Consider the following 57671-nt stretch of genomic DNA (forward strand, 5'->3'; position numbering starts at 1 on the left):
TGTATGAGGCAGGTTACCCACGCGTTACTCACCCGTCCGCCACTCAGTCACAAAAGACTTCATCCGAAGAATCTGTCTTAAGTGCTTCGTTCGACTTGCATGTGTTAAGCACGCCGCCAGCGTTCATCCTGAGCCAGGATCAAACTCTCATGTTTAAGTGTTTGAATCCGGTCCAGAAATCACAACTAGCAATTTCTTTCCCGTATTACTGTTAAAAGGTGTTCAATCTTATTTCTAAAAACAAACTGTTCTTGAATTATTCTCTTAGAATTTTCAAGGTTTACACTGTTCAGTTATCAAGGTTCGTTTCATTGTCTTTGTCGTTCCTTACCGAAGCGACTTGACTATCTTATCACATTCATTCTCGCTTGTCAAGAACTTTTTTAACTTTTTTGAAGAAGTTTTTGAAGTTCTTTTTAGAAGAATGTGCCCGCTCTCTCAAGCGGAACTTGTTTATCTTACCATGTCCGAAAGCGTTTGTCAACAACTTTTTTAAAGAATTTTCAAATTCTTTTTGGTAAGAAACGGAGAAAGAGGGATTTGAACCCTCGCGCCGGGATTACCGACCTACACCCTTAGCAGGGGCGCCTCTTCAGCCTCTTGAGTATTTCTCCTGAAGTTCATTTTCTACGATATTCACTTCACGTCAAGTTCGACGCATAGGTTATTATACTTGATGGATTTTAGTTTGTCAACCTGTTTTTTACGTTTTTGTTACATATTTTTATATCACTCACTTGCAAAGTTAAATTCCACCCCTCTGTGGAATTTAATCCTGCAAAAGCTAGCTTCTCTTTTTTATAATAAGAAGAATATCAACTTGCTGTCCCTCCATCTTGATGCCATCCTCTTTCTTAAAAACTTACACCGGTTAGTAACGTGTGCTGTCAGGCGTACTTACATAAGAAAAGGCCTGTCCCTTTTCAAAAGACTGGCCTTTTCTTATTGAAGAACTATTTTATTTTCAAACTGTTCCTTTAGTTGGCATTGCTGGCCGCAATCTTTACCTTGCTCCAGAGATTGCCGATTACTTTACGGGTATCGTCGTTGAACACGAATACCTCGTCCTTCGGATATCCCACCCGGGGCAGGTAAGCGTTAATTCCTTCGTAGTCGCCGCCTTCTCCGGACAGCACGTCCAGAACCTCCTGATTCGGCGAGGTATAGCCTACATAGCTGGAATTGTCATAGGCGTAATCATAGGAAGTGACAAAATTAATAAACTCATGGGCCAGCTCTACGTTTTTCGCGTTAGCGGGAATTACCATGGAATCGTACCACAGATTGGTTCCGCTCTCCGGCAGGTAGTAGCCCATATTCTCATTTTCCGCCATAATGTAAGCAGCGTCGCCGGAATAACATAAGGCAAGGGCTTTTCTTCCCTGAGCCATGTTGTCGATGACCTCGTCGGTTACGATTTCCGGCTTCATGGTCTGGACGCACTCTACCAGCCACTGATAAGCCTCCTGAAGTTCCGCCTCATTTTCTGTATTCATGGAATAGCCCAGGGCCTTCAGAGCCATCATGAAGGAATCCCGCTCGGAATCGTAGAGATAGATATCTCCCCGGTACTTGGTATCCTTGAAGATATTGAAGCCCTCCCGCTCCAGATCCTCCTCGCTCACCTTGGTCTTATCGTATACGATACCTACGGTTCCCCAGAAATAGGATACGGAATACGCGTCGTCCGGATCGAAGGCCGGATGCTTCACCGAATCGGTGATCTCGTCCATACAGGTCAAAAGCTCCGGCTTCAGCTTCTGCAGATAACCCTCGTCCATCAGACGCTGAATCATATAATCACTGGGAATCAGTACATCATAGTTTTCCTCATTTGCCACCTTGATATACATCTGCTCATTGGAATCGAAGTATTCCATGGCGACAGTTGCCCCGGTTGCCTTCTCAAAATCCGGAATTACATTTTCTCCCATATATTCACCAGGCATATAGACCGACAGGGTCTGTCCCGCATAGGGAAGATCCTGACCGGCGGAACCGATTTTCACCAGACAGATCAGGAGAATCACAGCGGCTGCCGCGCAGCCCGGCAGTACAAAGCTCCTTCTGCCCACTTCGTCCTTCTTCTGCCGCTTCGCCATCAGCATGGGCACCACGTTGATCAGCACCAGCACAACGGTGATAATGATAACCACCAGCGTCGATACCGCATTGATACTGGGATTGATCCGCTTGCTCATGGTGTAGACCACGATACTCAGGTTCTTGACTCCGCCTCCGGTTACAAAATAGGAAATGATAAAATCATCTACCGACATGGTAAACGCAATCAGCGCGCCGGAAATGATACCCGGCGTAATCTCCGGCACGATGACGCGGATCAATGCCTGCCAGGGCGTAGCGCCCAGATCCATGGCCGCGTCTGCCAGGTTGGGATCCAGGGAGCGGATCTTCGGCATGACGGAGAGCATTACATAGGGAATACAAAAAGCGATATGGGCCAGCAGCATGGTTGCGTAGCCCTTTTCGATTTTAAAGGTAATAAACAGCAGCATAAAGCCGATAGCCGTCACAATCTCCGGATTCATCATGGGGAAATTGTTAACCTGATCCATCACGTCCCGAATGATTTTCTTTGATTTACTCAGGCCGATGGCGGAAATGGTTCCCACTGCCGTGGAAATCATCGTGGCGATAATCGCCACCGTAAAGGTGGTGTACAGAGCCTCCATCATATCCTTGGAGTCCAGCATATGCTGATACCAGCGCAGGGAAAAGCCGGTAAAGGCCGTCAGGGATTTTCCTGCGTTGAAGGAAAAAATAATCATATACAGGATCGGCAGATAAAAGAAGGCAAGGGTCAAAACCATCAGGATTTTTCCAAAAGTACGGTTTCCTTTTTTCATTGGTCTACTCTTCCTCCTTTCCGCCACGGTTGCGTTTCTCCACCTTACGAACCGCCATCATCATTACCATCATAATGACTGCCATAATCATGGAAATGGCGCTACCGAAGTTCCATTCTCCTACGGTAATAAACTGGTTCTCGATCATATTTCCGATGAGGAAATACTGTCCGCCGCCCAGAAGCTTCGGGATAAAGAAGGAGCTGACTGCCGGCAGGAATACCAGGGTAATTCCATTGATGACACCGGGCAGGGACAGGGGCAGGGTTACCCGCCGGAAGGTCTGCACCCGGTTGGCTCCCAGATCCGCGCTGGCCTCCAGAAGGGACGGATCCATCTTACAGAGGGCGGTGTTGATCTGCAGCACCATAAAGGGCAGGAAGTTATATACCATACCCAGAAGCACCGCGCCCTGTGTATACAGAAGTTCTGTATGGCCCAAGCCGAAGACGCCGAGAATACGGGAAATCAGTCCGCCCTCACTCAGAAGGCCAATCCAGGCATAGGTACGCACCAGCATATTGATCCACATGGGAATCGTAATGCCAAGCACCAGGATATTCTGGACACGCTCGCTGCTGCGGGCGATAAAAAACGCAATCGGATAGCCCAGAAGCAGGCAGATGATCGTCGTCTTCACTGCTATCCAGATGGAACGCCAGAGGATTATCAGGAAATCCGGGTCGGTAAAAAATCTGACGTAATGATCCAGGGTGAATTTAAAGGACACAATGCTGTTACCCTGCTCTGTCACAGAATACATGGCGATCAGAAGCATCGGCAGTACCAGCATCAGTGCCGCCCATACGATGTACGGGACTGCAAGCTGTGAAAATTTCTTCATTTAGAACAGCATCCTCTCCATAACATGAATATCCTCCGGGAAGAATGTCAGGCCGACCTCCTGACCGACTTCCGAATAATCGGTGGTGTGAATCTTAAACTCCCGTCCGGTGGTCCAGAAGGTAATCGGGTAGCTGCCTTCTTTGATGTTCTCCGGATCGAAGTCGTAGTCTACGCTGACGTCCACGCTCTGATTTTCGTCGCTCAGCTTCCAGCCCTGGGCATTTGCCCAGGTCTTGATATCCGTATCCAGAGCCTGAGACTCCTGGATCTCGTCTACAGTTCTGGCGAAGTTGAAGGCCATGACTGCCTCATTTGCCTTCTCATTTTTCACGAAGGGCTGATTTACCACGTAAATGGTACGCTCGATGGTGGTTCCGCCTGCTGCCGTAAAGCGCACCGGATACTCACCCAGCTCTTCCTTCACATCGTACTCCACCTTATGGATGGAGATGTACTCATCGGTCTCCGGATTCCATGCCTGGGCATTGGAAAGAGCGATAACCTCCTTGTCATCCAGGGACTTCACATCCTCCACATCCACGTAGAAGTTGCTGGCGCTCATCTTCTCCCTGCCATCGGCGCTGGTCACATCCTGATTGCTGATGACGTGCATATTGACCGTAACGCTGGTTCCGGGTACGGTCTCCACAATAATCTCATAATGTACGCCCTTGAACAGCACGCTTAAGACCTCTCCTGTCATTTTGCCGTCTTTTACATCCACGATGTCGATATCCTCGGGACGGATGACCACCTCCACCGGCTCATTCGGCTTAAACCCGAAGTCCACACAGTCGAAGGTGATATCGTCGAAGCGTACCTTGTAGTCCTCCAGCATGACGCCCGGAATGATGTTACTCTCGCCGATGAAATTGGCTACAAAGCGGTTGGTGGGCTCGTTGTAGATCTCCTCCGGCGTTCCCACCTGCTGGATTTCTCCGTTGTTCATGACCACGATCTTATCCGACATGGTCAGGGCCTCCTCCTGATCGTGGGTTACGAAGATAAAGGTAATGCCGACCTCCTGCTGAATCCGCTTCAGCTCGTACTGCATTTCCTTGCGGAGCTTCAGATCCAGGGCCGCCAGCGGCTCGTCCAGAAGCAGCACCTTCGGCTCGTTGACCAGCGCCCGGGCAATGGCCACACGCTGCTGCTGTCCGCCGGACAGCAGGGTGGTATTTTTATTCTCATAGCCCTCCAGGCCGATAAGCTTCAGCATTTTCATGACCTTCTGATCGATGATATCCTTACTCATCTTCTTGATCTTCAGTCCGAAAGCGATATTTTCGTATACGCTCAAATGGGGAAACAGGGCGTATTTCTGAAATACGGTGTTCAGCTCCCGCTCGTAGGAGGGTTTCTTGCTGATCTCTTCACCGTCGAAGATGACGCTTCCCTCGTCCGCGTCCAGGAAACCGCCCAGAATCCGGAGCAGGGTCGTCTTTCCGCAGCCGCTGGGTCCTAAAAGAGTGACAAATTCCTTTTCATTGATGTCCAGATTGACTCCCTTCAGAATCACCTGGCCGTCAAAGCTTTTCACAATATTTCGAAAGCTTATCAGTGTATTCTGTTCCATAACACATCTCCTCCTAAAACATGGGGGGTGTGGTGATCCACAAGATCTTTGCGTCACTCTTCCCATGATTGTATAAATAATGGCTTTCGGTCCCGTCCAGATAGAAGGTCTCCCGGGCCTTTATTTTGTATTTTTTGCTGCCGCAGACCAGCGTTACGCTGCCCTTCTGCACATAGCCGAATTCCTCCCCGTCAAAGGCAGGCATTCCCTGACTCTTTTTTCCCGGGTGGAGGGTCAGGAGAATAGGCTCCATCTTATTCTTCTGGGCATTGGGAATCACCCATTCGATACAATAATCCGGCTGCTCGTCCACAAAAAACTCCTGGGTGGAAAAAATCACCTGCTTCTCCGGCTCCTCATGGAAAAACTCAGACAGATTAGTTCCCAGGGCCTCCAGGATATCCTCCAGGGTGGCGATACTGGGAGCCGTCAGGTTCCGCTCCACCTGGGACAGAAACCCCTTGGTCAGTTCGCTGCGGGATGCCAGATCCTCCAGGGTCAGCTCCTTCTGCTGACGCAGCTCTTTCAGCTTCTTGCCGATATCCACGGCGCACCTCCTGTTTTCTTATACTAAACTTTTTATTTAAAATTGCAAAATCATTTTACATTATACACAGTCGCCCGAAAAATTCAATAGTTTTAAACAATTTTTTTAGTAATATCGAATTTCCATATTTTTTCTGTGGCCGTTTTTGCCCGTAAAAATGCCCCCGGCTTCATTTGAAGTCGGAGGCGCTTCTCACTTGTGTATTTTTTCTAAAATTAGTGGTGGAACAGACGGATTCCGGTAAATGCCATTACCATATCATATTTATCGCAGGTCTCAATAACCAGATCGTCACGGACAGATCCGCCGGGCTCCGCAATATATTTTACGCCGCTCTTTTTCGCCCGCTCAATGTTGTCGCTGAAGGGGAAGAAGGCGTCGCTTCCAACGGTCACGTCCTTCATCTGGGACAGCCATGCCTTCTTTTCTTCCTCGGTGAACACCTCCGGCTTTACCTTGAAGCTCCGCTCCCAGGCGCCGTCTGCCAGCACGTCCATGTACTCGTTGCCGATGTAGACGTCGATGGCGTTGTCACGGTCGGCACGGCCGATGCCGTCCACGAACTGGAGACCCAGTACCTTTGGGCTCTGACGCAGGAACCAGTTGTCAGCCTTCTGGCCTGCCAGGCGGGTGCAGTGTACACGGGACTGCTGGCCTGCGCCTACGCCGATGGCCTGTCCGTCCTTGACGAAGCAGACAGAGTTGGACTGGGTGTATTTCAGGGTAATCAGGGCGATCTTCATGTCGCGCTTGGCATTCTCCGGAAGATCTTTATTTTTTGTCACGATATTGGAAATGAGTTCGTCGTTGATGGGAAGCTCCTGACGGCCCTGCTCGAAGGTCACGCCAAAGACCTCCTTATGCTCCAGGGGAGCCGGCTTGTAGTCGGTATCAATCTGAATGACCACATAATTTCCTTTTTTCTTCTGCTTCAGGATCTCCAGCGCCTCCTCTGTAAAGCCCGGAGCGATAACGCCGTCGGATACCTCTCTCTTGATGATGGAAGCGGTGTCCTTGTCGCAGACGTCAGACAGGGCGATGAAATCACCGAAGGAGGACATACGGTCTGCGCCTCTGGCTCTTGCGTAAGCGCAGGCCAGGGGAGACAGGTCGCCCATATCGTCTACCCAGTAAATTTTCTTTAAGGTATCGTCCAGCGGAAGGCCTACTGCTGCGCCTGCCGGGGATACGTGCTTAAAGGAGGTGGCTGCCGGAAGTCCGGTGGCCGCCTTCAGCTCTCTGACCAGCTGCCAGCCGTTGAAGGCGTCCAGGAAATTGATGTAGCCGGGACGGCCGGAAAGGACGGTGATGGGAAGGTCGGATCCGTCTGCCACGTAGATGCGGGACGGTTTCTGGTTCGGGTTGCAGCCGTATTTCAGTTCCAGTTCTTTCATTTCCTTAGTCCTCCTGATTTTTATTTTTGATGACGGTTTCGTATCTGCCGGTGGCAATGTCGATGTAACGCACGAACAGGGATACCTTGTTCTCCGGGTTCAGGTTGTTCCAGAGCATATTGGTGAATTTTTCCATATCGTCCGGAATAGCAACCAGCTTGGGCTCGCCCTCAAAGCTGGGGAGCGGATTGCCGTCATGCAGATAGGTGTGAATGAAGTGACCCTCGCCTGCAGCGCAGTTCTCATAAGAGAAGGTATAGCGGTTGCAGCATGCGGGATCGCCGTTGTTGCTCTTTAAGATAGACAGGGAGTAGCTGTATCCGCCGTTTTCCAGCTCCATCAGGCCTGAGATCCGCGGGGTATAGTTGGGGGCGTCCGGCTCGAATTCCCGGCTTCTGAGGGACTGCTCAAAGGTTAGGCCCTTCTCCATTCCCTCGTAGACGGTGTCTGTCTGGTCGCCGTTGGTAACGATGGTTCTGTGTCCCAGTACCCGGACCGGAGCGTAGATAATCAGGCTCGGATCCGTCAGCTTGGAAGGATCATAGGCCTGGGTGCGGATGCCCTCTCCCTCCTCCACGAAGATACGGTTGCGGCTGTTCTCACTTCTTCCCATGATAAAATAAGCTGCTACCGCTTTAGTTCCGTCCTCGGAACGGCCCAGTACGATACCTCTTCCGGGGTATGCGTTTTCCTGAAGCTCCTGTGCCAGTGAAATCATGTCCATTACTTTTTCCTCCTGCGAAATGCGATCTATAAGGCCTGAAACGAAAAGGAACCGATCCATCCCAGGCTTCTTCTCTGCCCAGACGGTCGGCTCTCAAACCCTTATACTCCCTGTGGTAAACTCCACTTCCGTCAGTTGTATAAGTTAGTTTTAACATAGCATTTCCGGACGGGGGTTGTCAAGCCCTGCGCCCGTTTTTTCTGTTTTCTGTCTGCCTTCTATCTACTTCCGAACAGATTCATCACAATACAGCCCACCAGAATCAGGGCCATTCCCACATTGCCCACCGGCGAAACCCGTTCTCCGAACAGAACCCGGGAAAAGCTGCAGTGACAGATCAGATAAGCCAGAAGGCTGAAGACGGTGGGAAGCAATCTGGTGTAGCCTTCTGAGGATTTTAAAAGTGTGGTCGCTGTAATCTCGGCACAGATGGCCAGCGCCAGAAATACGTATGGCATACGTCCCTCCTGCTAATTGGTGATTGTCCTGCCGTCTATCCGATCAAAGAAATGGATTTTTTCCGGCAGATAAGCGTAGCTTACTTTTCCTCCCGGTTCAGATAGACCATTGCCTCGGACCCCAGCATCTCATATACCTCTACGGTTCCCGCTCCGTGGACGCTGCCGCCTTCTGTGGGATTCAGGATCACGTGCTCCGGACGGATACCCAGGGTCACTGCCCGGCCGATATAATTGCCCCGTCGAAGCTTTTCTGTCTTTTCCTTCGTCAGTTCTATGCGGTTCCCATTTTCTTCCAGGTACAGACCGCCGTTGGGATCGTATTTTACGACTGCTTCCGCGAAATTCATGGGCGGCGTTCCGATAAAGCCTGCCACAAACTGATTGGCCGGATAGCGGAACAGGCGCTCCGGCGTATCCACCTGCTGCACCACGCCGTCCTTCATGACAACAATCCGGGTTCCCAGGGTCATGGCCTCGGTCTGATCGTGGGTCACGTAGATAAATGTAGAATTCAGCTTATGATACAGGCTGGCGATTTCCACCCGCATCTGTCCCCGGAGCTTGGCGTCCAGGTTGGACAAAGGCTCGTCCATCAGAAAGACTTTGGGATTGCGGACGATAGCGCGTCCCATGGCTACACGCTGCTTCTGTCCGCCGGACAGCTCCGAAGGCTTCCGATCCAGCACCTCGGTCAGGCCCAGGATCTCTGCGGCCTCATTTACCTTGGCCTCGATGACTTCCTTCTTCTCATGACGGATATGCAGACTGTAACCGATGTTTTTTTCTTACCGTCATATGGGGATACAGGGCGTAGTTCTGAAAGACCATAGCAATGTCCCGATCACAGGCCTCCACCTCATTCATGCGCTCGCCGTCGATATACAGCTCTCCCCCGCTGATATTTTCCAGTCCTGCTATCATACGCAGGGTTGTGGATTTTCCGCAGCCGGAGGGACCTACAAAAATAATAAATTCATTGTCCTGTATCTCCAGGTTAAAATCCTTCACTGCTTCAAATCCGTTTTCATATCGTTTACACACATGCTTTTCGTTGCTGTGTCTGCTGTCATAAAATCCCAGTCCGTAAAACTGATCCAAACCGACCTGAGAATCGGATAAATCCAGAAAATAAAAAGTGGAATCAGTGCCGGTAAAACAAAGAGCAGCACAGCTCCCAGGTTTCTTACTTCGGATCTCTTTCTGCTTCTTTTCACTTTAATCTCCTTTTGATGTCGCCTTTGTAAGGGTAATACCGAAAGGTAAATGAAATATGCAGGTTTTGTTAAAATTGAGTTTGAGGATTGTCAAAAGAAATAAAACTTCTTAAAAAAATACAGCAGAACGGATACAAATCCGTTCTGCTGTATTTAGGGTAATGGAGTTAATAATATTATTAAAATATTATTCAATATAATATTTATGCCAGGTTGAAACAGATGCGGAAACCGCTTTTGTAGCTTTCCTGAAATCCTTTTCCTTCAGTCCTTCGAATATTTTTTTATGAATTTTCAAAGTATTCTGTCCTGCTGCAGTCTTAAACTTACTTGTTGTAACCTTAATTTCCGACTGCATAAATTTCAATAAAAAGCTATACATATATTCTATCAACCTGTTATGCGTTGCCCTTCCCAACGCTCGATGAAAAGCTTCCTCATGAGCATAAATAATTTGTTCGTCAAAATCCGATTCTGTAATTTTTTCCTCAAAATCATCCAGAATACGCTGTATTTCATTACATTCCTCTTCTGTTACATGCTTGATTGCGTCCTTTATGACTCCCAGTTCAAACAACTCTCTAAGCTCCCTCATTTCTTCTATATCATTTCCCTGATATATGATACCGAAAATCAACGGATCCAGACATTGCTCTCCTATTTCACTGGCTATATAAGTACCATTTCCTCTTTTGATTTCGACAATTCCAAAAGCCGACAGAACCTTCATTGCTTCCCTTACTGAACCACGGCTGACATTCATCGCATTTGCCAACTCATTTTCCGGAGGAATCAAATCACCAGGCTTTAATTCCTTTGCAAGTAAAAGGCTCTTAATTTTATCTATTACCACGTCTGTGGCTGTTTTCTTTTTTTTATTATCCTTCTCCAGCAAAGAAATAATATCCCTATTCTGTCTTTCCATTCTTTTCCCCCATATGATAGAATTTTATTTTCATTGTACCATATAATTCAGTCTAAAAGCACAGATCTTTCTCAAATAACATGGATCATTTTTTATTTATTCAAAAAAGAATCCACATTATCCGCTGTGATAAGATACAGTCCTGTATCGACATTCTGCGGTATATTCAGAATACCATTTTCTTTATCGTTTGCTGTGATAGCTGCAGAGGAATGATTGTATGCAAACAGTACAGCACCACCCCAATAAGAAAACAGCTGTCTTTTCTGTCCCACAAGCGCATAGAATTTTCCATCCTTTAACTGCTGAAGCTGCGTATCCTCAGCATTCGTTCCCGTGGCAATTACGCTTCCTGCTTTTCCCATTTCCTCAATGGCCGTTCCAAGTCCCGGGGTAGAACCATCAAAACAGGAAATTGCCGCAATATCCGGAGTAGATGTCATCAAATCTTCTGCAATCTGACAAGCCGTCTCGATCGACCCGTTTGCAGAATAAGCGTCTACAAACTCCATTCCTGTACCAGCAATGGTATCTTTAAATCCATCCAGTGCATCTTCCTGCGTTTCTGTTCCCTGCTGATAAATAACGGCACATTTTCCTTTTCCTCCAGTAGCTTCAATTACTGCCTCCGCATGCTTTACACCAAGCTGATACCAATCTGTTCCAATGAAGCAAAGTCTCTTTGAATCAGATACATCCGCATCAATCGTTACAACCGGAATTCCCGCATCCACTGCTGCATCAATAGAATCCTTCAACGAAGATTCCATGCCGATTACCATAATTCCTGCCGGTTTCGTTGCTACCACCTGATCTAATGCCGCTGCCTGTCCTGCCACATCATAATCAGTCGGACCTACTACACTGACTTTTACCCCATAATCCTCTGCAAATTGCTTTAAACCTGCCTGATCTGAATTTACAAACATGGACTGATTAGACAGACAGGAAACCCACACATATTCCTCATTTGAATAATCAGCCTTCTGGCCATCTCCTGCGTCTGTAGCCGCAGATGAATCTCCACAGCCTGACAATGCCATTGTCGCTGTCATTGCAATTGCTAAAACCCCTGCTAAAATTCTCTTTTTCCCCATACTTTTTCTCCTTTTCTTTGGTTTTATTTTTTTATTCTGATTCGGTTTCGTTTGATAATAACATCTGTCGAAACAGCCACAATCAGAATAATACCCACAACAATATCCTGCCAACTGGATGCAACTCTGCCCATAATCATAATATTATCTACAAGGCTCGTAAACAACACACCAAAAACTGCTCCTAAAACAGTTCCATATCCTCCTGTAAGACTTGCTCCACCCAGAACGCATGCCGTAATTGCTGTCATCTCCATTCCTTCTCCAATAGAAGAAACGGCTGCTCCCATTCTCGCCACCTGAATAATACCTGCCAGTCCTGCCAACAATGCGCTATTTACATACCCCAGTACTTTCGTCTGAATTACATTAATACCGGATAACTGTGCAGCTTTTTCATTTCCTCCTATGTAATAAAATCGCCGGAAAAACTTTGTCTTGGCTACCAGAAAGCTATAAATAGCACAGAGAATAATCATATAAAATACCGGTGCGCGAAATCCTCCTATTTTCCAGCCAACAAGATCTGTAAATACAGGTGGAAGATTAGTAATTCCCGAACCCGCAATCAACATTGCGATTCCTCTGATCAGCCCCTGCATGGATAAGGTTACAATCATTGGATTTACACCAACAACCGCAATTAATATACCATTAACTACTCCAACAAGCCCTGCTACAGCTAACGCGACAATAATCGCAATTACCATCGGAACATTATGGTGCATCATTAGATTTGCGCAGAGTGCTCCCGACAGCGCTACAACCGCTCCCACAGAAAGATCAATTCCTCCGGCTGCCAACACAACCAACATTCCAATACATACTATTGCATTCACTGCCATATTTAGCGCTACCGACTGAGCATTTGCAATTGTCGCGAATGAATTGCTCCAGATAAGACTGGATACTATAATAACAATAAAATTAATTGCCCCCAGCGACACAATTCTGTTCTGTAAAATCATCATCAGATTGATTCTTTTTTTCATGCTATCTTCTCCTTTTATGCTAATCCTGATGAATAACGCATAATTGCTTCCTCATTCATCTCGCTTCTTTTGCATTCACCGCTTATATGTCCTGCATGCATCACAATTACTCTGTCACTAATCTGCAATATTTCCGGCAAATCTGAAGATATGGCAATAACACAGGTCCCTTTCTTTGCAAGCTTTCTCATAATTCTGTATATCTCAGACTTCGAACCTACATCCACTCCCTTTGTAGGTTCATCTACAATTAGAATTTTGGGATTTACTAACAACCATTTTGCAAATACAACCTTTTGCTGGTTTCCACCAGAAAGCTCCCCCACCAATTTTTTAACATCCGGTGTCGCTATATTCAGAATTTCTCTATATTTCTCGGCAACCTCAAATTCCATTTTGTCAGATAAAAATCCATTTTTTTCAGCAGCATTCATGTTACCCGATATAATATTTGACGCGATACTCTGTTCCAGAAACAGGCCTTCTTCCTTCCGATCCTCCGGCAGATATCCTATTCCACATTGAATTGCTTCCGTTGTATTATGAATTTTTACCTTTTTCCCGTATACTGTAATCTCTCCTGAATAGAGTCTGTCTGCACCTACAATTGCTCGAAACGTTTCTGTTCGTCCCGCCCCGGCCAGACCAGAAAAACCCAGAATTTCTCCCTCATACGCTTCAAAGTTAATATTTTCAAACCTTGCTCCACACAGATTTTCAACCTTCAATGCCACTTTATCTGTATAATAAGGTTTATATGCATCAATTACCAAATCTCGGCCAATCATCATCTGAATCAATTGATCCATATTCGTATCAACCGTATTTTTGGTTCCTATATACTTTCCGTCTTTTAGAACACTTACCCTATCTGAAATTTCAAAGATTTCTTCAAGTCTGTGTGAAATATAAATCACTGAAATCTTCTTGCTCTTAAATTCCTGAATTAATTCAAATAACACCTTTGTTTCCCGATCCGTCAGGGCTGCCGTCGGTTCGTCAAACACAATCAGTTTACAATCTGTAGTCATGGCCTTTGCAATTTCTACCATTTGCTGATCTGCCGGCGAAACATCTTGTATTAGCATTTTAGGATTTAGGTCTAATTTTATTTTCTGACAGGCTTCTTTTGTCCTTCTGGACAATTCTTTTCCATCAATAAACCCAAATCTGTTCAAAGGCTCCTTGTCCGCAAAAATATTTTCTTCCACTGAAAGATTTCCTACCAGACTTCTCTCCTGATACACTACGGCTATACCTGCCTCAATAGCTTCCGACTGATTTGCGAACGCTACCCTGTCTCCTTTTATTTTCAAATAGCCCTCGTCCGGTCTGTAATTACCTGCCAAAACGTTAATCAGTGTGCTTTTTCCGGCTCCATTTTCTCCGCATATAGCATGCACTTCACCCTCTCTGATATCAAAGCTGACTTTGTCCAATGCTCTGATCCCGGGAAATATTTTTGATACCCCACAAACTTCAAGGAAAAGGTTATTCTCCATCTTTTTCCTCCTTATTTTGTTTTCAACTCAAACGCTTCGATGACTGTACCTGATAAAACCCGTTCCAAGTCCTCCGAATCGGAAATCAGATTTCTATACTTTAACAGTTCCATAGGAACATTGCGCGGATGGTCTGATGAGAACATTACTTTATTAACGCCACAGCTTTCTATCACTGCCTTTGTTGCTGAGATTCCTAACCAACTGGGCTCTATATAAATCTGATCATACGTCTTTGTCAGAAAAACTGCCTCACTTTTCAGAAGATCTGTTCCCGCATGGGCAATTACAATTTTCACATCCGGAAATTGCTTTGCTGCCGGCAATATCATCATTGGATCCGAAAAGGGAGCTCCAGATCCGGTATGCACCATAACCGTGATTTTTAATTCTCTTGCCATATCAAAAATCTTCATTCCATCTTTTGAGGCAGGATTCACCGCATGCGCAATGGGTGTAATCTTTACCCCTACAAATCCCAATTCTTTCACACATCTCTTTAATTCGTCATATACTTCTTCATCCTTAAAATGTGGATTAATAGAAGCCATTCCATAAAAAAGTCCTTTTCCGGCATCACAGAATTCTGCTATTCTGTTATGATATGCCTTTGTTTCTTCTATATAAGGCCGGGAAATAAAAGGCTGAATGATTGCGCCATCTACATGATCTTTTCTATACTGAGTGATCAGCTCCTCTTCTGTGATTTCCTCATCAAACACATAATCATGTCCCAAGTGCGCATGTGCATCAATAATCATACTTCCGTCCTCCTTATCATCTTTTAAACATCATACCTTTCTTGTGACCCCATCCTAGCACATCCGGTTATATGTGTCAATACAATTTTATATTTTTTATATTTTGCATTAATTTATTTGATATTTTTGTGCATTTTTCCTATTTCCCAGATTATTATTTTATTTTTGATTTTTTAGTTGACTTTTTATTTGTGTTGTTTTATAATCGAAAACATAAAACATCTGATGTTTAAATCTTAATACAAAAGGAGAATGTCTTATGGAAAAAATAACTATTTTAGGCGCCGGTGGAAAAATGGGTGCCAGAATTACAGACAGCCTTCTTCGGAATGGCTATCATCCCTGTCTGGTTGAAAATGATAAAAGTAAAATTCCTTCTATTGAACATAAAGGACTTCCAATTGAGTCCCCTGAAAAAGCGCTTTCTGATTGCGACGTTGTAATCTTCGCTCTTCCTGACAGACTTTTAGGAAAGCTTACCGCACAATATGCTCCTATGGTAAAACCCGGAACATTAATCATTTTGCTTGATCCTGCCGCAGTATTTGCAGAAGAAGCTTTTATACGGGCAGACTGTACCACTGCTGTAATTCATCCCTGCCATCCACAGCTTTTCTTTGAGCAGCCAAATGAAGAAGCCAGAAATGATCATTTTGGAGGTGTTGCTGCCCTTCAGGATATTGTAATTGCTTACGTTTCTGGTGAAAGAAAGCTTTTTGACGATTTGGCTATGCCATTGAGTAAAAAAATGTTTTCACCGGTAATGAACAGCTTTGAAATTACCGTTGAACAAATGGCACTTCTCGAGCCTGCTGCTACAGAAGTGGTAAATACTGCCCTTATCAAATGTATGACAGAAGTAGTTGACGAAATTGTAAAAGTCGGCGTTCCGGAAGCAGCTGCCCGCTCATTTATCCTTGGTCATATGCAGATGGGACTTTCTATCTATTTTCTGCATACCAATCCTCTGTCAGATGCAGCTAAAATTGCAGCAAGCAATGGGTATAAAAAAGTTATTAATCCTAACTGGCGTGAAGCGCTTGATATTGAATTCACACGTACCATTGTAAAAGCTATGCTTCATCCGGATCAGTATCAACAGTAATGGAGGTTTCCCATGAAACTTGGACTCAGCACCTGTACCTATACCTGGAATTTTGGTGTTGCTAATTATCCACAGCCTTCTCATCCTTTTACTCTGGATGTCTTGTTTGACAAGGCTTTTAAACACCATATTCCTGTTGTTCAGATTTTAGACAATATTGTTCCTTTGCATCTTTTTTCGGATTCTGATTTATATGATATTCGAAAATCCGCAGATGCACATTGTCTACAACTTGAAATCGGAACCCGTGGAATTACTCCCCATATTTTGAAACAATATCTTCATATTGCTGAAATTACAGGTTCTACCCTTGTACGTACTATTATGGATGGGGATGGCGCTCATCCAAGTGTTTCCGAAGGTATTTCCTGGATCGAAGAGGTTTTACCTTCCTATGAAGCCGCAGGAATTAGTCTTGCGATAGAAAATCATGATTTACGTCATGTTGCTGAATTAAAAGAACTGACAGAAACAATCGATAGTCCTTATCTTGGTACCTGTATTGACTGTGTAAACTCCCTTGGAATTCAGGAATGTCAAGCTCAGGTCATAGAAGCGTTGCTTCCTCAGGCAATTAATTTTCATTATAAAGACTTTACAATTCGGCGAACTGATTATGACATGGGATTTATTGTTCAGGGCTGTGTTGCCGGACAGGGAATGACTGATATGGATTATATGATTAAAAATCGAAATCATTCCAAAAAAAATTTTAATCTTATTTTGGAACAGTGGATGCCCTGGTTGGGAACGATTGAAGAAACCACCGCTTTAGAAGAACAGTGGGCTGAAGAAAGTATACGCTATCTTCAAGATAAATTTAAATTGCTTTTTTCTAATTAATTTCATAATCCTAATGGGAACAGCAGCTTTATGATTTTTCATAGAGCTGCTGTTTCTATCTACATACCGAACTTTTCTCCGACTCGGATGGCCAGCGCGTCTTTTCCGTGGCCGATCTGCCGGGTTTTCAGAATCGGAAGCTCTGATCCTGCGTAACGACAGACCAGCTCCTCTATGGTCGGGGAACAGCCCCTGTCCTCCATCTCCGTAAAGGTGCCGAGAAGCAGGGATTTTATCTGCCGGAATACGCCAAGCTGCCTTAGCTGGCTGAAGTACGTAACCATCTTCGGGACGCCGCCGCTCCAGGACTCCAGAAGAAGGATTTTGTCCTGCATATCCGGCCAGTATTCCGTCCCCGCCAGCTTCAGAAGGCAGCGGATATTCCCGCCCACCAGAGTGCCGCAGAACTCAGAGAGCTCCTGCTTCTGTCCTTTTTGCACGTATTGGCAGGAAATTTGAAATAAATCCGATTGTTTCTGTAATATTGTATTTTCAAAGGCCGGACGGCGAAAGAATCCGCCGTCCGAAACAAGATTCCGGGCCTGATAAAGGACGGAAGACCTGCCGGTCTTCGCATAGATGGCATTCAGAATCGTGGTCAGATCACTGTAGCCCCAGAATTCTGCCTGGCTTTTTCCGATCACCTCGTAATCCAGATAAGGCAGAAGCTCATTGGCCAGATCGCCGCCTGACAGATCCAGTATCGCCTGTACCTCCGGATCCCGGTAGAAGCTCATCAGAGCTTCGGCCCGTTCTTCCGCAGTGCCGCTGAAGACAGAACAAAAAACCGGATCCTTCTCATATAGGCAGGGACTTACGCAGGGCGTGAAGCCCAGCCCCTCCAGGTATGCGCAAAGCTCCTCCACGCTCCCTTTTTTCCGTACTTCCAGACCGTTTGAACAGGCCACCAGCGCTATTTTTCTCATATCCCGGTCACCACAGCTGTCACCAGCTCCTTAAACTGCTTCGCCACCCGGTCTGCCGTTTCCTGTACCTCTGCATGGTTCAGTTCCCTGGCCGACATACCGGCCGCCAGGTTGGTGATGCAGGAGATTCCGCAGATCTCCATGCCCATATGCCGGGCCGCGATTGCTTCACAGGCGGTACTCATGCCGACCGCGTCTGCGCCCAGACTCCGAAACATGCGGATCTCAGCCGGGGTCTCATAGGACGGGCCTGTCAGCTGGATATAGACGCCCTCCTTCAGGGGGATGCCCAGCTTTTCTGCCTCTTTTCTTATCACCCGGCCCATACGGCGGCTGTAGACCTCGCTCATATCCGGAAACCGGGGTCCCAGCTCATCCAGATTCGTTCCGATCAGAGGATTGGGTACCATGGAGGAAATGTGATCGGTAATCAGCATAAAATCTCCGGGAGTGAACTCAAAGTTCATGCCGCCTGCCGCATTGGTGAGCAGAAGCTTTTTGGCACCCATCATACCCATAAGACGGGTGGGCAGCACCACTTCTTCCATGGAGTAGCCCTCGTAATAATGAACCCGGCCCTGCATGATTACCACCGGAACCTGATTCACGTAACCGAAGACAAACCGTCCTTTGTGTCCGGGTACGGTGGACACTGGGAAGCCTTCGATCTCCCGGTAGCTGACCTCAGCCCGGATATCAATGCTCTCCGCGTAATCGCCCAGACCTGAGCCCAGAATCAGCGCCACCTCCGGCTGAAAATCCGTTTTTTCCCGAATACATCTCATACAGTTCTGCAGTTTTTCCAGTGCTTTGCTCATAGACATACCTTCCTTTGCTTATGAATGGAACCTTATTTTATTGCTGCTTCCTTTTCCTGTTCCGCAATGGTTTTTACGATCCGCTCCCGCACCAGCTCGGCGATGGCGGTGGTCTTCAGATCCTTATATTCCTCGTAGAAAATCGGCTCCAAGAAATGAACCTGAACCGTAACCGGGGCGATACTGTTCCGATCAAAGGGCTCAAAGGCGTTCAAAAGCGCCACCGGAACGATGGGCGCCCTGGCCTTCACAGCGCATTTGAAGCTGCCGCCCTTGAAATCCCCCACCTGATTTCCATGTTTCGATCGGGTTCCTTCCGGGAAAATCAGATAGTTCCGTCCGTTTTTGACCTCCTCGGTCACAGCCAGAATTACCTGCAGGGACTGACGTACATCCTCCCGATCCATGATTTTCGCTTTCATGATCCGGAACACCTGCTTCAGAAACGGCACGTCCTTTACTTCTTTTTTTGCCACCACCGAGAAGGGCTGATCGCAGGCCTCAATAATCGCCAGCACATCGAAGAGTCCCTGGTGGTTGGGGAAAAAGACAAAGCTTTCCCCTGTGGGAATATGTTCTCTTCCATGTACGTCGATTTTCACCCGTCCTCCCTTATTGGCGTGAAGGGTGATTTTTTTCAGCAGCGCGTATTTCTCCGGCTCCGGAATCTCCTCCGTATGCTTTGCGAAATGACACAGCTGCCACCACCAATAGGGTACAAAAGGCAGATTATACAATACCATCAAAATAATTCTTCTCATCTTTATTTCCTTCTCTTTATCTTTCTGTAAGCTTCAGCGTCTCAAACTCTGTCTTTATCGAAACCTGCTTTCCTGCCAGGCTGCCACTGATGAAATCCAGCATCATGGACTGAATCTTATCGGAATAGCTCCAGTAGGGGCTGGTAGTCAATGGAATCAGAAAGCTTCCTTCACTTCCGTCGAAGGTAAAGCGGTGAGCCTCTTTCACGCCCTTCCCTTCATTCATGAAGTACACCACGCCCTGGAATTTCAAAGGCTCCCCGGATCCGCTTTCGTCCCTGACCGTAATCCGCAGGAAGGGAATCTCAGAGCCATCCCGGTTCTCCGGAAAGGCGTAGAGAAAATAGTTTTCCTCGGCATTCAGAATATACCGATCATCGCCCAGCTCTGAGGCGTTGGTGTCTAATAGGCTCCAGTCTGTCTTCAGCGCCTCCGTCTCCTGCTCCTTCAGCACTTCATTGCCCCAGGCCTTCGGAAGCATTTTCAGATCCTCGATGTGCTGGAGCTTTCCAAACTCCTCGTAGGCCGGTTCAAACCGGGCCCGCACCTCGTCGTCGTTGGTCAGGAAAATGATATTCTTATACTTGCAGGGCGTATAGTGCTTCTGCAGATACTGGTACATGTAGTAATTCCGGGTACTTAGGGATCCGGAATCGTGCTGCCAGGCAGGCGCCACGATCAGGATTTCCGGCTGCTTTTCCTGCAGCACCTCGATGGCTCGGATCTGCATCACCCGGTTGTTGGTGTTGTAGGTACTGCTGAAGGGCATCAGGTTTTCTTTATTCAGAATATTGTAATGGGACAGCTGGTTCGTCATATCCACAACCTTCTTATCCCGGCAGAGATCATTGACCAGGGTATTCAGGTTCATCAGCTCTTCCTTCTGCTCTTCCGTAATGTAAATATTGCCGAGGCCCGGGATGCCCGTTTCCTCCACGGTGGCGTAAGTATAATCGTCACTGATCGTATCCCGCTCGAACACCTTCGCGGGCATAATCAGAAGATTGCTTCCCCTGGTTACCACCGTCGCCAGGAACAGAAGGGCCATCATACCCGCTGTCCACAGGGAAAAGCGTTTTTCCAGGGAAGGCAGGAAAATCATCAAAATCAGAAACAGGCTGCAGATGGTAGTTACGATAATCCCCCGCTCGCCAAACTGGGTCCGCACGAAGGTATAACGCACGATCACCAGATTGAAAATAATCAGGAAAAACAGAGCGTACAGGGCAAGCTTTTTCTCTTCTCCTTCTTTTCCTGCCGGGAAAATCAGGGCTGCCAGAAGGGAAAGTCCGAAGCCAAAGGTGGCGTACCAGACAAAGGGACTTGCAAGCTCCTCCCGCAGAATATCCCCGGTGGTTTCGAGAATCGCCGCCGAATTTTCCACAATATATCGAAGAATCGCGAAAAACATGGGAATAAAGCAAATTCCCAGAATCAGAAGCGGAATATACCAGGGCAGAATTTTCCGCCGCACTTCTTTTTCGTTCAGGCGGAAGAAGATTTTCCAGCCCTTCTCATGGAAGCACTCCCAGAGAATCATAGGCAGGGTCGCCAGGGCGCAGGCTCCGCCGATAGAGGAATTCCAGGCGATGGACAGGATCGAGATAAAGGTCCAGCTCCAGAGCTGCATGGAAAAATCCTTCCGCATTTTTTTTGAAAATACGATCACGATAAAGGGCAGCGCAAAGGCCCAGCGCACGTAATAGTACTTGTCTCCGAACAGGGAGAACAACAGCACGCAGAGAAGCCCCAGCAGCTGATTGTCGATAAAATAGTAGAACACCGCCGCCGTTGCCATGGCGATGAGGACACAGCCCACGGTCATAGCCGGTTCAATGGACGCATAGGTTCCGTCAAATAACAGCTTTCCCACTGCCGCCTGGAAATAATCGCATACTCCGTGGATCGGCATGGTATCGATATAGGGCACAATGCCGTAATTCAGAAGCTCATGCAGCGGCTCTGAAATTTCTCCGTAATGGTACATCTCCAGGGGCGTGCCGGAAATCGTTCCGTTTGGCAGCGTCCAGGAGGCGAAAACTGCCAGGGAGAGGAAAGTCGGAAGAGAAAGCGCCGGTCTGGAATCTTCCCTGTACTTTCTGAAAAATTTCCTGTTGTACAGGGTACATACAACTATCAGTATAAGAACTACAGTCTGCATTTTCACATTCTGATAAAGCCGGATAACCTGTCCTTCGCGAATATATTCATAATTTCCAAGCATCAGAAAAGAAATCGGCAGGATCCACTGTCCCCACTGCATATATTTGTTCAGCTGTTCTCGGTTTGGTTTTCTCTTTTGCGGATCTTTTCCACATTTATAGTTAAAAAACAGAAAGATACCCACACCGATCAGAGTTATGCACTGAACTATGGGGAAAAGCTTCTCCAACCACGCCTGTATACCCAAAAACGCTTCCATTCCATAGCCAAATAAGGCCAGAATGAACTGGGAAATCAGTATCAGAAAGCAGGCGTCCTCAAACCACCCATAGCTTTCACGCTGCTTCGCCGTATATTCTTTTGTCCGATCAAAACTGCCGCAAAGCCGGCTCCATTTCTTCGAAAGCAGAGTCAGAAGCACCGCATACAGAAGAAAAACGCCCAGCAGTCCGCCGATAAACAGATTCGCCAGGGTCATATCTCCCTGCTTATAGTAGGCGGTCCAGGTGGTATAGCCTGTGACAAACTCCGTATATTCCGGCATCCGCTGATACAATACCCGCATAACCAACCAGCACAGGAGGGCGGTGGACGGGATCGTCAGCAGGGCTGAAATGACGCATATTTTCTGTGAAAAATATTTTTTCATAGTCTAAAACCTTTCCTATATTTGCCCATGTTTCCAGGGCATCCAGGGATACCCGTAGGGTATTTCCTATATTTGCCCATGTTTTCAGGGCATCCAGGGATACCCGTAGGGTATTCCTATATTTGCCCATGTTTCCAGGGCGTCCAGGGATACCCGTAGGGTATTTCCTTTGGTTTCTCTTACTTTTCTTTCCTATGGCTGTTCCATTTTCTCAGCGTTCCCGACAGCCCTGCAGCCGCGCCCGGAAGCATACACACAAAATACGGGAAGATATACTGGGACTTGGCCTCCCAGATGGTGTGGAAGAAAAATCCCCCCAGAATCACCATGGGCAGAAAAAGCTCCGGAAGCTGCCACCGGTTTTCCACTTTTATGCCGATCAAAAATCCTGCAAAAACCGCCGCGAAGACCAGAAGCTGAAACAGGTTCATGTATTCGCTAAGCACCTGATACAGCTTGCCCTCATAGATGCTCTGAACAATGGTAGAAAAAACACCGCTGTGAAACTGATTAACCCAGAGGGCCTCGTAGGTGGGCTCGTTCCACTGGGACAGGGTTTTTCTCAGGTAAAAGCGGGCGGTATAGACCGGATCCTTCCGAAATTGCCTCAATGACTCCCCGATTGCCTCTTTGGCAATGGCGTCGCTGGCTACCGAGTCGCAGTCCGAGTTTACATAAGTATCAAAGTTAAATGCGTTGTACCAGCCCTCGGCCCGCTCACCCTCTTGCATGCCCATGGCCACCCAGAGGGATTTGGGCATGCCGCTCTCGATCGTAAAGCCGGAGCGTGACTCATAAAAAGCCGTTAGACTTTTACTCAAAAACACAGTCAAACCGATCAAAATCAAGATGGCGGCCAGGCTCTTTCCGGCTTTTTTGATCCTTACGCCACTCTTTTTTACTGCGTCATATAAAAGCAGAAGCACCAACGCCACCAGAAAGATACTGTAGTTATTCTTCACCAGAATCGAAATTCCAATCAAAATTCCGGAGCTTACCGCATAACGCCATTTTCCCTGCTCTAAAAAAAACAACAGTGCGTAAAAAGCCCCCAGCGCAAAGGCCAGTCCCAACATAATACCGTAGAGAAAGGTGCTGTACAGTATGAGCTGGATACATCCCATGGACGCCAGTAGCACCAGCCGATCCGTGTTTTGATCGTGATAAAGCCTGTCGGTAATTTTGTAAAGCAGATAGACCACCACACCATTTGCCAGAGCGGTCAGGTACATAAACGCTTTCCAGTTTTCTCCCCCGGTCAGCCGGTACAGAACCTCCAGAATCGCCGACAGACCCAACTGATTCGGGTAGATCTGCATATATTTTCCATGCTCAAAAAACAGAAAATTATTCTGGGTCATCAGGTAGGATACCCAGGAAACCGCTTTCTGATCGGCCTCCGGGTAGGTATGGCTTGCCTGAATCCAGAGGATGCTCATACCGATTACAAAAAGAACCGCAATCGCCGCCAATGCCTTTGTGGAAATTTTCTCAAATATTTGTTTTTTATATAATATATATAGGATTCCCACAACAGCCGCCAGGAACAACAGATTTAGCGGAATCAAATCCCACCGATACTCCGGTCGCTCCGCGTAAGAGGAATTCGGTGTGAAATAGGCAGTGCTTAACATGCTGGCCACCGTCAGAAAACCGAACAGCAGAATGGACAGCCAGAGTACCACACCGTCCGCCGCCCGTAACAATTTATTTTGCATAAAATCTCCGTTCTTTATCGTAAAATACATGTTCCTGAATGCTTTCTTTGAGCGTAAGCCTTTCGTTTCAGAAAGTATTTCAGGTCAAAAAAATTACATTGAATCCGCATTACCGGGAAAGGTACACGAATTCAATGTAATTATAGTATAAAGCACTTCATTTGTCATCCTAAAGTTCCGACGGCGCGGGCTCTGCTGAATTACCTGATTTTTCACTGGCGCAGGCTCTGCCGAATCGCCGCCTCTTATTCCAGCGGCGCGCCGGTATTCCCACAGAAGTATTCTTTACATCGCAGCCCGAACAGAAATTCCGACACATTGAACTTTCTCATTCCGCTGTGCGCCTCCGCCTGATACTTGTTCATAGAAAAATATGCCCGCGTCATTTCCACCTCTGCGGTTCCTTCCTTTACTGCCTTCAGCATCGGGCCCGACGCGTCGGTAGACAGCTCATAAAGATAGCTGGTTTGATCGTGGGCGATATTGTAGGAGGCAATCCAGGCGTCCATGTGGCTGAAGGACAGAACCAGATACAACACGGCGACCACTGCCACGCTGTAGTGGATCATTGGAAAACGCTCCTGATAAATGCTCCGGATCACGCCCGCAAACAGCACCGCCAACACCAGCAGCGCAAACAGCACCAGTACCCGAAGCCGAGTTAACTGATAGGCCTGAATGTACAGGAACATCCGGCAGGCCGAGGAAATGATCAGGATGTACGTGCAGGCGGAAAGGAAGGTCAGCATGATTTTCAGCGCTGTATTTTCCCGGAAAAAGCTTAAGGTCACCAGCACCAGCATAAGATTCAGCCCGCTGACAAACAGAAGCTGGAAGAAGCCCTGTCTGGCAAATCCTGCGTAGGAATATTCCGCCGGCAGGGTGAAGCCGCCGGTGAACAGATAGGAAATCTGTACCATACAGAACAGCAGATATACGACGCCAATCACAGCCAGCACCGTAATCGCTAAAACCGGCTCCTGGGTGCGCAGATCCTTTTCTTCCGTCTGAGGCTTTCGGTTCTTTACAGCACTGTAGATGCCGAAGAAGAACATCAGACCCCAAAGAAACATCAGTGTCATAAGGAGCAGCTTCGTCGGAAGGATGATACGGCTGAGCACCCGCACCACCCAGTCGAACGCGCCGCCCAGCATCTGATCGAAGACCGCGTCGGCGGAAATCAAAAGCGGCAGAATCAGGCAGAGCAGGGTTACGCCCACCAGAATGCCCAGGATCACATAAATCAGTTTCCCATTCTGCTTCTTTTCACCGGCTCCGGCCTGCTCCTTCCACACTCTCCGGCTTTTGGCCAGCTCCGGGAACACCGTGAAAAGATGGGCCAGTGTCATCATTGCCAGCTCCCATAAACCGCCCACATAGCGAAATACCGTCCATTTTTGATCCTCATAGCCATCATGCAGAAGCAGAATGCCAAACAATACCCAGACCGCCAGCTTATTGCACCAGATGATGATGAAATTGCCGGTCAGAAAGGTAGATATTCCCAGAAGCAGAATGGCCAGCATATAAAGCTTCGAGTCTTTTTTGATCGATCGCCCGGCCTGCTCCATCAGGCACTGATACATCATAAGCATCCCGGTCAGGAATACCGGATACAGCACGCCTGAAACATTGTCATACAAACAGAAAACATAAAAAAGCGAAAATCCAAACAGTAATTGCAGATGGCTGAACTTTTCCAGCTTTTTCGACAGCTTCATGTTAGAATTCCTCCTCACTGACCTCCGCGCCGTCACCCTCCGGAACGTATTCCAGAATATCGCCGGGCTGACAGTCCAGCGCTTTACAGATGGCGTTCAGCGTTGAAAACCGTACTGCCCTTGCCTTGTTATTTTTTAAAATGGACAGATTGGCCATGGTCACGTCTACCTCCTGGGAAAGCTCCGTGAGGCCGATTTTCCGCCGGGCCATCATCACGTCCAGATTGATACGAATTGACATCTCAAATCCCCCTATATGGTTAAATCATTTTCCAGCTTGTAGGTAACAGCCTGATCGAAGACATCTGCCAGCACCCGGCTGAACAGCCCCGCGATCAGGAACACCAGCACCTCCACCATAGCCGCCGGGGTCATCGCCAGAAATAATCGAATCACGGTCAGTCCCGCAATGCAGAAGCTGTAAACCGACATTCTCTTCAAACTGGTTACGTTCTTCTCCACGAAGCAGTCGGAAGCAAGAACCGTCCGGAACATAGAGCGGAGCTCCCGGATAATCAGCACCGCGAAAATGCCGGAGAGAAACAGGAACACCAAAAGCGGCAGGTAATACCGCCGATACTCCGGAAAATAGTCTCCCAGGATTTTCAGGGAAACCGGAAGACTGAAAGCCGCCAGAATCCCCGCCCAGAGCATGAAATCCAGAAAAGCCTTTGTAAATTTCGTCACTTTCATAATTACCTCCTGTAATGAAATTACGTTAAAAAAAATAGTAAGATACAGCTATCCCTTTCAGATACCTGTATCTTACCACTTTATTTATTGTTTTTCAATATGTTTTTATTGATTTTCGATATTTTATTCTTCCGTTTCAGAATTCTCAATCTCTTCCACAGAATCGTCCTTGTTCATCTGCTCCCGCACCTTCGCGATACTTGCGACCGATACATTTTCGGAATCCACGTTCATAAGCTTCACGCCGGATGCGATACGGCCTACGATGGAAATACCGCCGCAGGGAATCCGGATAATGATTCCCTCTGTGGTAATCAGCATTACCTCATTGTCCTCGTTGACTGCCTTAGCGCCGACCACATTTCCGGTCTTATCGGTGATCTTATAGCACTTCACGCCCTTGCCGCCACGGTTCTGTACCGTAAACTCATCCATGCCGGTTCGCTTACCCAGACCCTTTTCGGATACTACCAGAAGATACTCGCCCTGGCTGCGCACCTGCATAGCCACGATTTCGTCCTGATCGGTCAGATTCATACCAATGACGCCCATGGACGCGCGGCCGGTGGCTCTCACGTCTGTCTCGCGGAAACGGATGCACATACCATACTTGGTAATCAGGAATACGTCCTGCTCATTGTTGGTATATTTTACCTCGATCAGCTCGTCATTATCTCGGAGGTTGATCGCAACCAGTCCGGATTTCTTCACATTGGCGTATTCCCGGATAGCCGTTTTCTTCACCAGGCCGTTTCTGGTGGCCATGAACAGATACTTGCCTTCCTCGTACTCCTTGATGGGAATCACCGCTGTGATCTTCTCTCCCGGCTGCAGAGACAGAAGGTTGATAATCGCGGTTCCTCTCGAAGTCCGGCTGGCCTCCGGAATCTCATAGCCCTTCAGACGGTAAACCTTACCGGTATTGGTAAAGAACATGATGTAATGGTGGGTAGTGGTCATCATCAGATCCTCAATGTAATCCTCATTGATGGTCTGCATACCCTTGATTCCCTTGCCGCCACGGTTCTGGCTTTTGAAATTATCCGTGGTCATACGCTTGATATAACCCAGATTGGTCATGGTAATAACCACGTCCTCCTCCGGAATCAGATCCTCCATGGACAAATCAAATTCGTCAAAGCCGATGCTGGTCCGGCGATCGTCGCCGTATTTATCTGCAATTACGGTAATCTCTTCCTTGATGACGCCCAGCAGCTTTTTCTCATCTGCCAGAATTCCCTTCAGGTAATCAATCTGCTCCATCAGCGCCTTATATTCTGCCTCCAGCTTCTCCCGTTCCAGACCGGTCAGTGTACGCAGACGCATATCTACGATAGCCTGTGCCTGTACATCGTCCAGTTCAAAGCGATCCATCAACTTCTGCTTCGCCTCCGGCGTAGACCGGGAGCCGCGGATAATCCGGATTACTTCGTCGATATGATCCAGGGCAATCAGCAGACCCTTTAAGATATGGGCGCGCTCCTCCGCCTTGTTCAGATCGTATCTGGTACGGCGGGTCACTACGTCTTCCTGGTGAAGCAGATAATACTTCAGCATATCCAGAAGATTCAGCACCTTCGGCTCGTTATTTACCAGAGCCAGCATAATCACACCGTAGGTATCCTGAAGCTGTGTGTGCTTATACAGCTGATTTAAAATTACATTGGCGTTGGCGTCCTTACGGAGCTCAATGTTGATCCGCATGCCTTCCCGGCTGGATTCATCGCCAATGTAGGTGATACCGTCGATCCGCTTCTCCTTTACCAGCTCGGCGATCTTCTCGATCAGCCGCGCCTTATTGACCATATAGGGAAGCTCTGTTACCACGATACGGCTCTTGCCGTTGCTCATGGTCTCTATATTGGTAACCGCGCGCACCCGGATCTTGCCCCGGCCGGTACGGTATGCCTCCTCAATGCCGCGGGTTCCGAGAATCTCCGCGCCTGTGGGGAAATCCGGTCCCTTGACAATCTTTAAGATTTCTTCGATGGTGGTATCCCGATCCTCTTCGATCCGGTTATCGATAAGCTTCACCACCGCCTTTACCACCTCGCGCAGGTTGTGGGGCGGAATGTTGGTGGCCATGCCGACTGCGATACCTGTGGTTCCGTTGACCAGCAGATTAGGGAAACGGGAGGGCAGCACAGCAGGCTCCTTCTCGGTTTCATCGAAGTTCGGTACAAAGTCTACGGTATTTTTATTGATGTCCGCCAGCATTTCCATGGAAATTTTACTCAGGCGGGCCTCTGTATATCGCATTGCCGCAGCGCCGTCACCGTCCACGGAACCAAAATTTCCGTGTCCGTCTACCAGCGGATAACGGGTGGACCAGTCCTGGGCCATATTAACCAGGGCTCCGTAGATGGAGCTGTCTCCATGGGGGTGATATTTACCCATGGTATCGCCGACGATACGCGCGCACTTTCTGTGGGGCTTATCCGGTCCGTTATTCAGCTCGATCATGGAATAAAGCACACGCCGCTGTACCGGCTTTAAACCGTCCCGGACATCCGGAAGGGCACGGGCAGCGATTACGCTCATGGCATAATCGATATAACAATCCTCCATGGTCTTTTTCAAATCCACGTCATGGATTTTGTCAAAGATATTGTCTTCCATTTTCTATTCTCCCTTACTAGGTTACGGACGTTCAGCCGCGCCAGGGCTGAACTGTTAAATGTCTAAGTTTTTCACGTATTTTGCGTTGGTTTCGATGAATTCCCGTCTCGGCTCTACCTTATCGCCCATCAGGGTATTGAAGGTCAGATCGATCTCCGCGGAATCCGCGTCCTCCATGGTTACGCGCTTCAGGATACGCCGCTCCGGATCCATGGTGGTCTCCCAGAGCTGCTCGGCGTCCATCTCACCCAGACCTTTATAACGCTGGATCTTGTTGTTGGTATCACGGCCTACCTCATTCAGAATATCGGCAAGCTGCTGATCACTGTAGGCATACCAGACCTTTTTGTTCCGCTCCAGCTTATAGAGAGGCGGCTGGGCCAGATATACATAGCCCTCCTTGATGAGATCCGGCATAAATCTGTAAATAAATGTAAGAAGCAAGGTGCTGATATGCGCGCCGTCCACATCGGCATCGGTCATCAGAATGATCTTGTGATACCGAAGCTTGCTGATATCAAAATCATCATGAATACCGGTACCAAAGGCGGTAATCATAGCCTTGATCTCCGCATTGGCGTAAATCTTATCCAGACGGGCCTTTTCCACGTTCAGAATCTTACCGCGCAGGGGCAGGATCGCCTGGGTCGCGCGGGAACGGGCCGTCTTGGCGGAGCCGCCTGCGGAATCTCCCTCTACGATGTAGATCTCGCAGTTCTCCGGATTCTTATCAGAGCAGTCTGCCAGCTTTCCGGGCAGAGCCATACCATCGAGAGCGGTCTTTCTTCTAGTCAGGTCGCGGGCTTTTCTCGCTGCCTCACGGGCACGCTGGGCCAGAATGGATTTTTCCAGAATCACCTTGGCTACCATGGGATTCTGCTCCAGGAAAATCATCAGCTGCTCGGAAACCACGTTATCCACGGCTCCACGGGCTTCGCTGTTACCCAGCTTCTGCTTGGTCTGACCCTCGAACTGGGGCTCGCCGATCTTAATGCTGATGATGGCAGTCAGTCCCTCGCGGATATCATCGCCGTTCAGACTGGGCTCGCTGTCCTTCAGGAGCTTATTTTTCCGCGCGTAATCATTGAAGGTCTTGGTCAGCGCGTTTTTAAAGCCGGTCAGATGGGTGCCACCCTCCGGAGTATTGATGTTATTTACAAAGCTGTAGCAGTTCTCCGTATAAGAATCATTGTGCTGCAGTGCCACCTCTACAACCACATCATTTACCGTACCCTCGCAGTAAATGATCTGATCGTACAGGGCCGTCTTTGATCGGTTCAGGTAGCTTACAAACTCCTTGATACCGCCCTCATAACAGAACTCCTTCTTGTACTGGGGCTCCTGGCGATCATCACGGAGAATGATATTCAGGCCCTTGGTCAGAAAAGCCATTTCCCGCAGACGTACCTTCAGCACATCATAATCGTAAACAGTCTCCTCAAAGATCTCTTTATCCGGCAGAAAACTTACCTGGGTACCGGTTTTCTCCGGATCGCATTCTCCGATTACCTTCAGCGGCTCTACCACATGGCCTCTCTCATACCGCTGGAAATAAATCCTGCCCTCGCTGCAGATACGAACCTCCAGCCATTCGGAAAGAGCATTGACTACGGAGGCTCCTACGCCGTGCAGACCTCCGGACACCTTGTATCCTCCACCGCCGAACTTTCCGCCTGCATGAAGCACGGTAAAGACTACCTCCACCGCCGGAATGCCGGCCTTGTGATTGATTCCCACCGGAATGCCGCGTCCATCGTCAGTAACTGTAATAGAATTATCCTTCTGAATCGTCACGTCAATATTTTTGCAGAAGCCTGCCAGGGCCTCATCCACGGAATTGTCTACAATCTCATAAACCAGATGATGAAGTCCACGGGAGGAGGTGCTTCCAATGTACATACCAGGTCTCTTCCGGACTGCTTCCAGTCCTTCCAAAATCTGGATTTGATCTGCTCCGTATTCTGCGCTCATTTCCAATCCTCCTATTGCTTATTTTAAGTTCCTAATTTTCGCTGTATACAGCGCCCTCGACCACACGGAAAACCCGGTTGATCGAAAACCTGTGATTTACAAACTCATCCAGACCCGTACAGGTTATCATGGTCTGAATATCATGAATACTGTCTAATAAATAGTTTTGCCGGTTATGATCCAGTTCAGACAACACATCGTCCAAAAGTAAAACCGGCGTATCGTGAATCACCTGTTTGACCAGTTCAATCTCCGATAACTTCAGGGAAAGGGCCGCTGTCCGCTGCTGTCCCTGGGAACCGAATTTCCGAATATCGACACCGCCGATGGCGAACATCAGATCGTCCCGATGAGGACCCACATTCGAGGTCTTCATGCGGATATCCCGATCCCGACTCCGGGTAATAGCATCGTAAAGCTCCTCCGCTCCCACATGTTTCTCGTAGGAAAGCGTCAGCTCCTCTTTACCGCCGGAAAGCTTTTCATGGATTCCGCGAATGATTTCTCCCAGAGACTCAATAAACGCATTCCTGCTTTCAATGATCTTTTTACCATATTCTGCCATCTGTATATCCCAGATATCCAAGGTATCCTTAAGTTCTGGCCGGAAGCTCAGATCCTTTAAGAGCTTATTGCGCTGCACCACGATGCGGTTGTAGTTGGCCAGATGGTGAAGATATACTTTATCAAGTTGACATAACTCCATATCCAGGAATCGGCGGCGCTCCCCGGGACCCTGTTTGATAATGCTTAAGTCCTCCGGAGAAAAAAATACAAAATTGGCAATGCCGAAAAGCTCGCTGGCCTTCCGAATCGGTACCCCATTGATGGCGATGCCCTTGGTCTTGTTTTTCTTCAGGTGAATATCAATCTGATATTCGATCTCACCCTTTTTCACAAAGGTTCGAAGATGCCCTTCGTCCTCGCCGAAAAGAATCATATCCCGATCCCGGCTGCCCTTGTGGGATTTAGTGGTTCCGCTTAAATACACGGCTTCCAGTATATTCGTCTTTCCCTGAGCATTGTCGCCGTAGAAAATGTTGGTTTTTGCATCAAAATGAAGCTGTAATTCCCTGTAATTTCGGAAATTCTTCAGTTCCATGGATTCAATGATCATACGATTTTATAATCCTGCCCCTGATAGGTAAAAATATCGCCCTTGTGGAGCTTGCGGCCTCTGCGCTCCTCCACTTCGCCGTTTACCTTTACATTGCCGTCCACGATCTCGTACTTAATATCCGATCCCAGGGAAAGGATACCGGCCAACTTCATGGCTTGGCCCAGCCGGATAAATTCATCGCGGATCGCTACTTCGATATATTCCATAATATCTCCTTTATACAGAAGCGCTGCTGAAGTTTACCGGAAGAATCAGATAAATATAAGATTCCTTCTCATCCCGGATAAAGCAGGGCGCTTTGGGATTTACCAGATACAAGGTCACCATTTCGTCGTCGATGACGCGCAGGGCGTCGATCATAAACTTCGGATTGAAGCCGATCAGAATGTCCTTACCCTCTTTTTCTATGACGATCTCCTCGTTCATGGAACCCACGCCGGAGGTCAGCTTCAGGCGCATTTCTCCATCCTCGATCTGGATGATGATGGGCTTCTTGTCACTCTCGCGGATCAGCAGGGTCGCACGATCGATACAGTTCAGAAGTTCCTTCTTATTGACCCTTACCTTGGTCTCATAATCCGTGGAAAGCATCTGCTCGATGCGGAAATACTCGCCCTCGATCAGACGGGATACCACGGTGGTCTCATCAAACTCAAATACGATGTGATTCTTGGTGAAGAACAGATTCACCAGAGCGTCCAGCTCGCCGGAAAGAATCTTGCTGACTTCGATCAGAGTCTTGCCGGGTACGATCACCTTTCTCGGCTGATATTCCCCTTTCAGCTCCAGATTCCGGATGGATACACGATGACCGTCCAGAGAAACCACCTTTAAGTGGCTGCCACTGATCTCAAAGAGCTCACCGGTCATCATTTTATTGCTTTCATTATCAGAAATGGAAAAAATAGTCTGTTTAATTACTTCCCGGAGACTGAACTGAGAAACTACCACCGGCTCCGCCTTTTCAATATAAGGAAGATAAGAAAAATCCTCACCGGATTTTCCTGCGATGCTGAAGCGCGCCTTTTCACAACAGATCAGCATCTGGAAATTAGCGTCGGTTTCAATGGTAACGTCATTGTCCGGAAGCTTTCTTACGATTTCGGAAAAAATCTTGGCGTCAATGGCAATGATTCCTTTTTCCCGGATATCTCCTTCGATCACGGTTTCAATACCCAGCTCCATATCGTTGGCTGTCATTTTGATCTGTCCTGCAGATGCATCAATTAAGATGCATTCCAGAATGGACATGGTTGTCTTGGAAGGAACTGCTTTCAAAACAATATTAACACCCTTTAAAAGGTCTGTTTTTTTGCAGACAAACTTCATAATGTGTATAACTCCTTTCAGATGTTCCCCGGAGGGGGATATAGATAAATATATAAAATAATCCGTCGTATCCGTAGTAGGGACTGTGAATATGTTGATAAGTGGTCTGAGGCCTTTAAAATCAAGGCTTCAGGCAAAGGATAACTATGTGAAAAAGTACTGTATAACTGACCCTGAACGGAAGGGGTTATACACATGGCCCAAACCGGCAAAAGGTTTTCCCCACAGGATCAACATACTTGTCCACAGCAAAATGTTGATAAGTCCGTGGATCAGTTGGGGCTTATTTTTTTTCGGATAGTTCCGATGGTGCGGATAGTGGAATCATTGTTCTGTAGTTCCTTTTCGATTTTCTCAACCCCGTGCATGACAGTGGTGTGGTCGCGGCCCCCCATGATGTCGCCGATTTTCTTCAGCGTCGTGCCGTTTTCCTTGCAGAGGTACATGGCAATCTGACGGGGGTAGGCGATATTGGCGGTACGCTTGTTGCTGTAGATGTCGGCGGGCGTAATATGGAAATGCTCCGCCACGATCTCGATGATCAGCTCCGGCGTCACTTTCCGGCTCTCGCCCGGAGAAATAATATCCTTGATGGCTTCCTCAGCCAGCAGCATATCGATAGGCCGTTTTTCCAGGGTGGAAAGGGCGATCAGACGGTTGAAGGCACCCTCCAGCTCACGGATGTTGGACTTGATATTCGTAGCGATATAGGTAATGATGTCGTCGTCGATATGATAGCCTTCCAGTTCTTCTTTTTTCCGCAGGATGGCCATTCTGGTCTCGAAATCCGGGGAAGACACATCGGCGATCAGACCGCATTCAAAACGGGTCCGCAGACGTTCCTCCAGCGTCTCAATATCCTTGGGTGGCCGGTCACTGGAGATGATGATCTGCTTATTGGCCGTGTGAAGGGCATTGAAGGTATGGAAGAATTCCTCCTGCGTACTCTCCTTACCGATGATGAACTGCACGTCGTCGATGAGCAGTACGTCGATGTTGCGGTATTTCTCACGGAAGCGGGTCATACCGGAGGGATCGCCCATTCGCAGAGTTTCGATCAGCTCGTTGGTGAAGTACTCACTGGTGACGTAGAGCACTTTCATATTGGGATTTTCCTTTAAAATATGGTTGGCAATGGCGTGCATCAGATGGGTTTTTCCCAGTCCTACGCCTCCATGCAGGAAAAGAGGGTTATACACTTTACCGGGTGTCTCGGCAACGGCCAGGGACGCGGCGTGGGCAAACTTGTTGTTGCTGCCGACCACAAAGGTGTCGAAGGTAAACTTCGGGTTGATATTGGATTTTTCAAAATCCGGACTGTTCACCGGGCGCTCTGCGGGCGCAGCGGAAGAAGAAGCAGGCACTTCCGTGATTTTCTGCTCCATGGCTTCTTTCTCAGTGATGAATTCTACTTCGTATTTCTCGCCGGTAAATTCGGCAATGGCCACAAAAATCGGCGTCTTAAATTTGGAATTCAAATACGTAATCATCTGTTCGCCCATGGGAACGATGATCTTCACTACATGATTGTCAGTGCTGTAGACTGTCAGTGGGAGCAGCCAGGTCTCAAAGGAAATATCCGAAAGCTCATGCTCCTTCCGGACGTGTTCGAGAATTTCGCTCCATTTTTCTTTTATCAGATTCATCATTTATCTCCTCAGTGCCCTTTTTCACGAATTTTACGCAAAAAGAGCAATTTATCCTATAATCAATAATATACCAAATCCGGACGGCGATCAAGCAGAAAAATCAGGTTATCCACTTATTATCCACATTTTATCCACATCTTGTGGATAACTCAAAAACAGCCACAAGATATATAAAATCCGGGAAGAAAATGAATTTTAGCGCCAAATTGCTTGACTTTATGGGCTTTTATGAATATAATTGAAATGATATTTTGTAGATAGGAGGTGTAGGCACCATGAAGATGACATTTCAACCGAAGAAAAGATCCAGAGCAAAGGTTCACGGATTTAGAGCTAGAATGAGCACTCCTGGCGGAAGAAAGGTATTAGCTGCCAGAAGATTAAAGGGAAGAAAGAAATTATCCGCGTAGGCCGCATATATGTGGCCTTTTTTTCTCTTTAAGTTTGTAGAGACTTTAAGTGGAGAGTGTATGAGGTATCCGCATTCAGAATCTTTGAAAAAGAACCGGGATTTTCAGCTTTTATATAAGGAAGGAAAGTCCCGTGCCAACCGTTATCTGGTACTATATGTGAAGGAGAACGGTCTGGAGAAGAATCGTCTCGGTGTTTCTGTCAGCAAAAAGGTTGGCAACAGCATTGTGCGGCACAGAATCACCAGATTGATTCGGGAAAGTTACAGACTGCATGAAGACATGTTCAATAGTGGTTTGGACATGGTAGTCATCGCAAGGGTCAGCGCGAAGGATCGGGGAATGAGAGAGATCGAAAGCGCGCTGCTTCACTTGGGAAAGCTTCAGGGAGTTTTAAAAAAAGAATGAAAATTGTATTGATCAGATTGATTCAATTTTATCAGAAATATCTATCGCCGATGAAACGTACAAAGTGTCCTTATTATCCCAGCTGCTCTCAGTATGGTCTGGAAGCTATTCAGAAATACGGAGCTGTCAAAGGAAGCGTTCTTGCCGCCTGGAGAATTTTAAGATGCAACCCGTTTTCCAGTGGTGGATATGATCCCGTACCATAGTTAAGGAGGATTCATTCATTGACAGGTTTATTTTTGACCCGGAACGCGACGCCGATTTTAAGCCAGTTTGCGGCAATTCTGGGATGGTTGATTGAGCGTATTTTTGATTTACTGTATTCCATGGGAACACCCAGCGTAGGTCTGGCCATTATTTTATTTACCATTGTAGTATACACTCTGATGATTCCGCTGACTTATAAGCAGCAGAAGGTTGCCAGAATGTCTGTCCGCATGAATCCGGAGATTCAGGCCATTCAGAAGAAGTATCAGGGTAAGCAGGATCAGGTATCCATGGTAAAGATGCAGGACGAGATGAAGGCTGTGTACGCAAAGTACGGCACATCCCAGACGGGAAGCTGTCTGCCGCTTTTGATTCAGCTGCCGGTTCTGCTGGCTGTATACCGGGTGGTATACGCAATTCCGGCTTATGTAGATAAGGTAAAAGCTGCTTACTATCCGCTGGTTACTGAGCTGATGAACAGCAAGGGTGCCCAGGACGTCATTATGGGTCTGAAGAGTGCGGCGCAGTTCAAGAAGCAGGGCTTTACTGAGAACACCATCATTGACGTACTGAATAAAGCGTCCACTACAGAGTGGGACAGCGTAGCAGCCGCATTTCCGGACTTAAGCTCCGTTATGGAGACAGCGCGTCAGACTCTGGACGGTTTTAATAATTTCTTTGGACTGAATATCGCCAATTCCCCGTGGTACAGCGCAAAGCAGTATCTGGGTGAGCATAATTATCTGTTCCTGCTCGCGGCTATCGCGATTCCGGTACTGGCAGGTCTGACCCAGTGGGTGAGCGTCCGTCTGATGCCCCAGGCAGCAGCCAATGGCGGCGACGATTCCAACAACGAGATGATGCAGTCCATGAAGGCCGTGAACAACTTCATGCCGCTGATGTCCGTATACTTCTGTGCGGTGCTTCCCGTAGGTGTGGGTCTGTACTGGGTTATGAGCGGTGTGGTTCGTATGGTCCAGCAGATCGTGATTAATAAGTATCTGTCCAAGATGGATATTGATGAAGAAATCAAGAAGAACATCGAGAAATATAACCGCAAGCGCGAAAAGGACGGTTTGCCGCCTGAGAAGCTGAACAACGTGGCAAGAACCAGCGCAAAATCCGTGAATAAAAAGCCGGAGCTGAGTGCCGCAGAGCGCGCAAAGCAGATTCAGGATTCTACCGAATTCTATAAGAACACCGAGGCAAAGCCGGGAAGTCTGGCAGCCAAGGCAAGAATGGTAGAAAAGTTTGACGAGAAGAACAAGAAGAAATAAAAGACGGGGGTGTCTGATATGGAAAGTATTGAGGTTTCCGCAAAAACAGTCGAGGATGCGGTTCTGGAAGCAGCGATTCAGCTTGGAACCACCAGAGACAAGGTCGCTTACGAAGTAATCACACAGCCCACATCCGGTTTTCTTGGAATCGGCGGAAGAAAGGCTGTTATTCGTGCCCATCAGAAATCCGATGAGGAGATTGAGGCCAAGCTGAAGGCTGATAAAGAGATGGAGAAGCTTCTGGAGCGTGTCAATGAGAAAAAAGAGACTCCGAAGCCGGTTGAACCGGTAAAGAAGGCAGAAGCGCCGAAAAAGCCAGAGAAGCCTGCAGAAGTAAAGAAACCGGCTGCACCGAAAGCTGAGGCACCGAAGGAAAAACCGGAGGTAAAGAAAGAGGAGAAGAAGGAAGCTTCCGCTCCCGTACCGGCTCCGAAGCCGGAGAAGCCGGCTGTTCCGGTAGATACCGCTCCGGTTGAGAAGTTTCTGAAGGATGTATTTGGCGCCATGGGTATGGAAGTGACCGTAGTTATCACCCAGAATCCCCAGGAGAGAGAAATGAATATCACCCTGGACGGTGCGGATATGGGCGTTCTGATCGGTAAGAGAGGTCAGACACTGGATTCTCTTCAGTATCTTTCCAGCCTGGTGCTTAATAAGAATACCGAGGATTATATCCGTGTAAAGGTGGATACTGAGAATTACCGGGAACGCAGAAAGGCAACTCTGGAAAATCTGGCAAAGAACATTGCCCAGAAGGTAAAGAGAACCAGAAAACCGGTATCCTTAGAGCCCATGAATCCCTATGAGAGACGGGTGATTCATTCCGCGCTTCAGAATGACAAGTTTGTATGCACGCATAGCGAAGGTGAGGAGCCTTATCGCCGCGTGGTGGTTACCTTAAAGGAAGGCGTAAAGCTGGACAACTACGGTAACCGGAACAGAGGACGTTATAATCGAAATTATAATAAGAAAAAGGAACGCTAAGGCGTTCCTTTTTCTCTAAACGGAGTTAAGACAGGACATGAATCATACAGATACGATAGCAGCAGCAGCGACGGCCATGGGAAGCGCCGGGATCGGTATTATCCGAATCAGCGGTACGGACGCCTTTGCGGTGTTGGAGAAAGTATTTCGACCGAAAAACGAAAAAAAGGTAATGAGTGAACAGCCTGGTTATACGGTGCATTACGGCATGGCCGTAGATGGCGAACAGGTACTGGACGAGGTGCTGGTGATGCTGATGCGTGGTCCCCACAGCTATACGGCGGAGGATACGGCGGAGATCGATTGTCACGGCGGACGGCTGGTGATGCAGAAGATTCTGGAGGCCGTGTTGAAAAATGGCGCCAGAGCCGCGGAGCCGGGGGAGTTTACCAAAAGGGCATTCTTGAACGGGCGGATGGATCTGTCCCAGGCAGAGGCCGTCATGGATTTGATTCAGTCGAAAAATGAAATGGCTCTCAAATCATCCCTGGCCCAGCTTAAGGGAAACGTGCGGCAGGAGATCGAGAAGCTGCGGGCACAGATTCTATATGAGATGGCCTTTGTGGAAGCAGCGCTGGATGATCCGGAGCATATCAGCCTGGATGGGTACAGCGAGGAGCTTCTGGAAAAAATGCGGGGAATTGCCGCAGAAGTGGAGAGGCTGCTGAAAAGTTCAGAGAGTGGACGGATGCTGAAGGAAGGAATCAAGACCGTTATCCTGGGTAAGCCCAACGCGGGAAAATCATCCCTTTTAAATGTACTTCTGGGGGAGGAACGCGCCATCGTAACCGAGATTGCCGGAACCACCCGGGATGTGCTGGAGGAGCAGCTGCAGCTCGGGGAGGTATCTTTGCAGCTTCTGGATACGGCCGGAATCCGTTCCACTGAAGATGTGGTAGAGCAGATCGGTGTGGAGAGGGCCAGAAAACAGGCGGAGGATGCGGATTTGATCCTCTATGTGGCGGACAGCTCCCGGGTGCTGGATGAGAGCGACGAGGAGATTCTGAAGCTGCTGGAGGGTAAAAAAGCATTAGTGCTGCTGAATAAATCAGATCTGGATCCGGTGATTACGCCGCAAATCATGCGGGAGAGGACAGGTCATCCGGTTCTGGTGATTTCCGCAAAGGAAGGAGCGGGCATTCAGGAGCTGGAAGAAAAAATAAGAAGTCTGTTCTTCCGGGGAGAAGTGGATTTTAATGATGAGGTGCTGATCACGAATCTGCGCCAGAAGCAGGCGCTTATGGATGCATCCAAGAGCCTTTCCATGGTGATCGAGAGCATCGAAAATGGAATGCCGGAGGATTTCTTTACGATAGATTTGAAAGATGCGTATACTTCGCTTGGGTTTATCATCGGCGAGGAGATTGGCGATGATCTGGCAAACGAGATATTTGGAAAATTCTGTATGGGAAAATAAAAGGTGATCAGGCTGAAGCATTTGGTGCAAAAATGGCGTAATCACGATAATTTAGATATGAGATCAGGTGATGAATATGAAGAATGTATATCGGGAAACCTGTCAGGTAGTAGTAGTGGGCGCAGGCCACGCAGGCTGTGAGGCTGCTCTTGCCTGTGCAAGAATGGGACTGGAAACGATTATCTTTACAGTAAGTGTGGACAGCATCGCATTGATGCCCTGCAATCCCAACATAGGCGGAAGCTCCAAAGGGCATCTGGTGCGGGAAATTGACGCGCTGGGCGGAGAAATGGGTAAAAATATTGACCGGACCTTTATTCAGTCGAAAATGCTGAATGTATCTAAGGGACCGGCAGTTCATTCCCTGCGGGCGCAGGCGGACAAGGCGGAATACAGCCGCAGTATGCGCCGGGTACTGGAGAACACGGACCATCTGTCTATTGTGCAGGCAGAGGTGGCGGAAATCTTGGCAGAGGATGGCGTCGTCAAAGGCGTGAAAACTACCTCGGGAGCCATCTATGAGTCTCAGGCAGTGGTACTCTGTACCGGAACCTATCTGCGGGCGCGCTGTATCTATGGTGATATCAGCAATTACACAGGACCGAACGGTCTGCAGGCAGCGACCCATCTGACAGATTCTTTAAAAAAGCTGGGGATTGAGATGTATCGTTTTAAGACCGGAACACCGGCCCGTGTAGATAAGCGTTCCATTGATTTCAGTAAAATGCAGGAGCAGCTTGGGGATGAGGAGATTGTGCCGTTCTCCTTTACGACCGATCCGGATGAGATTCAGAAGCCCCAGATTAGCTGTTGGCTGACCTATACCAATGAGAAGACCCATCAGATTATCCGGGATAATCTTGATCGCTCTCCTCTGTATTCCGGTATGATCGAGGGAACCGGTCCCCGGTACTGTCCGTCCATTGAGGACAAGATAGTACGCTTTGCCGATAAGAACCGGCATCAGGTATTTCTGGAGCCGGAGGGCCTGTATACAAACGAAATGTATGTGGGCGGCATGTCCAGCTCTCTTCCGGAGGATGTGCAGCACGCCATGTATTCCTCAGTGGCCGGTCTGGAGCATGTGCGGATCGTACGAAATGCCTATGCCATTGAGTATGACTGTATCGACGCAAGACAGCTCTATCCGACCCTGGAATTTAAAAGGCTGCACGGCCTGTTCAGCGGCGGTCAGTTTAATGGCAGCTCCGGATATGAGGAGGCGGCGGCTCAGGGTCTGATCGCAGGAATCAACGCGGGGCGAAGCGTGCTTGGCGAAGAACCGCTAATCCTGGATCGCTCCCAGGCCTATATAGGCGTTCTGATCGACGACCTGGTAACGAAGGAAAATAGGGAGCCTTATCGAATGATGACGTCCCGTGCCGAATACCGTCTGCTTCTGCGACAGGATAACGCGGATCTGCGTTTGACGAAGATTGGCCATGAGATGGGACTGATTTCCGAGGAGCGGTATCAGAAATTGCTAAAAAAGGAGCGGCAGATTGCGGAGGAAATTGCGAGGGTAGAGAAGGTCTTCGTGGGAACATCTAAGAAAGTGCAGGAGCTTCTGGTTGAGCATGGCAGTACACCGCTGAATTCCGGCATTTCTCTGGCGGAGCTGATTAAGCGACCGGAGCTCAGCTATGAGATCCTGGCGCCATTGGATCCGCAAAGGCCGGAGCTGATGCGCGGCGTGGTCGAGCAGGTAAATATCCATATGAAATACGATGGCTATATTCAGCGACAGATGAGACAGGTAGAACAATTTCAAAAATTGGAAAATAAAAAGATTCCGGAAGATTTGAATTATGACGATGTGCCCAGTCTGCGGACAGAAGCAAGGCAGAAGCTGACGGCAGTGAGACCCCTGTCTATCGGACAGGCTTCGCGAATTTCGGGCGTGTCGCCAGCGGATATCTCGGTGCTGTTGGTGTGGCTGGAGCATAAAAAGTAAATAGAATGGATACTGATATAAAAATGTAAAAATATGGATGACACTTTTTCAGAATTTTAAAGGATAGGTAAGTAAGAAAAAGCATCTGAAACAGAAAAGCATAATATAAGGAAATAGAACATGGATAAGAGAGCGTATATTCGGGACGAATTCTCCAAAATTCAAATAGAACTGAGCGAAAAGCAGGCGGAGCAGTTTGAGCAGTATTATGAGATGCTGATCGCAAAAAACGAAGTGATGAACTTGACTGCCATTACAGAATTTGAAGAAGTGGTGCAGAAGCATTTCATTGACAGTGTGATGATAAAGGAAGTGCGGGAGCTGGACGACAACGAAAAATGGATCGATGTGGGAACTGGCGCAGGCTTTCCGGGAATTCCTTTGAAAATCGTGTACCCACAGCTTCAGGTGACACTATTGGATTCTCTGAACAAGAGAGTGAAATTTTTACAGGAAGTTGTAGACGCGCTTGGACTGGAGCAGGTAGAAGCTCTGCATGGAAGAGCGGAAGAATACGCAAAGAAAGCAGAGTACCGAGAGCAGTACGATTGCTGCGTTTCCCGGGCGGTGGCAAATTTGGCGTCTCTTTCGGAGTATTGTCTGCCCTTTGTAAAGGTGGGCGGAGCATTCGTACCCTATAAATCCGGAAAGATACAGGAGGAGATTGAAGCTGCCGGGAAGGCTGTGGAGATTCTGGGTGGATGGATTGGACAGCGGAAGGAATTCATGCTGCCGGGTTCAGATATGTATCGCTGTCTACTGTATATTGAAAAAGTGAAGGCGACGGCAAAGAAATATCCGAGAAAGGCAGGAATGCCAACCAAGGAGCCGCTGCATTAAGAGTGTGAGATGTTTCACGTGAAACATGTGATGATTTACAAACAAACAATGGACGAAATAAAAATCCTCATCCCCACCGGGAGGAGGATTTTTATTTCTGGACTTTAAGAAATGACAGTAAAAATGATCGTATTTGATAACAAAATAAATTCCTATTGCAAAGTTGCAGGTGGCTTTTTGAATATTCCGGTGTTAGAATAGGATTAGAAATGAATGATGAGGGGAGCAAATGAGATATGCAAGATGAAGTTTTTATGAGAAAAGCGATCGAGCTTTCCATGTTGGCGGTGGAGCATGGCAATGAGCCTTTTGGCGCTGTACTTGTCAAGGACAATGAGATGGTTTTTACCAATGAAAATCAAATTTACACCAGACACGATCCTACGTTTCATGGGGAAGCTGGTCTGATTCGTGAATTCTGCGCTCAGACTGGTATCACGGATTTACAGGAGTATACCATGTATTCCAGCTGTGAACCTTGCTTTATGTGCAGTGGCGCAATGGTGTGGATAAAACTGGGACGTCTGGTTTATGCTGCAAGTAATATGGAACTGGAGAAAATCCTTGGAAATGAAGGATGTAATTGTTCTAAAATGGTATTTGACAATTCTTTCTGGCAGCCACAGGTTACGGCAGGTGTACTGCGCGAGGAAAGTCTGGTGATTTTAAATGCGTATTTTGAAAAGCATGAGAAGGGGTGAATGACGTGGAAAAGGGAGGAAAGCGATGAAAAAAGTGGTGTTCTGGATTCTGGTATCAGCTTTAGTTATGCTGATATTGCCCTGGCTTGCGGTTTCTTTTGTAAAGGGTGACAATGGAATGGCGGTTTGTTTTATTCTGTTTTATCTGGGAAATCCAATTTACTCAATCCTTGCCGGCGTGTATGCAGGAAAAGACAGAAAAGAGCTGTGGATTGTTCCGGTTATAACTGCAGTGCTCTTTTTAGCCGGAGCCTGGAGTATTTTTGATAAAAATGAAACGGTCTTTGTTTTATATGCTCTGATTTATTTGCTGCTGGGAATTGCAGCAATGTTTGTTTCAGGACTTAAGAAAAAAAGCTAAGGTGGTAGTATGAATAAAAAGAGACAGGCAATAGCAGTGGTGCTGGCGTTACTTGCAGCTATTTTCTATGCAATCAATACCCCGTTTTCAAAAATTCTTCTAAATCAGATACCGCCTACGTTGATGGCTGCGTTTCTATATCTTGGCGCCGGAATCGGAGTTGGATTTCTGTATTTGTTTCATATAAAAGGGGAGGATAAGTTAGAAAGGCTGACAAAAAAGGATCTTCCATATACCATAGGAATGATCGTGCTGGATATCGCAGCGCCTATATTTCTGATGATTGGAATCCGTATCGGATCCGTGTCAAACGCTTCGCTATTGGAAAATTTCGAAATTGTAACAACAACGCTGATTGCGCTGCTGGTATTTAAGGAGAAGGTGACGGCCAGGCTCTGGGCAGCGATTGGTTTTATTACAGTATCCAGCATTGTGCTTTCCTTTGAAGGGAGCGGTAGTTTTCAGTTTTCTCTCGGTTCTCTGTTTGTTATTCTGGCGACCTGCTGTTGGGGACTGGAAAATAATTGTACCAGAAAGATTTCAGATAAGAGTACTTATGAAATCGTGTTTTTAAAGGGAATCTTCTCAGGCGGTGGTTCTCTGATGATTTCCTTTATTTTAAGAGAGCATATTCCGGAATGGAAGTATATGATGCTTGCCATGCTGCTTGGATTTGTAGCGTATGGACTTAGTATCTTTATGTATATCAGGGCACAGAAGAATTTGGGAGCGGCAAAAACAAGCGCATATTATGCGGTGGCACCCTTTGTAGGTACATTTTTAGCCTTTCTTATAAATGGAGAAGAACTTACAACCGCTTATTTTGTAGGACTCATCTTTATGATGATTGGCAGCATTATGGTTGTGTATGACACTATGGTAAGATATCATTTCCATGAGCATTCCCATATCGTTGTTCATGTTCATAACGGAAGAATTCATACCCATATCATTACTCATACACATGAACATCATCATATCACATCAGAAAAGAAACATGGGCATACGCACGGAGATTACAAAAATAGTGAGGAACATCGGTTGGCACATTTATCAGATAAATAGAGAGAAGGAGCAAAAGTGAAACGTCAAAGATGGTATATTCCGGTTGGACTTTGGCTGATATTTGAAAGTATAGCGGTGATTTTGTGGCTGACAAAGGAACAGGTATTTTACTTGTTTAATTTTTCTTACATAGGTACCGTGTTGGCAGTTGGATTACTGCTCTTTCAAAGGAACTATCGATATGCCAGACATATGGTACAACTATTGGTTGGTCTCTATATGCTCGTGTATTTGGGCTTGATTTGCGGAGAAAATATGCAGATCGAGGGATTTTGGTATTATCTGTTTACCGGTGTATTTGAAGCGGCAACGATACATTATGCCGTTGCAAAAATATTTGGGGCGCTTGTTTTTGGAAGAGGCTGGTGCGGCTATGCTTGTTGGACAGCCATGGTTCTGGATTTCCTTCCCTACAGAATTCCCCAGACTTCCCGTAATATAAAATGGGAAAAGTTACGTTATGTCACATTTGGAATATCATTGATTTTTGTAGCTTCCCTATTTTTGCTTCAGGTGGGACATCTGGAGCGCATCATGTTTTGGAGTTTTGTGATCGGAAATATTCTTTATTACGTAATTGGAATTATACTTGCTTTTCTTTTCAAGGATAACCGGGCCTTTTGTAAATATCTCTGTCCGATCACGGTATTTCTGAAGCCTGCAAGTTATTTTTCTCTGGTTCGTGTCAAATGTAATGTGGAAAAATGTATTTCCTGTGGAAAGTGTAAAAGAGTATGTCCGATGGATGTGGATATTACAGACAATTCCAGAAAACGAAAAAACGGCACAGAATGTATACTTTGTATGGAATGTGTCAAAGCCTGTCCTCGGAAGGCATTATAAGGGAAAATTTGTTTCTGTATAGCAATCTAAAATATCCTGTGTTATAATAAATTTTAACGCGACAAAACGAAAATATAGCTTAAATGTTTCACGTGAAACATCTCTCGAAGGCAAGGCAATCTGCGCCCTACCTTTGATCGAAGGAGAAAAAAATGGGAAGAATCATAGCAGTTGCCAATCAGAAAGGTGGCGTTGGCAAAACTACAACATCGATTAACCTGGCTGCGGCTCTGGCCGAAAAAGGAAAAAAAGTACTTTTGATAGACAGCGATCCCCAGGGAAATGCCACCAGTGGAGTGGGAGTTGACAAAAATCAGGTTGAAACGACCATCTATGACCTGATTCTGGGAGAAAAAGAAATCCAGGACTGTATCGAATATACGGAATTTGAAAATCTTCATTTGATTCCGTCGAATGTGGATCTGGCAGCCGCTGAGATTGAACTGATTGGAATTAATGAAAAAGAATTCATTATTAAGAAGGCGGTAGAAACGATCCGTGATCGATATGATTTTATCATCATTGATTGTCCGCCGTCTCTGAATCTGTTGACGATCAATGCCATGACTACGGCAGATACCGTACTGGTGCCGATTCAGTGTGAGTATTATGCGCTGGAGGGCTTAAGTCAGCTGATCCACACGATCAATCTGGTTCGTGAACGTCTGAATCCGTACCTGGACATCGAGGGTATCGTATTCACTATGTTTGACGCCCGCACCAACCTGTCGTTGCAGGTAGTAGAAAATGTCCGTGCCAACGTCAAACAGAAAGTATACAGCACCATCATCCCACGAAACGTACGTCTGGCTGAGGCGCCCAGCCATGGATATCCGATCACAGTCTACGATCCCAAATCCACCGGCGCAGAAAGTTATCGTGCCCTGGCCGAGGAGGTCATTAACCGTCCGGAGGAATAAGAGCAGATAAAACCTGTTTATGAATACTTACATTACAAAGCATGAAAAGGATATAAGTATAAAATGAAAAGGCATATTGCTGTTCTCAGTCATTTTCACACGAAACGATTAGCGTGAATGAAGTGAACAGTAGCAAGGAATAGAAAGGAGCAGGCATGGCTGCAAGAAGAGGAGGACTCGGAAAGGGTCTGGACAGTCTGATTCCGGAGACGATCAAACCAGCGCCTCAGGAAAAGACGAAAGTAGTAGAAAAAATAGTAGAGAAGGTGGTAGAAAAACCAGTCGAGCAGAAAGTAAAGCTTTCCAAGATAGGACCGAGAGAGGATCAGCCTAGAAAGCAGTTCGATGAAGATTCCCTCGCGGAGCTGGCAGAATCCATCAAACAGTTCGGCGTCATCCAGCCCCTGGTGGTTCAGGAGAAGAACGGTTTCTATGAAATTATCGCAGGCGAACGCCGTTGGCGCGCAGCCAAGATGGCGGGCTTAAAAGAAGTTCCGGTCATTATTAAGAAATACACGGATCTGGAAATCATGGAAATCTCCCTGATCGAGAACATCCAGAGAGAAAACCTGAACCCCATCGAGGAAGCTTTAGCCTACAAAAAACTGTTGAACGAATTTCATCTGAAGCAGGACGAAGTGGCGGAGCGGGTATCGAAAAGCCGTGCCGCTGTCACTAACTCCATGCGTCTTCTGAAGCTGGATGAACGGGTACAACAGATGCTCATTGACGACATGCTAAGTACCGGTCATGCCAGAGCATTGCTGGGAATTGAAGATCCGGAGCTGCAGGTCAATATGGCTGCCAGAGTATTTGACGAAAAGCTGAGTGTCCGTGAAGTAGAAAAACTGGTAAAGAAGATCCAGGAAAATAAGCCGGAAAAGCCGAAGAATGATCCGGTGGACGATTTTATTTACAATGATCTGGAGGAAAAAATGAAAGCGGCCATGGGAACCAAGGTGTCGATCAAACAGAAGGCCAAGGGAAAAGGAAAGATCGAGATCGAATATTACTCCCGGGAAGACCTGGAGCGAATCTTCGAAGCCATCACCAGAAAGAATTAGAGGAGAAATCCCCTACGGGGATCCCTGGATGCGCTGAAAACACGCGCAGATCAAGGAAAGGAGAACACTAAGATGAGTCCGATTTTAGAGTACGTCTATCAGGTAACCGGGATCGATACAGCCTACATTCTGGCCGGAATGCTGGCGTTGATTCTGATTTTGTTGATTTTAATAATTGCGACATTATGTAAACTAAAAAAGCTGCGTCGCAAGCTGGATCGCTACATGCGCGGCAAAGATGCGGAAAGCCTGGAGGAAACTATTTTATCCTGTATCGAAAAGGCAGAGAAGGTGGACCAGATGAACCATATTCTGCGTGAAGATATCATTGGCCTCCGCAAGAACCAGAAAATTACTTTCCAGAAAATGGGAATGGTAAAGTACAATGCCTTTCGTGAAATGAGCGGTGATTTGAGCTTTGCTTTGGCCCTGCTGGATCAGGAAAATAACGGATTTCTGATCAATTCCGTCTATGGTAACGAAGGCGGTTATTCCTACATCAAGGAAATTAAAAACGGAGAAAGTGAAATCCTTCTCTCCGAGGACGAGCAGAAAGCCCTGGATAAAGCCAAAAGCCAGGCTTGAAAAAAACACAGAGATATTATATGATTAAGTGAGCGTTAGAGAGTCAACGTGCTTGTACGATTGACGCAAAATTAAGTATCGAAAGCAGTAAAGGAGAAAAAACATGCTGGATATAAAATTTTTAAGAGAGAACCCGGAAATCGTAAAACAGAACATCCGCAATAAGTTCCAGGATCAGAAGCTTGGCCTGGTAGACGAGGTCATCGAGCTGGACGCGCAGAAGAGAGCTGCTCAGCAGGAAGCAGACAGCTTACGTGCAGAGCGTAACAAGCTGTCCAAGCAGATCGGCGCGCTGATGGGCCAGGGCAAGAGGGAAGAGGCAGAGGAAGTTAAGAAACAGGTAGCTGCAGAGGCAGACCGTCTGGCAGAGCTTTCCGAGAAGGAAAAAGAGCTGGATGAGAAGATCCTGAAGGATATGATGACTATCCCGAACATCATTGACCCGAGTGTACCGATCGGGAAAGACGACAGCGAGAACGTAGAGGTTCAGCGTTACGGCGAGCCGGTAGTTCCGGATTTCGAGATTCCGTACCACACCGAGATTATGGAGCGTTTCAACGGCATCGATCTGGACAGCGCAAGAAAGGTAGCCGGAAACGGATTCTATTACCTGATGGGCGATATTGCGAGACTGCATTCCGCAGTGCTGGCCTATGCCCGTGATTTCATGATTAACAGAGGCTTTACCTATTGCGTACCGCCTTTCATGATCCGCAGCAACGTGGTTACCGGCGTTATGAGCTTTGCGGAGATGGACGCTATGATGTACAAGATCGAGGGCGAGGATTTGTATCTGATCGGTACCAGCGAGCATTCTATGATCGGAAAATTCATCGACAGCATCCTGCAGAAGGATGAGCTGCCAAAGACTCTGACCAGCTATTCTCCGTGCTTCCGTAAGGAGAAGGGTGCCCACGGCCTGGAGGAGAGAGGCGTATACCGTATTCACCAGTTTGAAAAGCAGGAAATGATCGTAGTCTGCGAGCCGGAGGACAGCAAGATGTGGTTTGATCGTCTGTGGCAGAATACCGTAGACCTATTCCGCTCCATGGACATCCCGGTACGTACGCTGGAGTGCTGCTCCGGTGACCTGGCTGACCTGAAGGTGAAGTCTGTAGACGTAGAAGCATGGTCTCCGCGTCAGAAGAAGTACTTCGAGGTAGGAAGCTGCTCCAACCTGGGCGACGCACAGGCACGCCGTCTGAAAATCCGTATCAACGGGGAAAAGGGCAAGTATTTCGCGCATACATTAAATAATACCGTAGTTGCTCCGCCGCGTATGCTGATCGCATTCCTGGAGAATAACCTGCAGGCAGACGGAAGCGTTCGTATTCCGGAGGCGCTGCAGCCGTACATGGGCGGTATGAAAGAGATTCGATAAAAAAAGATTCCAGATAAAAGATATCCACATACTCACCGGGTTTTCCACAAAAGTGGATAACCCGGTGGAATTGTGGATAACGGATCCCGAAGGAGGTGATTACAGTGCATGAATATCTGAGAGCCATCGGATTCAGCCGAATCCAGACCAAAGAAGAATTGAATTACCTGTTGAAAATGACAGAGGAAAGCTACCAGAGTGAACGGACTTCCGGTGAGTATGGAGGACGCGATTTCTCAGAGCGGCGGAAGGAATTCGCACCGGGCATGGGCATCATGCTGCGGGGGGAGTACAATGACCGCGAAGAATATCAGAGCGAATATTATTTTCCCTATTTTCAGGGAAGACAGGAGAAATTCTACGACAATATTACCATCGAGCGCCATGCGGAGAAAGAATCCTACGCGGGCGTCATCGACGATCTGGCCATGGGCGTCACGATCATTTTCTATGTACAAAATGTGGCGGATTATTTGAGTGAACGGCGGCGGAGCCATTTCTCATCCTGCACTGTCACACTGAAATTCGCAGGATTGTCCACAGAAGGCAAGATTCTTCTGCCGGTGGCCCAGAGCCTGACGCCGGAGGAGAACACGAAGGCAATTCTGCAGCGGACGAAGCTTATCAAAGCCGCCCGTGAGGGGGATGAGGAGGCCATCGAGAACCTGACCATTGAGGACATGGACACCTATTCCATGATTTCCCGGCGGATTGCCCATGAGGATGTGTTCTCAATTGTATCCACGTATTTCATGCCGTACGGCGTGGAGTGCGACCATTATAATGTGCTGGGAGAAATTCTCGACTGCAATCTGGTGCAGAACAGCCTGACGAAGGAATGGGTCTATGTTCTGACGCTGGAAAGCCACGATTTGATCTTCGAGGTCTGCATCAACAAGGAGGACCTGCTGGGCGAGCCGGAAGTAGGACGCCGTTTCAAGGGCGTGGTCTGGATGCAGGGAGAGGTTATTTACCATAATTAAAAGCCTGTTATAAAACAGGCTTTTAACACAATACGAAAAGATGGTTTAAAAGTTCTATAGATTCTGTAATATATTTATCTTTATGATAGATCAGATTGAAGGTACGATCCCATACGCTTGTCGGATGACGAAGAATATGGATAGTACCTTCTTTTTTTTCATAATTATGTAGGATAAAAACGGTTTGTGCATGAAATTTCAGCACCTGAAAGAAATACGTGAAATTAATCTCAAAAATATGTGAAATAATTGACTAAGTTTCAGAAATAACGTATTATGTCAATAACACGCGTGGAACTATATGATAAATTCGTCAGAATGACGAATGGCAAGAAGGTAAAGACAAAAGAAAGTGGGAAAATGTATGAATATTATAACAAATATCTGGACAGTGTTCTTCAATAATGTCCTATCGCAGCCGGCCATCTTTATCGGCCTGATAGTTGTGCTGGGCTACATACTTCTGAAAAGAAAATGGTATGAAATCGGTGCGGGCTTCATCCGTACTGTAGTCGGATACATGATGCTTCAGTCTGGAGCCGGCCTGTTAAAAGGAACGGTAGATCCATTGCTGAACGGTATTCAGCAGAAATGGCAGATCAGTGCGGTAGTTATTGACCCGAACTTCGGTCTGACCGCGGCAAACAGTGCATTGGAGAGTATCGGTGTGACAACCTCTTTTGCAATGGTTACGCTGTTGGTTGCGTTTGTATGGAATATCATTCTGGTATTCTTCCGTAAGGTTACCAAGGTTCGTACCCTGTTTACCACAGGTCATATCATGGTAAAACAGTCTACGGTAGCGACTTGGATTATCTTTTTCCTTCTTCCAAACTTCCGGAATATGACAGGAATTATTCTGGTTGGTTTGCTTTGTGGAACCTACTGGTCCGTATTCTCAAACCTGACCGTAGAAGCAACACAGGAACTGACAGACGGAGCAGGTTTTGCCATTGGTCATCAGCAGATGCTGGGCGTATGGTTCGCATATCGCTTTGGCGGCATCTTCAAGAGCAAGAAAAAAGATGGAGAAAAGAAAGAGTTGAAGCTGGGCGGCGCAATGAAGGTGCTGGACGACTATGTAGTATCTACAACTCTGATTATGCTTCTGTTCTTCGGTTTCATTATGGTAATTCTTGGACAGGATTTACTTCGTGAGATTGATACAGCCAATTTTGGAAAGAACCTGGCATTCCCGGTATATATTTTCCAGCGCTGCGCATCCTTTGCAGTGGCTCTGGTTATCCTGAAAACAGGTATCCGTATGTTTGTAGGTGAGATGGTAGAGTCTTTCGACGGAATCTCCGGTTCTGTACTGAAGGGATCCCTTCCCGCAGTAGACTGTGCGGCTACCTATTCCTTCGGTGATTCCAATGCTGAGACACTGGGATTCCTGTTTGGTGCGGTAGGACAGTTAATTGCAATTGCGGGACTTCTGATTTTTAAATCCCCGCTGATGATTATTCCGGGCTTCGTACCGTTGTTCTATGATAATGCAACCATCGGCCTTTATGCCAATATGAAGGGCGGTTTCCGGGCTCTGATGGCATGTTGTATCGGTTCCGGTCTTTTACAGGTTCTTGGCAGCGCCGTGGCAATCGGACTTTTCCAGATGGGTTCTTTTGGCGGCTACGTAGGCAATCTGGACTGGGCAACACTGTGGCCGCTGATGGGTTATATTATGAAGTATCTGGCAGTACCGGGCGTGATTGTCTGTATCGTGGGAATGCTTGCTATCCCGCAGCTGCAGTATCGCCGCAATAAGGAAAACTACTTTAATGTAGGAGAAGAATAAAGACATAGATGTAAGGAGGCCCAAAATGCTGAAAGTATTAGTTGCATGTGGATGTGGTATGGGAAGCTCACAGTTACTGAAAATGAATTGCGCAAATGTATTAAAAAAGCTGGGAATTGAAAATACTGTTCATCATACCAGCATCGACGAAGCGAAATCTACCGCCCATGACTATGATCTGATTGTGGTAGGCGAGAATTTTGTAGACAGCTTTAAGCTGAAAGAAGGTTCTAAAACTAAAATCATCGGTCTGAAGAATCTGATGAATAAAAAAGAGCTGGAAGAAAAGCTGAGAGAGGGCGGATTCGCTAACTAAAAAGAACAGGGGGCTTTGGAAATGAAACAGTATGGGGATGAGGAATTATCTGTCATTGCCGAGATAGCCAGAATGTATTATGTGGAAGGAATGTCACAGATTGATATTGCGAACATGCTCTTCTTTTCCAAAGCCAAGGTCTCCCGCGCTCTTCGTATCGCGCGGGAAGAGAATATAGTAGAATTTCATATTAATTATCCATTAAAACGTTCTATGAAGCTGGAGACGGAGCTGAAACGGAAATTTGGTTTGCAGGATGCCCGGGTAGTGGTGGATCTATATGGAAATGAGAGTACGGATATTTCCATTAAACGAATCGGGGAAATGGCTGCGGGCTATCTGGACGAGACGCTGAAGGATGGTGACATCGTAGGCCTGTCCTGGGGCAAGACCATGTATCAGACCATAAAGAATATCACGCCCTCTGAGCCGAAGAAAATCCAGGTGGTACAGGTCGTGGGAAATTCCACAGACAATTATAATCTGGATATCGATGTGACAAGCCTGGTTCAGAAGATGGCTAAGATTTATCAGGGAACGGCCCATTTTCTATATGCACCCATGTATATCAACAGCGATATTGTAAGAAAAGAACTGCTAAAGGAAAGTGTCATCCGACGGGTAATAGAAATCATCCGACGTTCAGATTATGTGGTAACGGGCATTGCGGATGTCTCCACGGAACGAAAAAAGAATACCTGGGCAGGCTATCTGACAGAAGAAAAAATGCAGGACTTGGTAAAAAATGGTGCTGTAGGGTATCTTTGCGGCTATTTTCTGGATAAAAACGGAAAAAAACTTTCAGATCCGATCAATGATAAGATTATTGGAATCTCTTTTGAAGAATTAAAAAAAGTTCCGCATGTTATAGCAGTTGCGGGCGGCATTGATAAAACACAGGCAATTCTGGCGGCGTTGAAAGGAAAACTGATAAATTGTCTGATTACAGACAGCAGGATAGCTGAAAAACTTCTGGACATGTAAAGGAAGGGTTCAGGGAGGAGTAAGAAAAAATATGGCAGAACAGATTTTGTACAGCTTTTGTGAAAGTCTTGTGAGACGGCAGGCAGAAGCGGAGCGGGTCATGCTGGAGGAGTTCCGGAAGGGCACTTATACCATAGAAAAGCCATTTGTAAAAATAAACCCATATCTGATTAACCCACTGGCAGCGGTCGTAATGTTTATGACAGAGGAAGAGACAGCAGTGACCGTAACAGTATACGGGAAAGAAGCGCGGGGAAATATTGTGCATACATTTCCGCCGGCAAAGGAGCATATACTTCCGGTTTTGGGGCTCTATGCAGACTTTGAAAATAAAGTAGAACTGCGTGCCTACGAAAAAGACGCGCATGAAATTCGAATTCAAACAGAAAAATTAAGCGGCGATGAGCCACGGCTGATTCATATGAAAACAGAACCGGAGTACACTTCCGGAGATCTTATTTTTGTAACGCCGTCATTAAATGCGCTTGCGACCGGTTTTGACTATCGGGGAGACATCCGGTGGCATCTGACAGCTCCGGTAGTTTTTGATTTGAAGCGCCTGAAAAATGGGAATTTCCTCATCGGTACAGAGCGTGTGCTGAAGATGCCCTATTATATGTCCGGATTGTATGAAATGACTATGGCAGGCAAAATTATAAAAGAATACAGCATCCCGGGCGGATATCATCACGATCAATGGGAAATGGAGGATGGCAATCTTCTGATTTTGACAGAATCTCCCACCTATGAAACTGTCGAGGATGAAATAGTTCTTATTGACAGAAAAACAGGAGCAATTTTGAAAAAATGGGATCTGAAGGATTGCCTGACTCCGGGAGACGGCCCGTCAGGCGGCTACACGGATAAGGACTGGTTCCACAATAACGCATTGTGGTATGACAAAAACACGAATTCTATCACCTTGTCCGGCCGGCACACGGACAGTATTATCAACATTGATTATGAGACGGGCGAGTTGAACTGGATTTTAGGCGATCCGGAGACCTGGCCGGAAGAAAAGCTGAAATATTTTTTTAAGCCCGTTGGGGAGGGGGATTTCGACTGGCCATATGAGCAGCATGCCTGCCTTGTGACGCCGAACGGTGACATCATGTGTTTTGACAACGGTCATTACCGCTCCAAGATTCGGGAGAAGTTTCTGTTGAATAAAGATAACTTTTCCAGAGGCGTTCTTTATCGTATCAACCGCGAAGACATGACCATTGAGCAGCGTTGGCAGTACGGCAAGGAACTGGGCGAGGAATTTTTCTCTTCTTATATTGGAAATGTGGAGTTTTATAATGAAGGACATTATCTGGTACATTCCGGTGGAATTCAGTATTACGGTGAACATGCTTCTGAAAAGCCGGCGGCGCTGATGCAGGGAGATCCCAACGTCCGGGCGGAGAGTATTACCGTAGAAGTTCTGGATAACAAGGTCATTATGGAACTGAAGATAGAAGGCAATTTTTACCGCGCGGAAAAGCTTTCGTTATACCATGATCAGGAGAATCTTCCTCTTGGCGAAGGAGAGCGAGTGGGTGAGATGGGTGTGACTCCCGAGTTCGACACCCTGATTCCCATGGAACCCAGCGGAGAGCTGCTTCCTTATCGGTATGAGGCAAGCTTTACCGAGGAAGAGGACAGGTTTACCTTCAAGGCTATTTTCGAAGGCGGCCAGCTGGTGATGCTGATGCTGGAGAAGCCGAACAGTGATGAACAGCACGGATATTTTATTTCCACCTCTAAAAATAAGTTTACAGCTTTGTGTTGCGGAACATTTATTGAGAAGGATCCAAGAAATATAACACTCAGTGTAAATAAGGCGGGCCTGCATGGTGATTTTGATGTGCGGGTAATTGTAGACGATCAGAAATTTGAAACCGGAATTCAGATTCATTGTCCGTAGAGAATGGGAAGGCGAAAAGTATGAAAACGTATGATTTGATTATTGTAGGAAGTGGTCCGGCAGGCATGACAGCATCTATTTACGCAGCAAGAGCAAATTTGTCTGTACTGATGCTGGATAAGCTGGCGCCCGGAGGACAGATTGTAAACACCAATGAGATTCAGAACTACACAGGAATGGGTACAATCAATGGTGCGGAACTGGCGATTCAAATGTATCAGCATACGCAGGAATTGAATGTGGAGTTTGATTATCGGACCGTGGAAGAAGTGAAGGAAGAGAACGGCCTGAAACTGGTATGCTGTAAAGAGGACGGTGCTGTTTATGCGGCTCGCGCGGTGATTCTGGCTACCGGAACCAGACCCAGAACTTTGGGCGTAGAAAATGAGAAAAAATATGCAGGCAATGGAATCAGCTGGTGTGCCATTTGCGACGGAGCTGCCTGCAGGGGACAGGATGTAGTAGTGATAGGCGGCGGAAATTCAGCTGTGGAGGAATCTATTTATCTGGCGGAAATCGTAAAGTCACTGACTATTGTAACCATGTTTGATCTGACAGCAGATCCAATGGCCTGTGACAAATTAAGAGCCATGGATCATGTGACGATTTATCCTTATCAGGATGTGCTTGAGTTTTATGGGGATAAGAAGCTTCAGGGAATTCATTTCAAGTCAACGAAGGATGATGGAACGGAGCGGCGTCTGGATTGTGATAAAGTATTTGAATATATCGGTCTGACGCCGACTACCGAATGTTTTCAGTCGTTGGGTGTACTGAATAAGATGGGATATGTGGAGGTTGACGAACACATGGCAACAAAGCTTCCGGGAGTTTTCGGAGCTGGCGATTGTATAACCAAAAACCTGCGTCAGGTAATTACGGCCTGCGCCGACGGAGCCATCGCAGCCCAGAGCGCAGCGCATTATATTCAGAGTACATTCAAGAGATAAGCGAGGAGGAAAAATATGTTAAAAGAAGTAACCGAAAAAGAATTTCGAGAGCTGGTAAACCAGGGGCTTGTCCTGGCAGATTTTTTCTCCAGTACCTGTGGTCCCTGTAAAATGCTTTCCTTTGTGTTGGCAGATGTGGACAAGACTTGTGGGGATAAGGCTACGATTCTGAAAGTGGATTTCGACAAGAATAAAGAGCTGGTAGAGGAGTATGAGGTATCCGGCTATCCGACTCTGATTCTTATGAAGGATGGAAAAGAACTCAAGCGTCTTTCCGGTCTGCAGCAAAAGCCTTTGATTGTGAAAATGTTAGAAGAGCAGATGTGAAAAATTAGATAAGAAGAAGTAAACGGCAGGGAAAATTCTCTGCCGTTTTTTTGCGAGTGTTCCATTATAAATGCAGTATATCAAAGCTTTGGACTATCTGCTATAATAGATAACGAAATGATACCGAATTTTCCAGGCCTTCTAACAGGAGAGTACATTGTGGAAATCAGAAACAGAATGTTGAAAGATAGATTCTGTTTAACAGAAAATGTGGATAAATGGTATGTATTCAGAATGTGTAAATCAGATAAGAAAAGGAAAAGAATATGTCTCATATCATAGAAATCAGCAGTTTTGACGCGCCGGAGCTGGATATCTACGCGCGTACCAGCGAAAATCAGTTAGTCAACCGGGCAAACCCGGCAGAAGCCATGTTTATCGCGGAAAGCCCCAGAGTCATCGAACGGGCGCTGGATGCAGGGTATGAGCCGGTGTCCTGCCTGGTGGAAAAACGGCAGCTTGCGGGAGAAGCAAGGACGGTTCTGGAGCGGTTGGAAAATATTCCTGTATACACAGCGGAAATGGAGGTTCTGGCGCAGCTTACAGGCTTTAAGCTGACCCGCGGAATGCTCTGTGCCATGTACCGGAAAGCCCTTCCGTCTGTGCGGGAGGTGTGCGGGAACGCCCGGCGTATTGCCATTCTGGAAAATGTGGTAAATCCTACGAATGTGGGCGCTATTTTCCGTTCCGCGGCTGCCCTTCATATGGATGCGGTGCTTCTGACCTTCGATTGCAGCAATCCCCTTTACCGTCGGGCGGTCCGGGTCAGTATGGGAACGGTATTTCAGATTCCCTGGACCTTTTTCGACAAAGAGGACTGGCCGGAAAAAGGAATCGGACAGTTGCGGGAGCTTGGCTTTAAAACCGCAGCCCTGGCTTTGAAGGACGACTCGGTCAGTATTGATGATCCGGATCTGATGAGTGAGGAAAAGCTGGCACTGATTCTGGGAACCGAGGGGGACGGCCTGGCTGCTTCTACCATTGCGGACTGTGATTATA

The 57671-nt window shown here is 47.1% G+C and carries 51 protein-coding genes, 1 tRNA gene, 1 rRNA gene, 2 pseudogenes and 1 riboswitch (1 of these 56 running past the window's edge); of the genes and pseudogenes, 26 read left to right on the forward strand and 29 right to left on the reverse strand.

From position 1 onward, the window contains the following. The 15 genes and pseudogenes from WMO29_RS08715 to WMO29_RS08785 form a co-directional block, all read right to left on the reverse strand. Positions 1 to 155: ribosomal RNA gene (locus WMO29_RS08715) — 16S ribosomal RNA — on the reverse strand; the annotation flags it as partial. Positions 156 to 525: 370 nt separating this feature from the next. Beyond that, positions 526 to 614, reverse strand: a tRNA-Ser gene (locus tag WMO29_RS08720). Positions 615 to 977: 363 nt separating this feature from the next. After that, complete coding sequence (locus WMO29_RS08725; protein ID WP_349164534.1) at positions 978 to 2867, reverse strand: extracellular solute-binding protein; 1890 nt, start codon at positions 2865 to 2867, stop codon at positions 978 to 980. Positions 2868 to 2871: 4 nt separating this feature from the next. Further along, positions 2872 to 3711, reverse strand: a complete 840-nt coding sequence (locus WMO29_RS08730; RefSeq protein WP_178038726.1) for an ABC transporter permease subunit — start codon at positions 3709 to 3711, stop codon at positions 2872 to 2874. Positions 3712 to 4203: 492 nt separating this feature from the next. Then, positions 4204 to 5289 (reverse strand): annotated as a pseudogene (locus WMO29_RS08735) (ABC transporter ATP-binding protein); the annotation flags it as partial. A gap of 13 nt (positions 5290 to 5302) precedes the next feature. Beyond that, positions 5303 to 5836, reverse strand: a complete 534-nt coding sequence (locus WMO29_RS08740) for a helix-turn-helix domain-containing protein (protein ID WP_349164536.1) — start codon at positions 5834 to 5836, stop codon at positions 5303 to 5305. Between the two features lie 215 nt (positions 5837 to 6051). Beyond that, positions 6052 to 7230, reverse strand: a complete 1179-nt coding sequence (locus WMO29_RS08745; RefSeq protein WP_349164537.1) for a phosphoribosylaminoimidazolecarboxamide formyltransferase — start codon at positions 7228 to 7230, stop codon at positions 6052 to 6054. Between the two features lie 4 nt (positions 7231 to 7234). Continuing rightward, a complete protein-coding gene (locus WMO29_RS08750; protein ID WP_349164538.1) occupies positions 7235 to 7954 on the reverse strand; it encodes an IMP cyclohydrolase in 720 nt (239 codons plus the stop codon). A 69-nt stretch (positions 7955 to 8023) separates the two neighbouring features. Further along, positions 8024 to 8103, reverse strand: a riboswitch (ZMP/ZTP riboswitch). A 69-nt stretch (positions 8104 to 8172) separates the two neighbouring features. After that, positions 8173 to 8412 carry a DMT family transporter gene (locus WMO29_RS08755; RefSeq protein ID WP_349164539.1) on the reverse strand — a complete coding sequence of 80 codons (240 nt, stop codon included), beginning with the start codon at positions 8410 to 8412 and terminating at the stop codon, positions 8173 to 8175. 86 nt (positions 8413 to 8498) lie between these two features. Continuing rightward, positions 8499 to 9495 (reverse strand): annotated as a pseudogene (locus WMO29_RS08760) (ABC transporter ATP-binding protein); the annotation flags it as partial. Between the two features lie 321 nt (positions 9496 to 9816). Beyond that, positions 9817 to 10554 (reverse strand): FadR/GntR family transcriptional regulator, encoded by a 738-nt coding sequence (locus tag WMO29_RS08765; protein ID WP_349164540.1) that lies wholly within the window; start codon positions 10552 to 10554, stop codon positions 9817 to 9819. A gap of 92 nt (positions 10555 to 10646) precedes the next feature. Then, positions 10647 to 11765 carry a substrate-binding domain-containing protein gene (locus WMO29_RS08770; RefSeq protein WP_349164541.1) on the reverse strand — a complete coding sequence of 373 codons (1119 nt, stop codon included), beginning with the start codon at positions 11763 to 11765 and terminating at the stop codon, positions 10647 to 10649. After that, positions 11675 to 12643 (reverse strand): ABC transporter permease, encoded by a 969-nt coding sequence (locus WMO29_RS08775; RefSeq protein WP_349164542.1) that lies wholly within the window; start codon positions 12641 to 12643, stop codon positions 11675 to 11677. The genes WMO29_RS08770 and WMO29_RS08775 overlap by 91 nt, the downstream gene beginning before the upstream one ends. A 14-nt stretch (positions 12644 to 12657) precedes the next feature. Beyond that, positions 12658 to 14145, reverse strand: a complete 1488-nt coding sequence (locus WMO29_RS08780) for a sugar ABC transporter ATP-binding protein (RefSeq protein ID WP_349164543.1) — start codon at positions 14143 to 14145, stop codon at positions 12658 to 12660. Positions 14146 to 14156: 11 nt separating this feature from the next. Next, positions 14157 to 14906: an amidohydrolase family protein gene (locus WMO29_RS08785; RefSeq protein ID WP_349164544.1), complete on the reverse strand. Its 750-nt coding sequence runs from the start codon at positions 14904 to 14906 to the stop codon at positions 14157 to 14159. Between the two features lie 259 nt (positions 14907 to 15165). On the opposite strand from WMO29_RS08785, the gene WMO29_RS08790 reads away from it, so the two are divergent. Both WMO29_RS08790 and WMO29_RS08795 read left to right on the forward strand, forming a co-directional pair. Then, on the forward strand, positions 15166 to 16011 hold the full coding sequence (locus WMO29_RS08790) for a phosphogluconate dehydrogenase C-terminal domain-containing protein (RefSeq protein ID WP_349164545.1): 846 nt from the start codon (positions 15166 to 15168) through the stop codon (positions 16009 to 16011). Positions 16012 to 16023: 12 nt separating this feature from the next. Continuing rightward, the gene (locus tag WMO29_RS08795) at positions 16024 to 16854 is read left to right on the forward strand and encodes a sugar phosphate isomerase/epimerase family protein (RefSeq protein ID WP_349164546.1); all 831 of its coding nucleotides are present in this window, start codon (positions 16024 to 16026) and stop codon (positions 16852 to 16854) included. A gap of 59 nt (positions 16855 to 16913) precedes the next feature. On the opposite strand, the gene WMO29_RS08800 is transcribed toward WMO29_RS08795, so the two are convergent. From WMO29_RS08800 to dnaA, 14 genes are all read right to left on the reverse strand, one after another. Next, a complete protein-coding gene (locus tag WMO29_RS08800) occupies positions 16914 to 17780 on the reverse strand; it encodes a S66 family peptidase (RefSeq protein ID WP_349164547.1) in 867 nt (288 codons plus the stop codon). Further along, positions 17777 to 18598: a purine-nucleoside phosphorylase gene (locus tag WMO29_RS08805; protein ID WP_349164548.1), complete on the reverse strand. Its 822-nt coding sequence runs from the start codon at positions 18596 to 18598 to the stop codon at positions 17777 to 17779. The genes WMO29_RS08800 and WMO29_RS08805 overlap by 4 nt, the downstream gene beginning before the upstream one ends. A 32-nt stretch (positions 18599 to 18630) precedes the next feature. Next, positions 18631 to 19359 carry a lysophospholipid acyltransferase family protein gene (locus WMO29_RS08810; RefSeq protein WP_349164549.1) on the reverse strand — a complete coding sequence of 243 codons (729 nt, stop codon included), beginning with the start codon at positions 19357 to 19359 and terminating at the stop codon, positions 18631 to 18633. A 16-nt stretch (positions 19360 to 19375) separates the two neighbouring features. Then, positions 19376 to 22171 (reverse strand): hypothetical protein, encoded by a 2796-nt coding sequence (locus WMO29_RS08815; RefSeq protein WP_349164550.1) that lies wholly within the window; start codon positions 22169 to 22171, stop codon positions 19376 to 19378. 179 nt (positions 22172 to 22350) lie between these two features. Further along, positions 22351 to 23889: a glycosyltransferase family 39 protein gene (locus WMO29_RS08820; RefSeq protein ID WP_349164551.1), complete on the reverse strand. Its 1539-nt coding sequence runs from the start codon at positions 23887 to 23889 to the stop codon at positions 22351 to 22353. Positions 23890 to 24134: 245 nt separating this feature from the next. Then, on the reverse strand, positions 24135 to 25610 hold the full coding sequence (locus WMO29_RS08825; RefSeq protein WP_349164552.1) for a DUF4153 domain-containing protein: 1476 nt from the start codon (positions 25608 to 25610) through the stop codon (positions 24135 to 24137). Between the two features lies 1 nt (position 25611). After that, positions 25612 to 25851, reverse strand: a complete 240-nt coding sequence (locus tag WMO29_RS08830) for a helix-turn-helix domain-containing protein (RefSeq protein ID WP_349164553.1) — start codon at positions 25849 to 25851, stop codon at positions 25612 to 25614. 11 nt (positions 25852 to 25862) lie between these two features. Further along, complete coding sequence (locus WMO29_RS08835; RefSeq protein WP_349164554.1) at positions 25863 to 26303, reverse strand: DUF2975 domain-containing protein; 441 nt, start codon at positions 26301 to 26303, stop codon at positions 25863 to 25865. 123 nt (positions 26304 to 26426) lie between these two features. Further along, positions 26427 to 28922 carry a DNA gyrase subunit A gene (gene gyrA / locus WMO29_RS08840; protein WP_178038075.1) on the reverse strand — a complete coding sequence of 832 codons (2496 nt, stop codon included), beginning with the start codon at positions 28920 to 28922 and terminating at the stop codon, positions 26427 to 26429. 54 nt (positions 28923 to 28976) lie between these two features. Beyond that, a complete protein-coding gene (gene gyrB, locus WMO29_RS08845) occupies positions 28977 to 30893 on the reverse strand; it encodes a DNA topoisomerase (ATP-hydrolyzing) subunit B (protein WP_178038074.1) in 1917 nt (638 codons plus the stop codon). Positions 30894 to 30924: 31 nt separating this feature from the next. After that, entirely contained in the window at positions 30925 to 32010 is a 1086-nt protein-coding gene (gene recF / locus WMO29_RS08850) for a DNA replication/repair protein RecF (RefSeq protein ID WP_349164555.1), read from the reverse strand. Beyond that, positions 32007 to 32219, reverse strand: a complete 213-nt coding sequence (locus WMO29_RS08855; protein ID WP_178038072.1) for an RNA-binding S4 domain-containing protein — start codon at positions 32217 to 32219, stop codon at positions 32007 to 32009. The genes recF and WMO29_RS08855 overlap by 4 nt, the downstream gene beginning before the upstream one ends. A 10-nt stretch (positions 32220 to 32229) precedes the next feature. Continuing rightward, a complete protein-coding gene (gene dnaN, locus WMO29_RS08860; RefSeq protein WP_349164556.1) occupies positions 32230 to 33342 on the reverse strand; it encodes a DNA polymerase III subunit beta in 1113 nt (370 codons plus the stop codon). A gap of 272 nt (positions 33343 to 33614) precedes the next feature. Beyond that, positions 33615 to 34988: a chromosomal replication initiator protein DnaA gene (gene dnaA / locus WMO29_RS08865; protein WP_349164557.1), complete on the reverse strand. Its 1374-nt coding sequence runs from the start codon at positions 34986 to 34988 to the stop codon at positions 33615 to 33617. A 278-nt stretch (positions 34989 to 35266) separates the two neighbouring features. Between dnaA and rpmH the strand changes: the two genes are divergently transcribed. From rpmH to WMO29_RS08985, 24 genes are all read left to right on the forward strand, one after another. Next, positions 35267 to 35401 (forward strand): 50S ribosomal protein L34, encoded by a 135-nt coding sequence (gene rpmH, locus WMO29_RS08870; protein WP_158361287.1) that lies wholly within the window; start codon positions 35267 to 35269, stop codon positions 35399 to 35401. 60 nt (positions 35402 to 35461) lie between these two features. Further along, positions 35462 to 35809: a ribonuclease P protein component gene (gene rnpA, locus WMO29_RS08875; protein WP_349164558.1), complete on the forward strand. Its 348-nt coding sequence runs from the start codon at positions 35462 to 35464 to the stop codon at positions 35807 to 35809. Next, complete coding sequence (gene yidD, locus WMO29_RS08880) at positions 35806 to 36015, forward strand: membrane protein insertion efficiency factor YidD (protein WP_178038069.1); 210 nt, start codon at positions 35806 to 35808, stop codon at positions 36013 to 36015. Before rnpA ends, yidD begins: the two co-directional genes overlap by 4 nt. A gap of 18 nt (positions 36016 to 36033) precedes the next feature. Further along, positions 36034 to 37293 (forward strand): YidC/Oxa1 family membrane protein insertase, encoded by a 1260-nt coding sequence (locus WMO29_RS08885; protein ID WP_349164559.1) that lies wholly within the window; start codon positions 36034 to 36036, stop codon positions 37291 to 37293. An 18-nt stretch (positions 37294 to 37311) separates the two neighbouring features. Next, complete coding sequence (jag, locus tag WMO29_RS08890) at positions 37312 to 38277, forward strand: RNA-binding cell elongation regulator Jag/EloR (RefSeq protein ID WP_349164560.1); 966 nt, start codon at positions 37312 to 37314, stop codon at positions 38275 to 38277. Between the two features lie 37 nt (positions 38278 to 38314). Next, complete coding sequence (gene mnmE / locus WMO29_RS08895; protein ID WP_349164561.1) at positions 38315 to 39694, forward strand: tRNA uridine-5-carboxymethylaminomethyl(34) synthesis GTPase MnmE; 1380 nt, start codon at positions 38315 to 38317, stop codon at positions 39692 to 39694. 76 nt (positions 39695 to 39770) lie between these two features. Next, positions 39771 to 41648 carry a tRNA uridine-5-carboxymethylaminomethyl(34) synthesis enzyme MnmG gene (gene mnmG, locus WMO29_RS08900; RefSeq protein WP_349164562.1) on the forward strand — a complete coding sequence of 626 codons (1878 nt, stop codon included), beginning with the start codon at positions 39771 to 39773 and terminating at the stop codon, positions 41646 to 41648. Positions 41649 to 41768: 120 nt separating this feature from the next. Continuing rightward, on the forward strand, positions 41769 to 42488 hold the full coding sequence (gene rsmG / locus WMO29_RS08905) for a 16S rRNA (guanine(527)-N(7))-methyltransferase RsmG (protein ID WP_349164563.1): 720 nt from the start codon (positions 41769 to 41771) through the stop codon (positions 42486 to 42488). A 236-nt stretch (positions 42489 to 42724) separates the two neighbouring features. Further along, positions 42725 to 43189 (forward strand): nucleoside deaminase, encoded by a 465-nt coding sequence (locus WMO29_RS08910; protein ID WP_349164564.1) that lies wholly within the window; start codon positions 42725 to 42727, stop codon positions 43187 to 43189. A gap of 25 nt (positions 43190 to 43214) precedes the next feature. Next, positions 43215 to 43550 (forward strand): DUF2651 family protein, encoded by a 336-nt coding sequence (locus WMO29_RS08915; protein WP_178038062.1) that lies wholly within the window; start codon positions 43215 to 43217, stop codon positions 43548 to 43550. Between the two features lie 9 nt (positions 43551 to 43559). Further along, positions 43560 to 44615, forward strand: a complete 1056-nt coding sequence (locus WMO29_RS08920; RefSeq protein ID WP_349164565.1) for a DMT family transporter — start codon at positions 43560 to 43562, stop codon at positions 44613 to 44615. A gap of 15 nt (positions 44616 to 44630) precedes the next feature. Further along, the gene (locus WMO29_RS08925) at positions 44631 to 45458 is read left to right on the forward strand and encodes a 4Fe-4S binding protein (protein WP_349164566.1); all 828 of its coding nucleotides are present in this window, start codon (positions 44631 to 44633) and stop codon (positions 45456 to 45458) included. Between the two features lie 152 nt (positions 45459 to 45610). Further along, positions 45611 to 46378, forward strand: a complete 768-nt coding sequence (locus WMO29_RS08930) for a ParA family protein (protein ID WP_158361308.1) — start codon at positions 45611 to 45613, stop codon at positions 46376 to 46378. Between the two features lie 155 nt (positions 46379 to 46533). After that, a complete protein-coding gene (locus WMO29_RS08935; protein WP_349164567.1) occupies positions 46534 to 47442 on the forward strand; it encodes a ParB/RepB/Spo0J family partition protein in 909 nt (302 codons plus the stop codon). A 72-nt stretch (positions 47443 to 47514) separates the two neighbouring features. Then, positions 47515 to 48027 carry a DUF4446 family protein gene (locus WMO29_RS08940; protein ID WP_349164568.1) on the forward strand — a complete coding sequence of 171 codons (513 nt, stop codon included), beginning with the start codon at positions 47515 to 47517 and terminating at the stop codon, positions 48025 to 48027. A 103-nt stretch (positions 48028 to 48130) separates the two neighbouring features. Then, positions 48131 to 49408, forward strand: a complete 1278-nt coding sequence (gene serS, locus WMO29_RS08945; RefSeq protein ID WP_349164569.1) for a serine--tRNA ligase — start codon at positions 48131 to 48133, stop codon at positions 49406 to 49408. A 104-nt stretch (positions 49409 to 49512) separates the two neighbouring features. Further along, positions 49513 to 50391 (forward strand): DUF3881 family protein, encoded by an 879-nt coding sequence (locus tag WMO29_RS08950; protein ID WP_349164570.1) that lies wholly within the window; start codon positions 49513 to 49515, stop codon positions 50389 to 50391. A gap of 364 nt (positions 50392 to 50755) precedes the next feature. Next, the gene (locus WMO29_RS08955; protein WP_178038055.1) at positions 50756 to 52186 is read left to right on the forward strand and encodes a PTS transporter subunit IIC; all 1431 of its coding nucleotides are present in this window, start codon (positions 50756 to 50758) and stop codon (positions 52184 to 52186) included. Between the two features lie 25 nt (positions 52187 to 52211). Continuing rightward, positions 52212 to 52502: a PTS sugar transporter subunit IIB gene (locus tag WMO29_RS08960; protein WP_178038054.1), complete on the forward strand. Its 291-nt coding sequence runs from the start codon at positions 52212 to 52214 to the stop codon at positions 52500 to 52502. A 21-nt stretch (positions 52503 to 52523) separates the two neighbouring features. After that, positions 52524 to 53486 (forward strand): sugar-binding transcriptional regulator, encoded by a 963-nt coding sequence (locus WMO29_RS08965; protein ID WP_178038053.1) that lies wholly within the window; start codon positions 52524 to 52526, stop codon positions 53484 to 53486. A 31-nt stretch (positions 53487 to 53517) separates the two neighbouring features. After that, positions 53518 to 55395, forward strand: coding sequence for an aryl-sulfate sulfotransferase (locus WMO29_RS08970; RefSeq protein WP_349164571.1), 1878 nt, complete (start codon positions 53518 to 53520; stop codon positions 55393 to 55395). A 20-nt stretch (positions 55396 to 55415) separates the two neighbouring features. Then, positions 55416 to 56345: an NAD(P)/FAD-dependent oxidoreductase gene (locus WMO29_RS08975; RefSeq protein ID WP_349164572.1), complete on the forward strand. Its 930-nt coding sequence runs from the start codon at positions 55416 to 55418 to the stop codon at positions 56343 to 56345. Between the two features lie 15 nt (positions 56346 to 56360). Continuing rightward, positions 56361 to 56672, forward strand: a complete 312-nt coding sequence (locus WMO29_RS08980) for a thioredoxin domain-containing protein (protein WP_178038050.1) — start codon at positions 56361 to 56363, stop codon at positions 56670 to 56672. 266 nt (positions 56673 to 56938) lie between these two features. Further along, positions 56939 to 57671, forward strand: partial view of a TrmH family RNA methyltransferase gene (locus tag WMO29_RS08985; RefSeq protein WP_349164573.1) — the 5' portion only. The gene runs 95 nt beyond the window's last position; 733 of the gene's 828 nt are visible here — the first part of the coding sequence; the start codon lies at positions 56939 to 56941; its stop codon lies off the right edge, out of view.

The sequence above is a fragment of the Laedolimicola intestinihominis genome, assembly GCF_040096155.1.
In the GTDB taxonomy this organism is placed as follows: Bacteria; Bacillota; Clostridia; order Lachnospirales; family Lachnospiraceae; genus Laedolimicola; species Laedolimicola intestinihominis.

What these genes read in the sequence shown, in the direction of transcription:
- WMO29_RS08725 (WP_349164534.1), bottom strand. Translation starts at nt 2,867, where the DNA reads ATGAAAAAAGGAAACCGTACTTTTGGAAAAATCCTGATGGTTTTGACC.
- WMO29_RS08730 (WP_178038726.1), bottom strand. Translation starts at nt 3,711, where the DNA reads ATGAAGAAATTTTCACAGCTTGCAGTCCCGTACATCGTATGGGCGGCA.
- WMO29_RS08745 (WP_349164537.1), bottom strand. Translation starts at nt 7,230, where the DNA reads ATGAAAGAACTGGAACTGAAATACGGCTGCAACCCGAACCAGAAACCG.
- WMO29_RS08750 (WP_349164538.1), bottom strand. Translation starts at nt 7,954, where the DNA reads ATGGACATGATTTCACTGGCACAGGAGCTTCAGGAAAACGCATACCCC.
- WMO29_RS08755 (WP_349164539.1), bottom strand. Translation starts at nt 8,412, where the DNA reads ATGCCATACGTATTTCTGGCGCTGGCCATCTGTGCCGAGATTACAGCG.
- WMO29_RS08765 (WP_349164540.1), bottom strand. Translation starts at nt 10,554, where the DNA reads ATGGAAAGACAGAATAGGGATATTATTTCTTTGCTGGAGAAGGATAAT.
- WMO29_RS08775 (WP_349164542.1), bottom strand. Translation starts at nt 12,643, where the DNA reads ATGAAAAAAAGAATCAATCTGATGATGATTTTACAGAACAGAATTGTG.
- WMO29_RS08780 (WP_349164543.1), bottom strand. Translation starts at nt 14,145, where the DNA reads ATGGAGAATAACCTTTTCCTTGAAGTTTGTGGGGTATCAAAAATATTT.
- WMO29_RS08785 (WP_349164544.1), bottom strand. Translation starts at nt 14,906, where the DNA reads ATGATTATTGATGCACATGCGCACTTGGGACATGATTATGTGTTTGAT.
- WMO29_RS08790 (WP_349164545.1), top strand. Translation starts at nt 15,166, where the DNA reads ATGGAAAAAATAACTATTTTAGGCGCCGGTGGAAAAATGGGTGCCAGA.
- WMO29_RS08795 (WP_349164546.1), top strand. Translation starts at nt 16,024, where the DNA reads ATGAAACTTGGACTCAGCACCTGTACCTATACCTGGAATTTTGGTGTT.
- WMO29_RS08800 (WP_349164547.1), bottom strand. Translation starts at nt 17,780, where the DNA reads ATGAGAAAAATAGCGCTGGTGGCCTGTTCAAACGGTCTGGAAGTACGG.
- WMO29_RS08805 (WP_349164548.1), bottom strand. Translation starts at nt 18,598, where the DNA reads ATGAGCAAAGCACTGGAAAAACTGCAGAACTGTATGAGATGTATTCGG.
- WMO29_RS08810 (WP_349164549.1), bottom strand. Translation starts at nt 19,359, where the DNA reads ATGAGAAGAATTATTTTGATGGTATTGTATAATCTGCCTTTTGTACCC.
- WMO29_RS08815 (WP_349164550.1), bottom strand. Translation starts at nt 22,171, where the DNA reads ATGAAAAAATATTTTTCACAGAAAATATGCGTCATTTCAGCCCTGCTG.
- WMO29_RS08820 (WP_349164551.1), bottom strand. Translation starts at nt 23,889, where the DNA reads ATGCAAAATAAATTGTTACGGGCGGCGGACGGTGTGGTACTCTGGCTG.
- WMO29_RS08825 (WP_349164552.1), bottom strand. Translation starts at nt 25,610, where the DNA reads ATGAAGCTGTCGAAAAAGCTGGAAAAGTTCAGCCATCTGCAATTACTG.
- WMO29_RS08830 (WP_349164553.1), bottom strand. Translation starts at nt 25,851, where the DNA reads ATGTCAATTCGTATCAATCTGGACGTGATGATGGCCCGGCGGAAAATC.
- WMO29_RS08835 (WP_349164554.1), bottom strand. Translation starts at nt 26,303, where the DNA reads ATGAAAGTGACGAAATTTACAAAGGCTTTTCTGGATTTCATGCTCTGG.
- gyrA (WP_178038075.1), bottom strand. Translation starts at nt 28,922, where the DNA reads ATGGAAGACAATATCTTTGACAAAATCCATGACGTGGATTTGAAAAAG.
- gyrB (WP_178038074.1), bottom strand. Translation starts at nt 30,893, where the DNA reads ATGAGCGCAGAATACGGAGCAGATCAAATCCAGATTTTGGAAGGACTG.
- recF (WP_349164555.1), bottom strand. Translation starts at nt 32,010, where the DNA reads ATGATCATTGAATCCATGGAACTGAAGAATTTCCGAAATTACAGGGAA.
- WMO29_RS08855 (WP_178038072.1), bottom strand. Translation starts at nt 32,219, where the DNA reads ATGGAATATATCGAAGTAGCGATCCGCGATGAATTTATCCGGCTGGGC.
- dnaN (WP_349164556.1), bottom strand. Translation starts at nt 33,342, where the DNA reads ATGAAGTTTGTCTGCAAAAAAACAGACCTTTTAAAGGGTGTTAATATT.
- dnaA (WP_349164557.1), bottom strand. Translation starts at nt 34,988, where the DNA reads ATGAATCTGATAAAAGAAAAATGGAGCGAAATTCTCGAACACGTCCGG.
- rpmH (WP_158361287.1), top strand. Translation starts at nt 35,267, where the DNA reads ATGAAGATGACATTTCAACCGAAGAAAAGATCCAGAGCAAAGGTTCAC.
- rnpA (WP_349164558.1), top strand. Translation starts at nt 35,462, where the DNA reads ATGAGGTATCCGCATTCAGAATCTTTGAAAAAGAACCGGGATTTTCAG.
- yidD (WP_178038069.1), top strand. Translation starts at nt 35,806, where the DNA reads ATGAAAATTGTATTGATCAGATTGATTCAATTTTATCAGAAATATCTA.
- jag (WP_349164560.1), top strand. Translation starts at nt 37,312, where the DNA reads ATGGAAAGTATTGAGGTTTCCGCAAAAACAGTCGAGGATGCGGTTCTG.
- mnmE (WP_349164561.1), top strand. Translation starts at nt 38,315, where the DNA reads ATGAATCATACAGATACGATAGCAGCAGCAGCGACGGCCATGGGAAGC.
- mnmG (WP_349164562.1), top strand. Translation starts at nt 39,771, where the DNA reads ATGAAGAATGTATATCGGGAAACCTGTCAGGTAGTAGTAGTGGGCGCA.
- rsmG (WP_349164563.1), top strand. Translation starts at nt 41,769, where the DNA reads ATGGATAAGAGAGCGTATATTCGGGACGAATTCTCCAAAATTCAAATA.
- WMO29_RS08910 (WP_349164564.1), top strand. Translation starts at nt 42,725, where the DNA reads ATGCAAGATGAAGTTTTTATGAGAAAAGCGATCGAGCTTTCCATGTTG.
- WMO29_RS08915 (WP_178038062.1), top strand. Translation starts at nt 43,215, where the DNA reads ATGAAAAAAGTGGTGTTCTGGATTCTGGTATCAGCTTTAGTTATGCTG.
- WMO29_RS08920 (WP_349164565.1), top strand. Translation starts at nt 43,560, where the DNA reads ATGAATAAAAAGAGACAGGCAATAGCAGTGGTGCTGGCGTTACTTGCA.
- WMO29_RS08930 (WP_158361308.1), top strand. Translation starts at nt 45,611, where the DNA reads ATGGGAAGAATCATAGCAGTTGCCAATCAGAAAGGTGGCGTTGGCAAA.
- WMO29_RS08935 (WP_349164567.1), top strand. Translation starts at nt 46,534, where the DNA reads ATGGCTGCAAGAAGAGGAGGACTCGGAAAGGGTCTGGACAGTCTGATT.
- WMO29_RS08940 (WP_349164568.1), top strand. Translation starts at nt 47,515, where the DNA reads ATGAGTCCGATTTTAGAGTACGTCTATCAGGTAACCGGGATCGATACA.
- serS (WP_349164569.1), top strand. Translation starts at nt 48,131, where the DNA reads ATGCTGGATATAAAATTTTTAAGAGAGAACCCGGAAATCGTAAAACAG.
- WMO29_RS08955 (WP_178038055.1), top strand. Translation starts at nt 50,756, where the DNA reads ATGAATATTATAACAAATATCTGGACAGTGTTCTTCAATAATGTCCTA.
- WMO29_RS08960 (WP_178038054.1), top strand. Translation starts at nt 52,212, where the DNA reads ATGCTGAAAGTATTAGTTGCATGTGGATGTGGTATGGGAAGCTCACAG.
- WMO29_RS08965 (WP_178038053.1), top strand. Translation starts at nt 52,524, where the DNA reads ATGAAACAGTATGGGGATGAGGAATTATCTGTCATTGCCGAGATAGCC.
- WMO29_RS08970 (WP_349164571.1), top strand. Translation starts at nt 53,518, where the DNA reads ATGGCAGAACAGATTTTGTACAGCTTTTGTGAAAGTCTTGTGAGACGG.
- WMO29_RS08975 (WP_349164572.1), top strand. Translation starts at nt 55,416, where the DNA reads ATGAAAACGTATGATTTGATTATTGTAGGAAGTGGTCCGGCAGGCATG.
- WMO29_RS08980 (WP_178038050.1), top strand. Translation starts at nt 56,361, where the DNA reads ATGTTAAAAGAAGTAACCGAAAAAGAATTTCGAGAGCTGGTAAACCAG.